Genomic DNA, 56,871 nt, shown 5'->3' with positions numbered 1-56,871 from the left:
GGTCGCCCGCGCTTGCCTCAATCTCAATTGTCCGGGGATAGGTGTCTGCATGGATTGTCGATCTTGCCGGAACGGCCGTGGTGAGGCCGAGGTCATTGGCAGCCGTCATTCCGTCAACCAAAATCCGCAGCTTGTCGCGCCGCGCGATTGCGTCCACGAAAGAAGCGCGAGGCGGAAAGATCATTTTGCCGGTCAATTGGCTTGTTGAAGGCTTGTCGTAGAGGCCTCTATGGGGTCTGCGTATCTCACCGCGATTTGTCAGCCGCTGCAGTGCTTTCTCGACAGCGTTCGGAGTGCCAATATCGAGAAAGTCGGCACGAGACCAGACGCCGGAGGGCGCTCCAGCGGCAATCCTTGCGTGGATGCGGTCGAGCGTATCAGATGTCGGATTCGGCATTACTGTTCCTTTTGTCCAAAAATTATATGCAAATTTTGGTCAGTCTGCAAGCTGTCCAAAGTTAGAGTACAAATTTTGGTCAGTAAGGCGCACGATTAATGCCCACGATTGAAGGTCACGCGAGCGTCAGGGTGAGGGCAACGAAGCAACGTGCACATTCAACCGCGTCATCGAATGGAGGCAAACCAATCCCGCTCTCTTGCGATGGCGTCTTGGCCTGGGTTCGGATCTTCCACGATCAACCCGTGAAGGGTCCGCAGCCACGCTGCGGCCGCTCAGGGCTGCGCCATCGCGGTGATCGCGCCCGTCCCCGGGCCTTTCGAGGAGCCATCGAGCGGGAACTGGCCCGCTCCCAAATGGAGCCTCGCACATGTCACACGATCTTTTCCTTGCTCAGTCCCACGCATTCCAGCTTTGCCGCGACCTGATGGTCCCGATCACCTTGTTCAAATCTGGTAGCGAATTCGGCGTCCTGCCGTCCGACGAACTCGACGACGACGACGATCTGGAGATCATGCACGAGTATTTTCCAGCAGGGTCTCATTGAGACCCTTTTTCTCGTCCCTGCCGCTGGCGAGCTGTCGGCAGCAAGGGAAGCTTCGCCGCGGGAAGCAAGGTGTAAATTTGCACCTTGCTTCCCACGCCCTTGCCCCCTCTGCTCTTCGCGGCGGCCGGAAGATGTGCCGCTGATTATGCGGGGAGCTAAATTGAGGAGCGATCGCTGGCGATCGGGAAATCATGAAAAGAGAAGAAATCGAAAAGCTGAGGGAGGCCGTCAGTTGTGCCGCCGTCCTCCAACAGGCCGGGTTCGGGGTCGATATGAAGGAAAGCACGCGCCGGGCGGTGAAGTTCCGCCGAGGCGCGGACATCATCATCGTCACGCATGAAGGCCGCGGCTGGTTTGATCCGTTGAGCGACAACAAAGGCGATGTCTTCGCCCTTGTCAGCCTGCTCGAGCATCTAGGCTTCTCAGAGGCTATCGACCGTGTTGGCGAACTCGTCGGATACAAGGGGACACCCGTAATCAGGAAGAAGCCGCCGGCAAAAGTCGAGCCTGCGGACGTTCTGACACGATGGCAAAGCCGCCGTGTTCCCACCACTGGCTCCGGCGCCTGGCGGTATCTCTGCTGGACGCGCGCGATCCCGGTTTTCATCCTGCGCTGCGCAATCACACGAGGCGTGGTTCGAGAGGGCCCATTCGGCAGCATGTGGGCCGGCCATAGCGATACCGCAGGAGTGGTGGTTGGATGGGAGGAGCGCGGACCGGACTGGCGCGGCTTCGCGTCGGGCGGCAGCAAAATGCTGTTTCGCCTCGGTCCGCCTGACGCTCTGCGTCTTTGCGTGACCGAGGCGGCAATTGACGCGATGAGCCTCGCGGCAGTCGAAGAGCTGCGAGATGGCAGTCTCTACCTCAGTACCGGAGGCGGATGGTCACCAAAAACCGAAGCGGCGCTGGTCGACCTTCTCGCTCGTCCTGGCGCCCAGCTTGTATGCGCCACCGATGCCAATAACCAAGGTGACGCCTTCGCTCGCCGGCTTCAGGGCCTAGCCGCACAGGCCGATCGCCCTTCGGAGCGTCTCCGGCCGCCTGCGGGGGATTGGAATGAGGTTCTGCAGCAGAGGAAACGTGAGAAAGCGAGAAACGAAGGAACAGAGAGGCGTGCCGCATCGCCATCGACCGCATCAAGGGAGGCTGCGCCCGGCTGAAGCCGGCCCTTGACCCGGCCGAGCGGCATGCCGGCGGCCCAGAGGGTGTCATGAGGGACTGAAAGGGAGTTGATCGGAGCGGTCATCACCAGGTCCCGAACCCCTGAAGGAGCCGAGATGAATATCCCTGCCCGTACCGCCAAGATCTTCGAAGGCATCGCAACGCGCCCGCAAATGTTCCGGCTGTTCGGCCGTCACGATCAGCGCCCTGATCGATGGAAAACCGATGCTGCCCCGATGTATAGCGGCGAATGGTTCGAGGTCGATGAAGCACTCTACGACTACATGTTGAACATCCTCCCGCCACTGTGGATGCGTGGACCGATCTTCGCGCTACGTGAGTTTCTGACGGGATCTATCACCAGCGTCTTCTTCGCGCTCAGGATCGACGGGAAGACGAGATATTTCCACGGTTATTGTGATCTCTCCGCAGAAGTTCCGTCAAGGCGACGCGGGCGGCGATCTTCGAGCGCGAGACGCAGCCTGTCCGCGCCGTGAACCGCGGGGAGCGGCTCGAGCACATCTGGAGCATCACCGCCGATGCCTATCGCGGTTATGCCGGTGATCGCTTTCCGCCGACGATGCAGGGTCAACGCACAATCATGCTGTGGAGCGCCACGAACGGCACGATCCTGAAGCTGCTGGATGACCTCACCGACGATGAGATCGCCGCGAAGCTGCCGGTTCACATGCGGCATCTGCCGACAATTGCGGCCTGAAGGCCGTCAATTCCCCAAAATCCTCCAGTGCCTTCGATCCGCCTATCTCGGCGGGTGAGCGATGGCGCGCATCCGAAAGGAACATTCCGATGAGCAACGATCCCTTCACGCTGGACATGTTCGGCAGCTCTGCACTGTCTTCTGGCCTCGGGCTCGGCGTCACCGCATTTGGCGGCTTCGACGCCACAGCGGCCAATGACGACGATCCCGATCCCACGCCGCCGCCCGTCGCCCCGGCCTTGCCAGTCGCGGTGGCTCCTGCAGACCGGAGTGGCCGGCGCCAGAATTTCTATCTTGATGGCGGCCGCGGCCTCGGCGCATCCTGGAAGGACCGCGCTCGCGCCAACGTTGCGGCGATCCTGGTCGCTGACGGGATTGCCAACCAAGAACGGCCGGCGACAGCCAAAGAGCAGGCGCAACTGATCCGCTTTACTGGCTTCGGTGCTGGCGAACTTGCCAATGGCATGTTCCGTCGGCCGGGTGAGATCGATTTCCGCGACGGCTGGGACAATCTCGGATCGTCGCTCGAAACCGCCGTCTCGGAAGCGGACTATGCCTCGTTGGCCCGCTGCACCCAATATGCGCATTTCACCCCGGAATTCATCATCCGGGCGATCTGGTCTGGGATCCAGCGTCTTGGTTGGCGGGGTGGCCGTGTGCTTGAGCCGGGCATCGGCACGGGCCTGTTTGCCGCGCTGATGCCGAAAGCGTATCGGGACGGCGCCTTTCTCACTGGGATCGAGCTCGATCCGGTCACCGCGCGTATCGTTCGCCTGTTGCAGCCGCGGTCCCGCATCATCGAGGGCGATTTCGCCCGCACGGAGCTCTCACCGATCTACGACCTCGCTATCGGCAATCCACCCTTCTCCGATCGCATCGTACGCTCCGACCGGTCATACCGTTCGCTTGGCTTGCGCCTGCATGACTATTTCATCGCCCGTTCGATTGATCTCCTGAAGCCCGGCGCGTTGGCGGCCTTCGTTACCTCCCATGGCACGATGGACAAGGCCGATACCACCGCCCGCGAGCATATCGCGAAATGCGCCGACCTGATCGCAGCGATCCGCCTGCCCGAAGGCAGCTTTCGCCGCGACTCCGGCACGGATGTCGTGGTCGACATCCTGTTCTTCCGCAAGCGCAAGATCGGCGAGCCCGAAGGCGACCAAATGTGGATCGATGTCGATGAGGTGCGGACGGCTACCGACGATGAGGGAGCTATCCGGGTGAACCGGTGGTTCGCCCGCCATCCGGACTTCGTGCTCGGCGGCCATGCCCTCACCTCTGGGCCATTCGGCGAGACCTACACATGCCGTGGCAGCGGCGGCGCCGATCTCGAGATCGCGCTCGCCGCGGCCATCGATCTTCTTCCGGCCGGCCTTTATGACGGCGAGCCAACCCCGATCGACATCGATCTGGAGGACGAGCTTGCCGAGGTCGTCGATCTCCGGCCGAAAGACAACCCCGTTCGCGAAGGGAGTTTTTTTGTCGACCGGGCAAAGGGCCTGATGCAGATGCTCGACGGCTCGGCTGTGCCGGTGGCCGAGCGCAAAGGTCGCTCTGGCGATGGCATCTCGGAAAAGCATATCCGGATCATCTCGAAGCTGATCCCGATCCGCGATGCCGTGCGCGAGGTGCTGAAGGCGCAGGATACTGATCGACCGTGGCGCGATCTTCAGGTGCGTCTGCGCCTCGCCTGGTCAGCCTTCGTCCGCGACTTCGGCCCAATCAACCACACCACCGTCTCGGTCCAGGAGGATCAGGAGACCGGTGAGGTCAAGGAAACCCATCGTCAACCTAACCTTGCACCCTTCCGCGACGATCCCGATTGCTGGCTGGTGGCCTCGATCGAGGATTATGACCTGAAGACCGACACGGCGAGGCCGGGCCCAATATTCACCTCTCGCGTGATCGCTCCGCCACTGTCGCCTGTCATCACCAATGCGGCTGACGCGCTGGCGGTCGTCCTCAACGAGCGCGGCCATGTCGATCTCGATCATATCGCCGAACTGCTGCATATCGACGTGGCGACAGTCATCGACGCGCTCGGCGACGAGGTGTTTCGGGATCCGGAAAGCGGTGTCTGGCAGACCTCGGATGCCTATCTCTCCGGCGCTGTCCGCACCAAGCTCATCGCCGCGCAGGCCGCGGCCGAGCTCGACCTGGCTTACGAGCGTAATGTCCGCGCCCTCACTGATGTCCAGCCGGCCGATCTTCGGCCCTCCGATATCACCGCCCGCCTCGGCGCTCCCTGGATCTCGGCCGCCGACGTCGTCGCGTTCGTGGAGGATATCATGGAGGCCGATATTCGCATCCATCATATGCCGGAACTCGGGTCCTGGACGGTGGAAGCGCGACAGCTTGGGCTTTCTGCAGCCGGCACATCCGAATGGGGCACCAGCCGCCGGCATGCGGGCGAGCTTCTCGCCGATGCGCTGAACAGCCGTGTCCCCCAGATCTTCGACGTGTTCAAGGATGTCGACGGCGAACGGCGCGTGCTGAACGTCGTCGATACCGAGGCCGCGCGCGACAAGTTGCAGCGGATCAAACAGGCATTTCAGGACTGGGTCTGGACCGATCCCGATCGCACTGACCGGCTGGCGCGCGATTACAACGATCGCTTTAATAACATCGCGCCGCGAAAATTCGACGGTTCCCATCTCAAACTTCCCGGCGCCTCTGGCGCTTTCGTTCTTTATGGGCACCAGAAGCGCGGCATCTGGCGCATCATTGCCGATGGTTCGACCTATCTGGCGCACGCCGTCGGCGCCGGCAAGACGATGACCATGGCGGCGGCGATCATGGAACAGCGTCGGCTCGGGCTGATCGCCAAGGCGATGCTGGTCGTGCCGGGCCATTGCCTGGCGCAGGCAGCGCGCGAGTTTCTGGCGCTCTATCCGAACGCCCGCATCCTCGTGGCAGACGAAACCAACTTTACAAAGGACAAGCGGGCCCGCTTCCTGTCGCGGGCGGCAACCGCCACCTGGGACGCGATCATCATCACCCATTCTGCGTTTCGGTTCATCGCCGTTCCCTCGGCCTTCGAACAACAGATGATCCAGGACGAGCTGCAGCTTTACGAGGACCTGCTGACCAAGGTCGACAGCGAGGACCGCGTTTCCCGCAAGCGGCTCGAGCGGCTGAAGGAGGGATTGCAGGAGCGGCTAGATGGGCTCGCCACTCGCAAGGACGATCTTCTCACGATCTCTGAGATCGGTGTCGATCAGATCGTGGTCGACGAGGCGCAGGAATTCCGCAAGCTTTCCTTCGCCACCAACATGTCGACGCTGAAGGGCATCGATCCGAACGGATCGCAGCGCGCCTGGGATCTCTACGTGAAGTCCCGCTTTATCGAGACGAAAAATCCCGGCCGGGCGCTGGTGCTGGCGTCGGGCACGCCGATCACCAATACGCTCGGCGAGATGTTTTCCGTCCAGCGCCTGCTCGGCCATGCCGCCCTTGCCGAGCGCGGGCTGCATGAATTCGATGCATGGGCATCTTGCTTCGGCGACACGACGACCGAACTCGAAATCCAGCCATCCGGCAAATACAAGCCGGTCAGCCGCTTCGCCTCTTTCGTCAACGTGCCCGAGCTGATCGCCATGTTCCGCTCGTTTGCTGATGTGGTCATGCCGGACGACCTTCGCCAGTATGTGAGGGTGCCCAACCTCTCGACCGGGCAACGTCAAATTCTGACTGCGATCCCATCAAGTGAGTTCAGGGGTTATCAGCGCATCTTGGATGACCGAATCCGGATGATCGAAAAGCGCGAGGGGCCGGCCGAGCCGGGTGACGACATCCTTCTCTCCGTCATCACCGATGGCCGTCACGCCGCGATCGATATGCGCCTTGTGGAACGAGATGCCGGCAATGATGAGGACAACAAGCTCAATCTGCTCGTCCGCAATGCACACCGGATCTGGAAGGAGACCGGCGAAGCCACCTATCGCCGCCCCGACGGCAATGACTTCGATCTGCCGGGCGCCGCCCAGATGATCTTTTCCGATCTCGGCACGATCAATGTCGAGAAATCGCGAGGCTTCTCGGCCTATCGCTGGATCCGCGACGAGCTAATACGGCTCGGCGTGCCGGCGTCCGAGATCGCCTTCATGCAGGACTATAAGAAGACAGCGGCCAAGCAGCGGCTGTTCGGCGATGTCCGCGCCGGCAAGGTGCGTTTCCTGATAGGATCCTCCGAAACGATGGGCACCGGCGTCAATGCTCAGCTTCGGCTCAAAGCCCTCCATCATCTCGATGTCCCGTGGCTGCCGTCGCAGATCGAGCAGCGGGAGGGCCGGATTGTCCGCCAGGGCAATCAGCATGACGAGGTCGATATCTTCGCCTATGCGACCGAAGGTTCACTTGATGCCTCCATGTGGCAGAACAACGAACGCAAGGCCAGGTTCATCGCGGCGGCGCTCTCGGGCGACACGTCGATCCGCCGTCTGGAAGATGTTGGTGAAGGCGCCGCCAACCAGTTCGCCATGGCCAAGGCCATCGCATCCGGCGACGAGCGGCTGATGCAGAAGGCCGGACTGGAGGCCGATATTGCCCGGCTCGAACGGCTGCGCGCTGCCCACGAAGACGATCAATATGCCGTCCGCCGGCAGATGCGCGACGCCGAGCGCGAGATCGAGGTCTCGACCCGGCGCATCGGCGAGATCGGCCAGGATATCGACCGACTCTCTCCCACATCCGGCGATGCCTTTGAGATGCTGTTGATGGGGGAGCGTTTCATTGATCGCAAGGACGCCGGCCGCGCGCTGATGAAGGAAATCCTGACACTCGTGCAGTTGGAGAGGCAAGGCGAGGTTCGACTGGCGTCCATCGGCGGATTCGAGCTTGTCTTCGAAGGGGAGCGGTTCGCGCGCGGTGATGGATACCGCTACTGCACCAAGCTGGAGCGCACGGGTGCCGATTACGAAATCGATCTCTCGGTCACGGTGACACCGCTTGGTGCAATCTCGCGGCTGGAGCATGCTCTGACCGGCTTCGAAGAGGAAAAGCTGCAATATGGGCGAAGACTGGAAGATGCTCGGCGGCAACTGAATTCATATCGTTCCCGCGATGGCGGGACCTTTGCCTTCGCCTCCGATCTCATCGAAAAACGCGAAGCGCTGAAGGTGCTGGAGGCGTCGCTTGCTTCGGACGCAGCGGCGGACAACGGTATGCCAGATGGCGCATAGCGGTATGCGCAAATTCTATGTGCAGCGTGAACGAACATCAGGCATAAGTTGTTGAGCTGATGCACATGGCGGACTCTTCCCAGTTTCGCTGCAGCAGCTGTTCCCCTCTGGAGGCAACTTTACCTCCATACCTTACGGGCCGCGATTATCGTGGCCCTTTTTTATCCATCGTTTTCTTCCGCCGCGGGATCAGGCGCATCGGCGCCGGTGCCAACGCGCCGCGCCCAGCGACCTCGCCGCTCAGATTTCTGATGAGCAAGAACATCGAGATACTTCGCTCGCATTTGCTTGATGTCGATATCGCCGTTTATCCACTCATCCAGCAAAGCGACAAAGTCAGGGTCCTGATCAATCGGTTCGCCACGCGCCTTGGCGCGATCAATGACACGTTGTGCGATGGATTTTCGGCCTGTGCGGTCCATGCTCATTTGTCTCGATGTGATCAGAAGGGTGGGCGGCGATCTTTATCAGTGGGGGCTAAAGATCGCGACGTAAAACGTGATTCATCAACAGTAACTGAACGAAGCCGGTGCAGGCGAGAGGGCGTTCGGCAATGCCTTGTTCTCGTCCAAGCTATTGTATTTCTGTCCATTGTCGCTTTTCGGGCTTGACCATGCGTCAGCCAGAATGAAACTGTCGGCAAAAATCCGTGGGAACAAATGCCGTTTTATCTCGTCAGCCAGACCTCTCTCGTCGAAGCCAGCGACGAGCAGGCGGCCGCTCAGAAGGCTGTCGATCAACTCCGGTCCGGGCGCAAGGTTGCCGTCGTCGTCAAGTCGGATGAAACGACCATCTCGCACATCGCGATTGAGGCTGAAGTCCGAGAGCCGAAATTACCGGACGCCAGTGGTCTCGATACGCCCGGTCGCTCCCCACCAGCACTGCCCCTTCCCGTCGCTTCGCCTGTCATGGACAGGTCGATGATCCTGAAGAGAATGTTGGGCGATGCGCGGGCGCTGTTCACCCGTCGTCCATAAGTCGGGAAAATCAGAACGCACAGTGCGCTGAGCCGGCCTTCCAGAAAATAGGAAAATGGAAAAGCGGAAGTGAAACCGGTCGCCGATCGGTTCTCCGGCCGGCACTGGCGTTCAATCGCCGCCTCCTCAACCCTGCCGCCACCCTTCGCAGGGCTGTTAGCCCCGCTTGTGCTTCGCGGCAGGATTGCTCGCCCGCAATTGCGGCCGGTCCCCCGCTCTGCGGTCCGGAAAGTGTCTTCGAAAATCAGAGAAGACAGGAAGGAGCGACAGCCTCGTCGCTCCATATCGGACAAGGAGCTTATCCATGCAAATCCTGAAGATCGATCCCCGTGCGCTGAACGCCAACCCCGACGATGCCCGTCAGTCGAAATCGTCGCCGCAGTCTGATGCTCTTCTTCTTGCGACCGTCAAGGCCGTCGGCATCATCCAGCCGCCCGTCGTGTCGCCACAGGTCGACGGTGGCAATGGCTATCTGATCCAGGCGGGACATCGCCGCGTTCAGGCCGCGATCGCCGCCGGCCTCGAAGAAATCGAGGTCGTCGTCAGCGAGGCGGCAAACGACAATGGCGCCATGCGCTCGATGGTCGAAAACATCGCCCGCGAGCCGCTGAACCCAGTCGACCAATGGCGCGGTATCGAACGCCTCGTCGCCCTTGGCTGGACCGAAGAAGCGATCGCGGTTGCGCTCTCCCTTCCCGTCCGCCAGATCCGCAAATTGCGGCTGCTCGCCAATGTTCTGCCGGCCATGCTCGATCAGATGGCCCGTGGCGACATGCCGAACGAGCAGCAGCTGCGCACCATCGCGGCGGCCTCGCTTGAGGATCAGAAGCAGGTGTGGAAGGCTAACAAGCCGAAGAAAGGCGACACGGCGTCCTGGTGGCAGATTGCCAGTGGTCTTTCGAAAACCCGCATGTTCGCCCGTGATGCGAGCTTCGGTGACGACCTGAGGGAAGCTTATGGCATCGAATGGGCAGACGATCTTTTTGGTCCGGCCGACCAGGACAATCGGTTCACCACCAATGTCGAGGCGTTTCTTGGCGCCCAGCAGGAGTGGATGACCAGCAACCTGCCGAAGAAGGGCGCGATCGTCGAGGTCAACAACTACGGCCAGCCGGCATTGCCGAAAAAGGCTGAGCGCGTCTACGGCAAGCCAGGCAAGGGCGATCATACCGGGATGTATCTCGACCGCGACGGCAAGGTTCAGGCGGTGCATTATCGTATGCCCGAACCGAAGCCGTTCAAGGGCGGATCGGTGGTATCCGATAATGGCACGACAGTTGACGATACGACAGTTTCCACGCCGCGCCCCGATGTGACCCAGAAGGGCCACGACATGATCGGCGATTTCCGCACCGACGCCCTGCATGACGCACTGGCCCGCGCTCCGATCGAGGACGACATGCTGATGGCGCTCCTCGTCCTTGCCTTTGCCAGCTTGAATGTTCGGGTCGATTCTGGTGCTGGCGGTGCATACTATGGCGGCGCTCGCTTTGGGCGCCATGCCGCGCGTCTCTTCACGGATGATGGTCGCCTGTCGTTCGACATGGACACGGTTCGCATCACTGCGCGCGCAGCGCTGATCGACGTGCTCTCGTGCCGGCGCGGCATGTCGAACAGCGGCGTGATCTCGCGTATCGCCGGCGATGCTATTGGCGCCGACAGCTATCTGCCGGATATGGGAAGCGAGGATTTCCTCGTGTGCCTGTCGCGTCAGGCGCTCGAGGTCGCGGCAAAAGATGTCGGCATCGAGCCGAAGGCCCGCGTTCGCGAAACCCGTGCAGCACTCGTCGAGCATTTCGCAGGCGACGCCAAGCTCGTGCATGCGAGCGCGTTCTTCGCACCGGATCGCCGGGATGTGACGGTCTTGCTCCGCCATGCCGAGGCAGCGGGGGTGGAAGAAGAGAGGACCGAAGCGGATCAGGAGCAGGATGACGGCGTCTCGGGTGGCGACGCGATTGATGCCGATGCGGACGAGGTCGTGGATGACGCCGAAGAGTCTGTCGTAGGCGGTCTCGAAGACCACGAGACCGCCTACGACGTCGCCGCCGAATAGGTTCCAACCAACGGATCTCAGGTTCATCGCGCCGCCGGCATCACCGGCGGCGCTTCTGTTTTCAGCAAACGATGGAGCATCCGATGCCCACGCTCACTACTCAGCAGAGCGATCCGATCGCCGAAGCGCTCGGCATAGAATTCTCCCTCAGCGCCGAGGGATTTCCGGTAGCGCGTACCCGCGAGCTTGTGTTTGCCATGATCACGACGCCCGCAGGAAGTTTTCTGGCAAGCGCCTGGCGACCCATAGGGCCGCTGCCGGCACTCAGACAACAGGACTTCTATCGCCATGACGGCCACCTCGCCGACGAGGCCGCCTTCGTCGCGCGCGTCATCGAAACCGCCGAGCATCAGCGCGACTTGCATGATCTCGGCCGCGTCCAGGCCCGCATTTCCTGCAGCACGCCTTGGGGCATGTCACAGTCCGCGACGATTTACGGACCGGGTATCGTGTGTCACGCCACTGCCGGCCATGGCGGCTTCCATCTTTCTTCCGACCGAAACCTTGCCGTGCCCTCCGCTCTCCGAAACGACACCGGCTGGTACGAAGAAGATGTCGAATGGGCGGTGGTTGCCCATGCATTTCCGGACCTGTTCACGGGATATGAGCGACGGACGGCAGACGAAACCATCCGGCACAGATGGCCGGAGTTTTGGGAGACTGTGCATGGCCGGCTGCTGGTCGCAGGAGAGTCTCGTGCCAAGGATCGCCAAGTATTCGACGGGATCCATGCCAACAGTTGGATCGTGTCATCGGCGATCTTCTCCGATCACCATGCCGGGATGACGGAAGTCGTGGCGCGTCGTGGTCCTAAGCGGGAGATTGGGGGGGGCGAGCGACGTTACCTCATTGACAGCGACGAGTATGCCGGTCGCGGTCCGTTCGGCTTCGTTATCGACGAGGCTCGCCACCAGCTTTGTGACGGGCCGTCGTCCTTTGTCGGTTGGTCGAGGTCGACAGCATGAGTCCTGCAGGCCATCCCATCGATGGCGGAGCTAATCGTCTGGACTTCGATCGTATCCAGCGTCAGATCGCGCATCGCGCCAAGCGACTGACTATGACGGCAGGCGTGCTGGCACGTTGGCGAAGGCGATATGGTCGGCGACGGGGCCCCTCCGGTCGGGCGTTGCTGCTGGACCATGCAAGCCGGCTTGCCTTCGAACGACGTGCTGAACTAGAGGCCATGATGGAGGGCGAAAGCCGCATGGTCGGTCGTGCCACCACGATTTCTGACTCTTGCTGCGGAGTTGATGGGCAGTGAGGGGTCATATCTCACGGGCATCTTCCGCTGAAACGTCCGCTTGACTGAGATCGTGCGGGTGCTGTGTTGGTGGTCTCAAGTGTCGGTTCCGGGATCCGTTTCGGACCCTGCCTGATCTCTCTCGGGTATGTCACGGTCTTAAGCCTGCTGCCGGTCGTTTCAAGGCCGCTATCGCGCCGCGTGGCGGCCTACCGCCCCTCCCTCGCAAACCGTCTTCGCGTCCCGCGCAGGGCTTTTCCCCGCTTGACCACAAAGTCAATTCGCTTGGTCAGGGCTTCCGGACCTGTGAAGCCGCCCGTTGGTCGCAGGCTTTGGTCGACCGCACCCGAGGGAGGGCCGGCAGGGAGCCGGTTCGAGCCCTTAGGCAACCGACAAGGAGACCACCATGGCAAAGCCCGCAACCAATCGCTCTTCAACGCGTGTCGTCCAGCTCCGCAAGGGCGCCACCGTCGAAATGGTCCGCCTCACCTGCCCGGACGTCACCCAGGCGCTTAAGATCGCTGAAAGCTTCGGGGCCGTGGTCATCGACAGCGACGGGATTCGCGATCTCCACGAACGGCTCCTCACCGAGACCGCAGATGCTCTCAGCGAAGGCCTTGGCGAACGCGCAATGCAGATCCACCTCCAGCGGATCGTCGGCGCCTATGTCGGCTCCGCGCACGGTGCCGGACAGTTCTACGGCAGTGCCGTCACCCAGGCACGCGACGCCACCGCGAAGGCTGCAAACGACGCCCGTGACGAAGATCTCGACGGTCCCGTCGGTTACGATAGCGCCGCGCACCGCAAACGGGAGTTCGCCGCAGACATGGGCATCCAGGCTCATGCACTGCGCATGGCAGCTGAAGGTGCTGTCGCCGCCTACAAGCACATCGTCGGCGAGGCCTGGAAGCCCTTCGATCGCCCGATCGAAAATCCCGGACAGTCCGTCGATCGCAAGGCTGCAGAAGCGCAGATCTCGGCATTCGACTGATATCATCTGGCGGGGAAATCCTCCTCGCCTCCATCAAGATCGGGTCGGCCCTTGGGGACCGGCCCTTTTTTATGGTTCTTCCGAAGGAAAGAAAAAACAAGGAAAAGCGTGCGCCAGACGCGACCGATGCGGCCCGTCCTCGGCGTCGGTTCTGCAGGGGCCACCGTCTCAGGCAACGGCTTCGCCGTCCTCCACTTCGTTTCGGCCGTTCCGGTGCCGGAACCCGTTTCTTACCCCCCTGCCTGTGCCCTCCGCGACGGGCCGCAATCGGTGCGGCCGGCTTGTTATGGAGGAAAGAGATGAGCACGAAAAAAGACGCAACGCGGGCTGACATTTACACCCGCATCACCGAGACAATTGTCGAGGAGCTGGCCGCCGGCGTGCGACCCTGGATGAAGCCCTGGAGCGCCGGAAACATCGATGGAAGGATCACTCGCCCTTTGCGTCACAACGGTCAGCCATATTCGGGCATGAATGTACTGCTTCTCTGGTCGGAGCAGATGTCGCGCGGCTTTTCCTCGCCGATGTGGATGACTTTTAAGCAGGCGCTCGAATTGGGCGCTGCCGTCCGCAAGGGCGAGACCGGCTCGACGGTTGTGTTCGCCAGCCGCTTCACCAAATCTGAAGCCGACGGCAATGGCGGGGAGATTGACCGTGAAATCCCGTTCCTGAAAGCCTACACCGTCTTCAACATTGAGCAGATCGATGGGCTGCCAGATCATTATCATCATCGACCGGAGCCGGTTTTGGATCCGGTTGCGCGCATCGACTTGGCCGATCGCTTCTTCCGAAACACAGGCTCGGTAGTGCACCACGGCGGCAATCAGGCGTATTATGCGCCCGGCCCCGATCTGATCCAGATGCCGGCATTCGAGACATTCAAGGATCCGGCCAGCTATTACGCCGTTCTCGGACACGAGCATGTGCATTGGACTGCGGAGAAAAATCGGGTTGGCCGCGATCTCTCCCGTTATGCCCGGGATAAGAGCGAACGTGCCCGTGAGGAACTGATCGCAGAGCTCGGCAGTTGCTTTCTTTGCGCCGACCTGGGCCTCGTGCCGGAGCTTGAACCCCGGCCGGATCACGCATCCTATCTACAGTCGTGGCTCACGGTGCTTGCCAGTGACAAGCGTGCGATCTTTCAAGCTGCCGCCCATGCGCAGCGCGCTGTCGCGTTTCTTCACGACTTGCAGAGCAATCCGGAGGGCGAACAACTAGCGGCCTGATCAAAGCTGAACCGGTGGTGGGCCGACGAGACCGATCGTTGGCCCGACGTTCAATCAGGAGCGCTGCGCTTCGATCGGGGCAGCCGCCTCTGCAGTAATCGATCGCATATCGGGGTCCAGAGCCGGATCCGGTTTTAAATCCAGCGATCCCCATATCGAGGTTTTCTTCGTATCAGGTTTGGTTTTCCGGGACGGCTTGATCTCGACGATAAAAGGCCTTGTCTGCTTTGCCATTGGTCCTCCGGCTGGCGAATCATGGCAGTACGATAGCTTGGGCTTGGATGGAAACAAGCTGGTGAATGTCGTGTTTCCACCAGTCACTGCTGCGGCATCAATCCAGGGCGGTTCGATAAGATCAGCATGGTCTGCGCTCACAGTTCCCCAGTATCGCCATATCCGGTTTCCTTCCGATTGCATTTGTTGGCCTCCCATCTGCGGGCTCGATGAGGCATGTCTGACCGAAGACCGGCTTTGCCTCGATCGTTTTGCCGCAACGGCACTGCAACTTTTCTTAACCCCTGCCGGCTGCACCGCCATTCCTCGCCGACTAACAAAAGTGGCAGTTGCCGCCCTCCATTTCATTCCGGCCCAATCGCCACCCCAACGCGCGAGCGCGGATGGGGACCCCGGCTGGGTGCGGTCCGATCGTCCCCGGTCTGCACGACAGCCATCGAGGCCGCGATGGGCGTGGCCCGAAAAACGAAAAGGAACATGAACATGGCTACCATCGGCACTTTCACCACTGCAGACTATGGCTTTTCCGGCTCGATCCGCACCCTCGCCTTGAACGTCAAGGCTCGCATCGCCCGGGTGGAAAACCCTTCCGACAAGGGACCGCACTTCCGCATCTATGCCGGCAATGTCGAACTGGGCGCAGCCTGGCAGAAGACCTCTGGCGAGGGCCGCGACTTTCTCTCGGTCAAGTTGGACGACCCGAGCTTCCCCGCTCCGATCTACGCGACGCTTGTAGAGATCGAAGGTGAAGATGGCCTGCAGCTCATCTGGTCCCGCCCGAACCGGGACTGAAACAAGATCGGCCCCGCCGTCAAGGCGGGGCCGACGGATTGATCGGATCCTGGGTCTGGAGACGATGTCAGCAGGCTCTTCGCCAAGGCATCGCTGCGACCGCCATGGGGTCATTGGAAATTCCGGCTTTTCACCTTGAGGGTATCAATGTGAAGATCTGGAATGAACATATCGCGCGGCTGAACGATCGGTTTCGGTTTATCGCGCGGATCCGGTCCGCCACCATGCGCAAACTCGTCTCCCCTGCCCGCGGGCAGTTTGAATTCGGTATCACGGTCGGCCAGAGCGGACAGATCGCCTGACAGATCGAACAGTTGCTGCGCGACGAGATGCACGACCTCTCCTTCCCGCTGGATGCGTCCATTGATCGCCATCATTGACGAGCCCAGCACCACGCGCCGGCGCATTTCGAACAGCGATGGCCATACGACGATATTGGCAGGACCGGTTTCATCCTCGATGGTCAAAAACATCACCCCCTTGGCCGAGCCCGGTTTTTGCCGTACGAGAACCAGACCGGCCGTATAGACCCAACGTCCATCGCGGGTGCCCATGGCATTAGCGCAGGTAATGATATTTTTGGTCTGCAAGTCCTTGCGTAGAAATGCGACCGGATGCTGCCGCAGTGTCAGGCCGACATGGCTGTAATCCTGAATGACGTTATGGCCATCGGTCATCTGGCGGAGCGCCACGTCCGGCTCCTGTTGCTCCGGTATCGCCTGCGCCTCCCGCTCGGCGGCTGCGGCAAACAGCGGCAGGGGCTCGTCGCGCAACGCCTTGATCGCCCAAAGCGCATCACGCCTCTCGAGCTTCAATGAGGGCAGATAGGCATCGGCCTTTGCCAATTCGACCAACACATCTGCCGGTACGCCGGACCTGCGCCACATATCATCAACAGAAACGAAAGCGCTGTTCATACGCGCGGCGACGATGCGAGCAGCATCCGCGACCGCCAGACCTTTGACCCGTCGAAGGCCAAGACGCACCGCATGACGATCTGTGTTGCCGATCCGCTCGAGCGTGCAGTCCCAGCGAGAGCGGTTGATGCAGACCGGCCTGACCTCGACGCCATGGGCGCGTGCATCGCCGACGATCTGGGCCGGCGCATAAAAACCCATAGGTTGGGAGTTGATCAGTGCGGCACAGAACGCTTCCGGATAATGGCATTTGATGTAATTGGACGCGTAGGCAATCAAGGCAAAGGACGCTGCGTGGCTTTCGGGAAAACCGTAGGATCCGAAGCCTTCAAGCTGGCTGAATGTCTTTTCGGCGAATTCTGCCGTGTAACCATTCTTCACCATGCCGGAAACCAGCTTGTCCTTGAACTTGCTGACACCGCCGGAGAACTTGAATGTGGCCATGGATTTTCTGAGCTGGTCAGCCTCGCCGCCGGTAAATCCGGCACAGACCATCGCCACTCGCATCGCAGATTCCTGAAAGAGCGGCACGCCCAGCGTCTTGCCGAGCACCGCCTCAAGTTCGGGTGTCGGATATTCGACCGCCTCCTTGCCCTCGCGTCGGCGCAGATAGGGATGGACCATGTCGCCCTGGATGGGACCGGGCCGGACGATTGCTACCTGGACGACGAGATCGTAATATGTCCGTGGTTTGAGGCGTGGCAACATCGCCATCTGCGCCCTGCTTTCGATCTGGAAGGTGCCGAGCGTGTCGGCGCGCCGGATCATGGCATAGGTCGCCTGATCCTCCTGCTCGATTGTGGAGAGATCCAGATCCCGGTCCTTGTGCGCGCGAATGAGCTCGAAGGCCTTGGCCATGCAGGTCAGCATGCCGAGTGCCAGGATATCGACCTTCATGAATTTGAGGGCTTCGACATCATCCTTGTCCCATTCAATGATCTGCCGATCCTTCATCCTTGCCGGCTCGATCGGCACGAGATCGTCCAGCCGGTCATGGGTCAGCACGAACCCGCCCGGATGCTGGCCGAGATGACGCGGAGCGCCCATCAATTGTTGCGCCAGCTTCAGCGTGAGGGCCAGACGGCGATCTTCGGGATTGAGGTTGAGCTCGCGGATGTTGCGATCCGGCACTTCTTCCGACCAGGACCACATGCCTGACGACAAAGCCTTGATGACATCTTCCGGCAGGCCAAGCGCCTTGCCGACATCGCGGATGGCACCCTTCGCCCGGTAACGGGTAACGGTGGCGCAGAGTGCCGCCTTTTCCCGACTATAGGTTGTGTAGATCCACTGAATGACTTCCTCGCGTCGCTCGTGCTCGAAGTCGACGTCGATATCGGGCGGCTCGTCGCGTTCCTGGCTGACAAAACGTTCGAACAACAGGTCATTGGTGACCGGATCGATGCTGGTCACGCCGAGAATGTAGCAGACGGCGCTGTTGGCGGCCGATCCCCTGCCCTGACAGAGAATGCCCTGACTGCGGGCATAACGCACGATTGAAAACACCGTCAGAAAATAGGGCGCATATTTCATGGTACGGATGAGATCGAGCTCGTGGCGCACGGTTTTGAGTACGTTCGGCGGCAGGCCTTCGGGATAGCGATCCGGAACACATTCCCAGACGTAATGCTCCAGTGATGCTTGGGCATCCTTGCCCGGTACGATGGCCTCCTCCGGGTACTGGTAGGTCAGTTCCTCGAGGGAGAATTTGCACCGGTGAACGATTTCCATGGTCCGGGCCAAGGCTTCCGGGTAGCGCGGAAACAGACGCTCCATTTCTTCCGGCGGTTTTAGATATCGATCAGCGTGGCGTTCGCGCTCATAACCGACATCGTCGATGGTTTTGCCGGTTCGGATACAGGTGACGATATCCTGCAATTGTCGCCGGCCCGGTTCATGGAACAGCACATCATTGGTGACAACTGTCTTCACTCTCGCCCGCACCGCCTGATTGGCAATCTCATAAAGGCGCATCTGGTCATTCGGCCGCCGGCGCAGGCAGAGCGAGACATAGGCCCGGTCGAAAAACACCTCGGCCATTTTCCTCAAGCGCAGCGCGCAGAGATCATCAGCCAGATCGGGAACCAGTATGCCGATCATCCCGTGCGAATAGGCGATCACATCATCCCAGTGCAGGATGCAGTTGTTCTTGCCGCCGCGCGATTTTCCAAGCGTGATCAGCCGGGTCAGCCGGGAATAGGCGGCCCGATCAGTCGGATAAACGAGAATGGACATTCCATCGGCGAGGTCCAGTCGGCATCCGACCACCAGCCGCAGACCCGGCCCGCGAGATGCCTCGAGCGCTCGAACAATCCCCGCCAGACTGTTTCGGTCTACGACGCCGATGGCATCGATGCCAAGTTCCGTCGCTCGCTCGAACAGTTCCTGCGCCGACGATGCCCCGCGCAGGAAGGAGAAATGTGTCGTGACCTGGAGTTCGGCATATCTCATGCAAAAATCCCGTGGCAGAACCACCGGTGGCTGCCGGTCTCGGGATCGACACCATCGCCGGAACGAAACACCCAGAGGCGCTCGCCGCTGTCGTCCTCGACAACGAAGTAGTCGCGCACGGCTTCCATCTCGCTGTCACGGCGCCACCATTCGCCAAAGATGCGCTCCGGGCCGTCGGCGCGTTTCACTTTGCGACGCTTGCCGCGCCAGGTGACGGCGACGGGCGGATGGTCCGGCATGAGTGCGATGACGTCGATCACTTCCGGTCGCTCCAGCAACCTGACCGGGCGGCGCCAGTGATGAACCCAGGATACCTCAACCGGCTCGGCGACAGCGCTGATGCGTTGGACGGAGCGCTCGGGAACGTCGGACGCCAGTGGCGCCAGCCGGTAAACCCTGTGCCCACGGTTTCCATAGATGTCGATCAGCGGCGAAACGTCGGTGACCTCCTCTTCCACCAGCGAAGACGATTTCTGCAGCTCCTCAAGCGGTTCCGCGATGATGGCAACCAGTGTCAGCCGCTCAATCCCAAACCCCGGCTCGATCTTTTCGGTCCGGTCGCGAAACAGCTTGGTCAACCAGGCGATATCACGCGACGGTTTGACTGTGCCGGCACGGATGGCCTGTCGCGTATTGTCGACCTTGTCGACGATCAGGTCGGCACGGCGCACGCCCACCCCTTTTTTCTGCAACTCATCGATCAGTTGCACGACAAGACGACCAACATATTTGTCGATGGTCTCGGCCGCACCGATCGGCTCGGCGAAGGAGCGCGTGACCTCGACCAGTTCGTCCGCACGGATCGGGTCGATTGGCTCGGACACCCGTCCAAAAATCTGGTCGAGACGTCGGCCGAGTTCAGGACCGAAACGAAGGGTGAGCGGCGCACGCGGCGTGTTCGCCAGTTCGCCGATCGACTGGAAACCGAGTGTTCGCAGATCGCCGATAATCTTGGTCGGCAGGCGCAGCAGGGAAATCGGCAGCCTCTCCACCGCGCGAATGGTCTCTCCGATCGGTACGATCACCGTCTCACGGGTGATCGCACGCGCGCAAGCGTGCGCAGCACCCCAGGTATCGGCCACCGCCACGCGGGCCGTCAGCTTTTTTGCCAGGAACTGGTTTGCGATCTTGGTCACCATCGGCAGTTCACCGCCCTGCAAGTGGTCCGCACCCTCGGTGTCCATGACGATGCCATCCGTGCCGTCGACCGCGACAATCGGGGAATATTGGGTGAGAGCCCAAAGCGTGATCCGTTCAAGCGCCGCCGCATCGGCGGCTGCGTCTGCATCGACCAGCATCAGACCGCGAAACAGCGCCTGGGCTTTTGCCGCCGGCATGCCGACATGCACGCCTGCCTTTTTCGCAGCAGCGTCCGCGGCAGATACCCAGCGTTTGGGACCGCTTTTGGCGATGACGGCGATGGCCTGTTCAGGCGGAATGGAGGGATCGTCGCGGCGAATGCGATCGGTCGGCAGATCCGGAAGGTAAATCGACACGACCCTGCTCATCACATGCCCTCACGAGAAACTCAGCACACTCACCCGCTTTGACGCGCATCAACTCGACAAACCATCGATGCCTTCCCACGCCCGGAACCGGCAGGTCGTCGGACGGCATGACGCTCACCCTCCACCGTGTCGTCGATGCCGTCGGTTGTCCGAAGTCATTGGCTTCCGTCTGCCGCCTCCAGCGGCGCACAGCCAATGCCATTGTCCCGGTCCGCTCTGCCGCCAGCTGCAGCCGGCGCGAACCGACCATCGGTAGCCGGACCAGCTCGCCAACGACGGCGCCGAGCCCGCCGTAGGAAAGCCCCTCCTCCATATTGGCGAGCACGTCCTCATCCTTGTCGGACTCGACGAAGATCACCCGATCGGAATGAAGGCCGACCTGGGCCAACGCCGGAAAGAACAGATCGGGCCGCGTCAGGCACCAGACAATCGGTCCTTTGGTGCGTGCTGCAATGCCAGCAGTAAAAAGAGCGGCTGCGGCGCCATCAACTGTGCCTGCCCCACCGCCGGCAAATTCGTGGAGCGCGCCATAGGCAAGGCCTCCGCCGGGCAGGGCCGCATCGATTTCCGGCACGCCGAAGGCAAGACAGCCAGCCTTGCGGGCTGACATACCTTCCAAAGCCGAGATCCGCTCACGCAGATCGTCGATTACCTTTTCCCGGGCAGCAGTCATCGTTCACGGCTCCCTTCAAGGTCGTGGTGACAAAATTCAGGACCAGCATCATGCTGGACAAAATGCGGATGTTCCGTTTCTGTTCCTGACGAGGGGAAGAGTCAAGCGGTGCTAATGTTGGGAATATTGTCCCATGCCTATTTTGGCCCCGGAATTTCTATGAGATTCAGAGGCATAGGCTGTGAGGAAATATTTAATCGATCAACTATCGCATATTGGATAATCGAAGCCGAGAAGCAGCCTATATTTTCCCTTTACAGGAATTAACGTCAGTCTTTGAAGAACACACGGTTTGCTTCCGACTGAGCAGAAAAGGCGTCCTTCTCTTCATCGCCGGTACCATCGACAAATCCAGCTGCTTCCCGTGGCGGGACTGTCCAATGCCATTTCGCGGCTGTGTTCCCTTTGAAACCCTCCGGCCAGACTTTCGCGACCTCGTTTCCTTCATGGAAACCGAGCCGCTCATTTACATCTGGGGGCTGAAGCCAGCGGAGCGATTTATCTGGCAAATGCTGAGCCTTATTTGTTTTCTGTTGAAATGGCAGGCTGCAGTAATGCAGCGAAGATTGATGTCGCGCAACTTGATTATGGCCTGATCACGACATTGCGCCCTTGGAACATGCTAGCCGCGCGGTCACTCCAACTTCATTGGACATGCCGAAATTATGGCTTACGGTCATTCGGTGGAGGAACCCTGTCATGATTATTCCGCGAAATGTTGTTGTGTCAGATGCAGAGATGGATGCACTTCGGCGAAAGCTTGCCACTTACGCTATTCGCTATCATCTCTCGGGCCCGATGAAGGATCGGCTGGTCGATCATACATTCATTGAGCTTGCCAACGAACCTGACATTTTGCTCGAAAAACCGATTGAGCAGGCGATCGCGGAAACAATGCACCGCGTATTTATGAGTGGTCAGGCTGCACAATAATCATCCATTCACCACAACCGTCTGCACGTCTTGAAAACCTTCGGCGCCCTCATAGTTTGCACGTTTGTGTGGGGAGACCGAAAGTGCCGTTAAAGCCAGGAAACGAAATGACGGCTTGTTTGCCCCATGCAGATGATGGGATTGCTTTCCTAACGGCGCAATCAACTGCACGTTGGACCGCTGAAGGCCACGCCGCCGCCATGCAGGGCCACTCCCGGTTCGAAAACCCCTATCGCTTCCACAGCCAGGCAATACAGCATGACGCGTGGATTGACGGTTTTCAACGTTTCCAGCGGTAATTACAGCCCAATGGACGCCCGCTCGAAGTGATAGGATTTCTACCTGCTGCCACTGCGTTGAACGGCAACAGGTCCTCGAGTTGTGTTGAAGCCGTCACTCCCACTGCCGAGCCCAGATCCGCAATTCGCTTTTTGCCTTTTCAGGCCAAGCCTTCACATTCGGATGGACAACAATTTTCTTGCCCGCTGGTTTCCATGCCGCAAACACGGCGCGATCCTGTCTGGACAGGAAGAGAAGGCCTGCTTCCTCATCGCAATTGTGTGGCCTGCAAGCCGATCCGACGAAATCATCGCCTTTGAACTCGCCGCTTCCCACGCCAATCATAAGTTCCTGGAAATAGTCAAAATCAGGACCGACAAGGGATCGCACCGACGCCGAGACTTCCTGGTTTCGGAATGCGTCAGCTGGATGTGTGAGTTTCCGTTCGCGAAGATTGTCCCAACCAGATCCCGCGGTTGGCTGGAATTCGGTCGCGCTCAAGGTTTTAAAGCCGCCTGCCAAAGTCCATTCCCATCGTTCTGTTTTTCGGCCCGGCACCGGTAAAGCCGAGAAGGCAATTCGATCTCCTTCAACGCGGTGCTCTATAGAGACACATGAATCGATGGGGCCGTCCAACCGCGGAGTTTCGGCAAAAGATAAGACGAATGGAGAGCCATCGCAGGCATTGCCACCTGGAGAACTGGAGCCGACCAGTGCCAGAACGCCGTTGATCGACACGATTTCATCAAACAGGATGATCGAGTTTTTGTGCAGTTGTCGCCCATCGACCGACAGCGCGGCCTCGAAATCCTCCTTTTTTATCTCGACGGAATGCCCGGCCACTCGGCCGACCTCGATCGCCTGCGCTGGCGTTGCCGCAATCGGAAGCAACGACACAACCGTCACGATAGCGAATGATCCAAATAGATGGCGGCATGTCTTGATCACAAACCTGGCTCCTCGAAATTCTCGCGTCTAAGCCGTAAGGCATAAAGCCGACTGGCGCCAAGATGAAACTGCCCTAGATTGAAGACATGCTTTCTGCTCGGAGACGATGCCAGTAATGTGCAACTTGTATTGCATGGAAGACAAGGACTGGGTCAGCACCTGGGCAAAGGACGTCGAGAGCCTGATCAACCTCATGCCGGCCTACCAGATGAATCCTGACCAGATGGGGCCGATCATCCGAAATACTGTCGAGGGCAAGCGACAACTGGTCAATGCGCGCTGGGGCCTCCCCTCCCCGGTCTTTGTTCAGGAAAAGGCTGCCAAAACCCGCTCAGAAAAGCTGAAGGCCAAGGGTAAGTCGATCGATTTCGACGAACTGTTGAAGATGGAGCCGGATCGCGGTGTCACCAATGTCCGCAAACTCAACCTCGGGCACTGGAAGCGCTGGTTTGGAGTTGAGCATCGCTGCCTCGTGCCTGTCACCACGTTTGCCGAACCCGATCCGGCATCCCAGGAACCCAGCGGCAAGGTACCGAACGCCTGGTTTGCGCGCGATGAACAGAAGTCGCTTATGTTCTTTGCGGGCATACACGTGCCGCAATGGACGAGCGTACGGAAGGTGAAAGACGGACTGACCACCGATGGCCTTTACGGTTTCCTCACGACCGATCCCAACGCGCTGGTGAAGCCTATCCATGACAAGGCCATGCCGGTTCTGCTGCTGAGCCATGAGGAAACGGAAACGTGGATGCGGGCACCATGGGATGAGGCCAAGGAGCTTGCGCGCCCCCTGCCGGCAGACGAACTCATCATCTCCTCGCGCGAACCCTACGGCTCTACAATCGTCAGCAAGACTGGCGAACAGATCGAGCAGGCAAGCCTGTTCTGAAATCTGTGCCCGGACGAAATCAGGTCACCCAAACAGTTTGTCAGGTCCGCAATATCCCGAACATGCGATTGACCGCGCTTGAATATTGTTGCGGCATTGCCGCAACACCTTCGCTCAGAGCTGTTTTCCAGGCGGGGCCCCGCTCCCACGCCTCCTCCAGAACCTCCGACAAACCACCGCCGCCACCCGTTCTCGGCAGGATATCAAACAGCATTCCGGCTTGAATCAGATCTATTTCGGACTTCGCCTTGCCGCCGGCGTTGTGCTGACGCCGTCCGGCAATGATCAGTTTATGGACCGCGTAACGCGCCGGATCGGGAACGACCACCGAGATGCCGGCAGCGTGCAGCAGGATGGAACGGACCGGATCGCGAATTAGAAAATCCATGAACCTTAACGGTTCAGCGGCAGCACATCCCAATGCAGGCATGCGCGCAGGTTCATCCGCATACTCTTCGGAACCGCGATTTGTGGTGAGAAACTCGACACGATAGCCATCCGTGTTTCGGAAGGCATGAGATCGTTGCGATCCACTGATATGCGGTATCGCGCGAAACGTCGGATCGACGGCTTTCAAAAGGTCAAGGATCGGTGGCAAACTATCGCCAACTTCGGCAGAAATGGCGTAGTCCTGCGCCAGATCAGGGTCGCCCGTCAGGATTGCGGCCATCGGCAGGCGAACACCGAGATAAGCGGAATAGGATTGGAACGCGACGGTCCCGACAAGAACGCCGTGCAATCGAAACAATCCGCCCCTTGCAAGAGCGTCAACAACCTCTCCCGTTTGTCGATCAGGCGCAATCAGGCCGGCCTCTCTGGTCAGCGTGGAAATCAGCTTGCGGCGGCCCTTGTAGTCGGCTTTCTGCTCTTTCTGTTGGGAGACGCGAACGGCAATATCCTGATCATCCGCTGGGCCGACGTAACGCCGTTTTTGGCCGCCCTTACCATCGGGCTGATCGAAATAGAAATAGGTCCGCTGATCGACCTTTACGGGTACGAACCGTCCCGTTGGCGGAAAATCTTCCGACCAGTCGTCATCGAATGTTCGCTGCTGCAGTTCCGCCACCATGGTGCGAAACATCATGTCTATCTGCTTCACGATAGGGCCTTATACTGGTTTCGCGATTATAGTATAAACTCAATTCGAGCGGCCAAGGGTAGAGGTCGAAAAACCCGGCGGCCAAACCAAAACGGTGGCTATACTAGATTCGCTAAACCGGTATAGCATTTCCGAACACTTTCTAACACGGTCCCCGAAGCACCCGCGCTTTGCTCTCATGTCCCGGGAAGCGACTTCTAAAGGCAGCTCAGATTTTTCGACAGCTACGTGTCCAAGTTGTCAGAGAAGGCCGTCGGATTGCCCTTGCTGCTCCATGCTGTTATGTTCTCTTTTTGTTTCGCGAAATGCTGAACCATGATGGTGGCCTAAACCAAAGTGATGAGTAATGATCCTCCCCTTCGAAAGATCATCCATGTCGACATGGATGCCTTCTACGCTTCGGTTGAGCAGCGCGACAATCCTGAGCTTCGAGGCAAACCAGTGGCGGTCGGTGGGGAAGGCCCCAGGGGCGTCCTGACCACGGCAAGCTATGAGGCGCGTGTTTTTGGCGTTCGCTCGGCCATGCCCTCGGTGACGGCCGCCAGGAAATGCCCGGATCTGATTTTTGTAAAGCCGCGATTTGAGGTCTACCGTGCGGTCTCGCAGCAGATCCGTGAGATTTTTGCCGAGTACACGCCAATGGTCGAACCGCTGTCGCTCGACGAAGCTTATCTTGACGTCACGGAAAACCTGAAGTGCATGCCAATCGCCACCGAGATCGCGCTCGAAATCCGGGCAAAGATCAAGGCGGTCACCGGGCTCACCGCGTCGGCCGGAATTTCCTACAATAAATTCCTCGCAAAGATGGCCTCCGACCTCAACAAGCCCGATGGCCAGGCCGTCATCACGCCAAAGAATGGCGCCGCCTTTGTCGAGCAACTGGCCGTGAAGAAATTCCATGGTGTCGGGCCGGCGACAGCGGAGAAGATGCATCGTCTCGGCATTGAGATCGGGGCTGACCTGAAGACGAAATCGCTGCCATTCCTGGCGAAGCATTTCGGCAAGTCAGGTCCTTACTTCTACGGTATTGCGCGCGGGATCGATGAACGTCAGGTCAAACCGAACCGTGTCAGGAAATCGGTGGGGGCAGAAGACACGTTCTCGAAAGACATTGATGATCTCGATCTTGCCGTGCTGGAATTGGGACCCTTGGCGGAAAAGGTATGGCGCTATTGCGAGGGCAAGGACATTGCTGCTCGAACCGTTACGGTGAAGATCAAATATTCGGACTTTACCCAGGCCACCCGCAGCAGGACAGAAAGCATTCCGTTTGTTGACCGCGACAGCATCCTTCATGCCGCGACCGGTTTGTTGGCAACAGTCTATCCGTTCAAGCTTTCGGTGCGCCTGTTGGGTATAACGCTTTCATCTCTGTCGGGTGATGAAAGCGACATCACATCGGAACAACCACAGTTCGATCTCGATTTATAATCAGAGCAACTGATATCCGAAGGTGACCATCATCGACATGTCCTCACCCCGAGTTCGCGTCATCGATCTTGAGACCGGCGGCAATGGCCCCGACAATGTCTGCGAGATCGGTTGGCAAGACGTCGTCCTTGATGAAAACGCCGCGTGGCAGGTCACCGAGGAACGGGGCGCCATACTGATCAATCCGGGACGTCCCATGTCCCCCGACACAATGGCGGTGCATCATATTCTGGACGAACAGGTTGCCGATGCACCCTTCTGGAAAGAAACTGCTGCAGCCGTTCTTCGTCCGCCGGGGCGCCTCGATGCGCTGGCGGCCCATCGGGCAGCATTCGAGCAACGATATTGCAAACCGCGCTTCACCGGCGAAACGCCCTGGATTTGTACCTGGAAATCCGCACTGCGCGTCTGGCCGGATTTGCCGCGTTTCTCAAACCAGATGTTGCGTTATCAGCGCATGCCGGCCGGCCTCGTTCACGAGATCGGATTGCCCGCCCACCGCGCCATGCCTGACGCATATGTTACCGCTCATCACCTGAGGGACTTATTGAACCAGACTTCGCTCGAGCGGCTTCTTGCCTGGAGCAAAGAGCCCGGCCTCCTGCCGCGCGTCCCTTCCGGACCCGACCGCGGCAAGGGATGGGATCGTATCGAAACCAGCGTGCTCGCTGGATTGGCGCGCGACAGGGATCAGGATATCCGCTTCAGTGCACAGACTGAATTGTCGCAGCGAGGCGAAAGTAATCAGCGGGTCACGGTCGAGCCGCCGCAAAAATCGTTTTTCTAGGAGGAGTTGGTTCCCCGTGGTTGGGTTTCCAGTGCAGCATCCTGACGGTCATTTGGAGTATCAACGGCCTATGAGGCCCGACAGCGACGACCACCCGGCGAGATGCAATGAACGGCTCTCGATCGAGCCGTTCAGGTGTCAGGAATCTTACAGGTTGACCTTGGCATTATCGCCAATGTCAGGACGGGCGCTGCTGACGGCGGCAGCGGCCATCTTGATGTAGCTGATGACGGTGCCTGGGCTGTCCCAATATTCGGCCGATGATGGCGTGATCTTGAGAATACGGATCGACGGGTCTTCTGCATTGTCCCACCAGGCTTTGGCAGGTGTCGCCCACAGTTCACGGATCTTTTCCCGATCGTTGCGGATTTCGGCAGTGCCGGAAATGGACACGTATTTCTGGCCCTTGGAATCCGCAAATGCCAGACAGATTTCCGGATGGCGGGCGATCTCTTCATCCTTGTGGCTCGCGACATCCGTCAGGAAATAGACGGCATTTTCATCGCGGTTAGCGTAAGCCGACATGGGACGTGCACGCAGGGTCCCACCGCTTTGTGTCGTCAGCATGCAAAAGCCGATTTTATCGACCAGTTCCCACACTTTGCTGATATCGTCTTTCGTATCGGTCATTGATGATCTCCTGTTGTTCGAGAACTGCAACGACACAGACGTCATGTCGTTCCGTCCGCCGTCTCGCGATCGAACCTGCACGCAGGTCCGCTCGTCACGACATTTTCTCGCAACCTGTCAGGCCTAGCTGCCGTGTCGAGGTTCTGGAACGACTTAGTCACTCCGGTGTTGAAATTGTCTGATGCATTCGTGGAGGCAGACATGGAAAACGCAGCAAAGGACCTCGCCGACGAATATCGACGTCTGGGCGGCACGCGCCTTGCCTTGATAGACGACAATCTTGGCTCTTCCCGGGAGTGGGAACATGATCCCCCTGAGGCCGCGCGATTCTGGGATGAAAAGATTGCTGTTCTGACAGACCACGAACGGCGGGACGTTGAAACTTATCTTCCCTCGGTCAGCGATGCAGATAACGGGCACACGCCCCGATGATGGCTCGGCAGATCATCTTTCCGGCCAGTGAGTGGGTGCCGAACAACCCGCGATTTCCCGTCCTGGTTTACAAAGTGGCTCTGACGGATACCACGTCGTTCAAAAACCTGTTTTCCTCTAACGGATGGAGTGGAATCTGGACAAACGGTGTCTTCGATTACCAGCACTACCATTCTGCTGCCCATGAAGTCCTTGGCATCAGCCGAGGCCATGCGACCTTGCTAATTGGAGGGCCGGGTGGCGAAGCGATAAGCGTGGAGCAAGGAGATTGTCTCCTTCTTCCTGCCGGCACAGGCCATCGCAACCTGGATTGCTCCGACGACTTCCAGGTTATCGGTAGCTATCCTCCCGGTCAGCAGGCCGATATCCTGACGTCCGCCGCCACAGCTCAGCAACTTTCAGCAATTCGGTCCTTGCCAAGGCCTGAAACAGATCCTGTGACCGGCGCATCCGGCGGGCTGATCGAGTGCTGGGACGATACGGTTCCAAGCGACTGATCTGCAACGCCTTCAAGGACATCGCCATATCCCAATCCGACATTCGCGGGTTGGCAAACAGACACGATCGCCTAGTTCTTGAAGAGACCTGCTGTTCTTTACCCATCACAGGAGCCTCGCATGAAATCCAAGGTCGCCGACATTTTGACGGAGGTTCTCCATGCCGCCGGCGTGGAGCGGATATATGGCGTCGTCGGTGACAGTTTGAACGGGATGACAGAGTCTCTGCGCAAGCGTGGTGATATCGAATGGATCCATACCAGACATGAGGAAACCGCAGCTTTTGCCGCCGGTGCTGAAGCCCATGTCACCGGGAAGCTGGCCGTATGCGCGGGAAGTTGCGGACCGGGCAATCTCCACCTGATCAACGGCCTGTTCGATTGTCACAGGTCCGGTGTCCCGGTGCTCGCCATCGCCGCACAGATTCCGTCGGCGGAGATCGGCCGCGGTTATTTCCAGGAAACCCACCCGGATCAGCTTTTCCGAGAGTGCAGCCACTTCTGCGAACTTGTGACCCGACCGGAGCAACTCCCCGGGGTTCTGGAATCGGCCATTCGTGCCGCCATCGGTAAAGGCGGCGTTGCCGTTGTCGTTATCCCGGGCGATATCGCGCTCAGCGATTATTCGGCAAAAATCTCGAAATCAACTGCACTGTCCATCGCCAAGCCAAACATTGTGCCGGCCGAGGATCAGGTTGCAGCGCTTGTCGAAATTCTAAAAGGTAGCTCGAAGACGACGCTGCTGTGCGGTCGTGGCTGCGAGGGCGCTCATGATGAGCTCATCGAATTTGCGGCAAAGCTCAAGGCGCCAATCGTGCATGCGTTGGGCGGTAAGGAACACGTGGAATGGGATAATCCTTACGATGTGGGAATGACGGGCCTGATCGGGTTTTCGTCCGGTTACAAGGCGATGCTGGACTGCGATACGCTGGTCATGCTCGGCACCGATTTTCCGTATCGCCAGTTTTACCCTACCGATGCGAAAATCGTGCAGGTTGATATCCGACCCGAACATCTCGGGCGAAGAACGCCGCTGGATCTGGCGATCGTCGGTGATGTCAAATCCACGTTGCGTGCCGTACTGCCGCATCTGGAAGAACAAGAGGCAACAAAACACCTCGAGCGCTGCCTCGCAGCATATGAGAAAGCTCGCAAAGGGCTCGATGAGCTTGCGCATGGCAAAGAGGGAGGACCAATCCACCCGCAGCATGTGGCGCGACTTTTGAGTGAGCAAGCCGACGAGGATGCGATCTTCACCTTCGACGTTGGAACACCGACCGTGTGGGCAGCGCGGTACCTGAAAATGAACGGTAAGCGCCGGATGATCGGATCACTCGTTCATGGCTCAATGGCAAATGCTCTCCCTCAGGCGATCGGCGCGCAGGCAGCCTATAAAGGTCGCCAAGTGATCAGCATGTCCGGCGATGGCGGCTTTGCCATGCTGATGGGTGATTTTCTGACGCTGGCCCAGCAGGACCTGCCGGTCAAAGTAATCGTCTTCAACAATTCATCGCTCGGTTTCGTGGCGATGGAGATGAAGGCGGCCGGTTACCTCGAGACGGGAACTGATCTCAAAAATCCTGATTTTGCCGCCGTGGCCCGTGCCGCCGGCATCCATGCCATCCGCGTCGAAGATCCTGTCGAACTGGAGCGGGGCATCGAAGCCGTCTTGCGCCATCCCGGCCCAGCATTGCTCGATGTCGTCACCAATCCTCAGGAGCTATCTATCCCGCCCAAGATCGAAGCAGCCCAGGTGATGGGCATGAGCTTGTGGGCGGCCAAGACGGTCATGAATGGCCGGGGCGATGAGCTTCTGGACGTGGCGGTGTCGAACTTCTTCTCGCGGCGGAGGTGAACATTTTCAAAATTGGCCTGCTGTCAAACGGGCGGACGACGTTCGAGGGTACATCCCGGTGCTCAGAAGGCGATCCGTAGGGCTTAAGCTCGCCAGACGACCATCTGCACGCGCAGTGCCCTTTAGCCGCGTTGCAAGTCGAGCTGCGTTGTGACGATCGTCTTACCGGTTGCCGGATCCCTGTCGATGGTCCGAATACGCAAACCCTTCTCGCCGACCTTCTGGATCGTCATGGTGGCTTTTCGATCGCCATAGACGGTATTCGCCCATGTCACGTCGAAACGGATCGTGTTGCCCTTGCGCACACCGGCGAGTTTCGACGGCTTGCCGGATACGCCAACATATGTTCCGGAATATAAGGTTCCGGACGATCGGACCTTGGCATTGAAGCTGCGGGAGACAACCGCAAGCGCGCGGCACGTCCCGTCCATCGAGAAATTACTGACATTGGCGTCCGACCGCATGCTGCACGAAACCTTGACATTGCTGCCACCCAGCTTCGTCAGGGCAATGCCGCCACCTGACCACCTTCCTTCGATCGACTGCAGAAACTCTGCGTCGGAAGCCATGGCTTGTGATCCGGCACAGACGGCAAAGATAAATATGGCTTTGGCGAAAGCTTTCATGACTTTGCTCCCGATAGTTTCTTCAAGAACACTCAGGAGCCTTTCCTGTTCCCGCGTCACGATGTTCGTTGAGCCATGCTTGCTACCGCATATGAATATTGCCATTTACCTGGCAGACGCCCTACAGGGCAGCTTATCATGCGGAACGATTTTGCCGGGGGCGGTCGGTCCCGCCTTTCGCTGCGCGACCGCGATGCTAAGGCTCCTGCGGCAGCCCTTGTTCCGGTCAAAACCGTGTCGAGAATTCCCGCTTTCCCGGCCGGCGGCCGTCGCTATGCTGAAAGCTCCGATACTCTTCATCATGCTCCCCGGATCTCGGCCGGACGCCGGTTGATCCGGGCTGGCGCTGCCGCGACGATGGGTCTGGTTGGGCGGCATCGTGATACGGAGAGATGGGATTTGCTCGGATCTTTCCATCATGGCGCGCCACGCGGTCTGCCTCAAGGATAAGCGTCCCCAGTTTTTGGGCGTAGGACGAAACCCGTCCCACAAAATTGGCTCCCAGGCTCTGCAGGTCGCATCCGTGATCCCTGGGGCTGGCCGCACTCTGCATCTTGGCCCGCCGTCTATCGAACCTCAAAGTGAACAGGAGGACGATGTCACTCGAAACGCTGATTGAAGAATTGCGTGCCCAACGGTCTGAAACATGGCATTCGGCAAGACGTCGGTTGCCTATTGCCGAACTCGATCTTGCCTGGGCCGAACTGCAGGTCATCATTGCGCAGTTGTCCGGCGAACGGGACACCGAACCGCGTTTTTTGAAGCCGGTCACAGCATTGAAGCGAGCGGAGAGTAGTGTTCGTATTGGATGACTATCGATACCGCCTGATGACACACCGCTGATGAGAGCTGTTATCTAAACAGCTTTTGAGTTCGTCGTTTCTTGGTGTCGAGCCGCAGAGCGAATGTCCTCAGCGAGATTGCCTCTTGCATGCTGCGATCGTCTGCTGAAAACGGCTTTGTCTGAATGCCATCTATCGGAGAGGCGTCCGACCCGGTCTGAGAATGGGCAGTGCTGCCTTGTTCCCGAAGTTCTAAAATCATGCTCACGAGGCCCATACGCAAAACCGCCTTTTCATCATGGAAAGGAAACCTAACATGGAATCGCGACGGCACAACAGAACCAATTTTCCGGATCGACGCCCCTTGATCGCGCGGCCTGCACCCGGCTGCAGTCTCTTTGGCCCATACATCACGGTTGCGAGGATCCCCCGCCAATATTCGGCCACGCCCGCCGTTCGTCGTGCTGGGACTTGGGAGAAAGGATTGGGGCTATCGGCTTTCGTACCGATCGAGCAGTTTGCGCAATTGCATGTTCTGACGTTTCAGTTTTTCGGCAAGGCTTTTGCGAAGGTCTTCGATTTCCCGATCAAGGTCTGCCATTTCATCTAGTACCGACATAGGCGCAGGCACTGTCGCCTGCGTCGGATCGGCAGCGATTTGCGTTGTTCCCTGCGGGCGCCGCTTGGTGACGGTGCGTTTGGCTTTGCCAGGCGACTGCGCACTCACGACCGGCGGGCGCACCGGGAATTCCTCCGATTTTTCGCTCGGCGCCGGTGAGGCGGCAACGACCGCTACTTCTTCGATGGTTGCCGGCTCATCGGCTGGCCCGGCTTCCGCCACGGGTGCTGCGTCACCGGCTATCACCCGGTCTTTGATAGGTTCACGCTCGGGAGCGATTTCCGGTTCAGATGACGTGGCGGCAGCGTTTTCGATAGGTGCAGGACCAGTATCGGCGTCTGCCACGCTTCTGTTCGCATCAGTTACGGCCGGTGTTGTCTCATCGACACTTGGCTGCGGCGCTGTCTCGGTTTCGTCCTTGGATGATTTTCCCGACACCAGGTCCGCAAACATTTTCCATGGTGTTCTCATCGCAGTTCAACCTCGATTAAAGGCGGGATATATCCCGCGTCAATAAATGCCGGGCCTTCAAAAAGGTCCGGCAATTTGTTTGTTCCAGATCGTATGCTGAACGCTACAATCAAGTGCGGCGATCAGCCCTTGCCGAGCTTCTTTTTGAGATCAGCATTTTCGGCGCGCAGCTTGTCACCGAGTTCCTTGCGAAGAAGCTTGTTCTCTTCTTCGAGCTTCAGAAGGTCGGAAAATTCGTCCGATGCGGCAGCGACAGCGACCGGCTTCGGGGCGGCAGCAACCGGTTTGGCGATCGCCGCAGCACGCGGGGCTTTTGTTGCTTTTTCCGCTTTGGCAGCCTTCACGAGTTGCGCTGCGGCGGCTTTTTCACCACGCTTCGCGCGTGTCTTTTTGACGGGTGCTTCGGCGGTTGCCGTAGCGGCGACCGCTTCAGCGGCAGTCTTCTTGCGGTTTGGACCACGGGTTTTCTTCGCAGCCGGAGCTGCGGCTGCAGTTTCCTGCGTAGCAGTTTCGGTGGTCACGCCAGTATTGATCTCATCAGCCATCAGTAATCTCCTTGCTGGGCAGGCCTCTCATTGATGGAGATGCGCGCAGAGTCAACATGTGAAGGTAATGCGACATGTCCAGATGCTTGTCGCTGAGTTAATGCATTTTGGCCAAAGAGATTCCACCTTGTGTATTTGAGACGTAGATTTCGTTTGTAATCGGCGAGATGTGAGCCGGTTGCGGGAAGAGAAATGCGTCGTTTCGGGTTTGCTGTCTGACGCTTATTGCGGTGTTTCACCTTGCATGTTTACTACCTGACAGAGAACGCGATGTGCAGCATCCGGCGCGACCTGATGGCGAATGCCCCTAGCACGGGCTTATTGGCACGCTACGCGAAAACCTGCGTTGAATCGGCATTGATGATTTCCATTTCGTGCTCCTGTCGCGCCAAAGTGAATGACGACGCTGACAGATGGTGTATGAGGCGGCATGACCTCTGATTCAAAAATCTTTGTTGGCCTCAAGCCTATCCGCAAGAAGGCGGGGCCTACACCAGACGCTTCCGGCCCACGTTGCCAATGGGATGGATGCGAAAAGGCCGGTACGCATCGCGCGCCGGTCGGACGTGATGGAGAAGGTCTTTACCTGCTGTTCTGTCTCGAGCATGTTCGCCTATACAATGCCGGCTACAATTACGCGACGGGACAATCCGAAGGACCAACGGCCCGCTATCAGAAGGAGGCGGCATCCGGCGCGCGCGTTACACAGGGACAGGTCGCGCGCGAAGCGGTCGAGGCTCCCCTACCCTCGACGCAACGCTCCGGATCGGCGAAGGCATTGAACGCGCGCAGGAGCGCGGCACAACGCCAGGCGCAAAAAGCTGATTTGCAGAAGCGAAAGCTGAAAGTGCTCGAAGCGCGTGCCTTCGAAACGCTGGGGCTCGACGAAGATGCCAGCGCTGAAGACATCCGTCGTCGCTACAAGGAAAAGCTCAAGATGCATCATCCGGATGCTAACCAGGGTGAGCGTGACACCGAGGGCCAGCTCCAGGCATCGATCGAGGCTTACCGGATAATCAAGCTCCACGGTTTCTGCTGACCCCACGACGACGGCTGGGCGGTCCGCGCATTTGGCTGCCGATACAGATTACGGCTTGCGGGCTTGGCCAGAATCGCTGATTGCCAGAGCGGCTTCTCCGGCATCCATCAAGGCCGTCGGCGAGGTCAACGAAGGCGATTGTCATCATGATTGATCAACATCACCCCGGCTTGTTCACAAGATGTCAGCCATCGCCCGTCGAGCTTGGCGTGGGGCGGACGATGAGGCCGTTTATTCCAGGTGACGGTAGCGGTCAATGCGGCTGTGTCGGTATCTGTTGCATGGGGCCGAACCAAAAAAGCCGTTTTACTAAGCTGGAACTGAGCGACAGCAAGCCACTGCTGTGTTCTTTCACCTCACATGCAAACGCTCCATAGGCGGGCTCGATGAGGCATGTCTGACCGGCAACCGGCTTCGCCTCGATCGTTTTCCCGCAACGGCGGCCACGGATTTCTTGGCCCCGGGCAGCTGTCGCATCCCTCCTCTCACACCCAACAAATCCTTGACCTGCCGTCCTCCACGTTGTTGCGGCCCTAGCGGGTGCGGTCCGATCGTTGCCGGTCTTTGCGACTGCCATCGAGGCCGCAATGGAGCGGCTCGAAACAGCAAAAGGAACGACAACAATGGCTACCATCGGCACTTTCACTTCAAACGAAAACGGCTTCACCGGTTCGATCCGCACCCTTGCACTCAACGTCAAGGCTCGCATCATCCGCGTCGAGAACCCTTCCGAAAAAGGCCCGCAGTTCCGCGTTTATGCCGGCCCCGTCGAACTTGGCGCGGCCTGGCAGAAGACCTCTGAACAGGGCCGCGACTACCTCTCGGTCAAGCTCGATGATCCGAGCTTCCCGGCCCCGATCTACGCGACGCTGACCGAGATCGAAGGCGAAAAAGACCTCCAGCTGATCTGGTCCCGCCCGAACCGGGACTGAGGTCGGACCGGCCCCGCCAATCGCGGGGCCGCACCCCTTCCAAGGCCTCGCAGCCGAAACTATCGGAGCGCTGTAGACAGCGCTTGTTTTCGAAAGTGCGCGAATTGAAATCCACACAGCGCCGGTCAAAGTCTCAGCTGGGGTCGGAGGCGTCAGATCAGGAATGCGATCAGTGCCTGACAGCAGATACCGCTTTCATCGGAGAATAGCCGCGGCTTCTCTTGCGGCGCATCAGGTCGAGGAAGAGCGAAACGGCGTCTCTTTCGTTGTCGAAATAATGCGCCATCTCCTGTCCGTGCGTGCCAATGCGCCCCCAGCGACGGCGCAGGCAGATTTCACCGAACAGTGTGCTTTCGATCGCAAGCGCATAAAACCGCGCCATGTTCTTTTGGCGATCGCTGCGTTCGATATAAATCCGGTAGGGTTGCGTGATCATAACCGAGATTCGCGCATAGGGACTCTGCGGTCCAACGAGAGTTTTGAATCGGTCGCGCGACATCGATTCATTTTCGTGATGTCTTCCGCCGGGCGTTGCCGGCCATGCGGGTGACGATCATGCGGTGGGAATTGGGACCGCATGATTGTGATGCGGTTCGATTGCTCACTGTTTTCCCGTTGGATGCGATGCTCGGACGCCTACGTAAAACACCACTGCGCTAATGACAGCGACGAGCGCAAACAGCAGGAACATTGACGCTCCGCCAAACGCCGCAAGTGAGAAACCGCCAATCACGGGGCCGAGAAAACACCCCGCACTGCTGATCGCATGGGCACCGAAATAGCTGCCTCTGTTTGCATCGGAGGCCAGTGTGTCTACCAGCGCAAACTCGGCGCAGACGACGAGGACTTCGCCAATGGAAAGAGCGATCATCGACATCACGAGGACCGGCAAGGCCGGTGTGGTGACGAAGCCGATCTGACTTGCGCAAAGAATGGCGCATCCGATGATGGCTCCGGCAAGGCCGCCAAGCCGCGCGACAAGCCTTCGCGCGATTGGATTAGCCAAGAGTACGACAACGCCGTTGGTCGAAACCAATATGGCAAATGTTTGCGGCGCATTTCTTGTCGTCGATAGGAGCAAGGGTCCTATCGTTGCCTGCCAATGACTGAAGACAGAAACGGCAAGCGTAGCGCCGCAGGTCACACAGAGCAGGCGCCTGTCACGGAAGGCGATCCGGATCGCTGGTAACGCGTGTGCGAAAGCTGCAGGTTTGTCGTAAGTTCGTTGCGGCGCCGGCATATCGACGGTAGCGAGCATAAGAAGCAGAACGACGAAGATGGCGCCGGCGACGAGAAATCCTGCGGGCATCGCGGGGCTGATTACAATGCCGATTATCGGGCCTGCCACCCAGCCGATATTGGATGCGGTGTAACGCCAGGAGAAGTGTCTGAGCCGATGCTGCGCTTGTGAGTAATCGCTGATGATCGCCCTCGATATCGGGGTAAACAGCGCGAGTGAGATAGCTGCGGCGGTGTAAGCGATGCAGTAGAGCAACGGATTGCTGACCACGCCCAATGCCGTCACGCTGAATGACAACATTCCCAGGATCATCACCAAAACAGGTTTGCGTCCGATCGCATCTGACAATGCGCCGGCGAATGGAGCGCTTAGGGCGCCGAGCAACGGCCCGGTTCCGAGCACAAGGCCGATCACGCCAGGGGTCATTGCGAAATCCTGATGCAGGGTGATCGCAACAAAGGTCAGGCTCGTAGCGCGTGCCACCGAAATGAGAAACGAGCCACCAATGACGAAAAGAACCGGTGCCGGTATGCGCGACAGGCCCTGCAGAGCCTTTCGTAAATTCAGCAATGTCGCGCCCTCCGATCGGCCGTTACGATCGCTGGATTTCCAGGCCGACGGCCGTGTGAACCGACACCGGAAATCGCGCAGGAGGGAGAGATCACGTGGCGGTAAACACGCGTTTGTCGAGGTCCTTGGCAATATTGCAGCCGGTCGCGCATTCCAGCGAGTTCAAGCCAGCACTGCGCGACATCGCCGCGATCTACGGACTGAAACACGCCACCTGTCTCGTCGTGCGCGCCGGTGGCGGAACAGACAAGTTTCCGCTTTTCTGCACCACATATCCACGCAACTGGACGGACATCTATCTGTCGCGATCCTATTTCGAGATTGATCCTGTGATCGATATCATCCGCTGGGCGCGTCTGCCGGTCGACTGGAGACGGCTGCATGGGACATCTCCGGCAATCGTTCGCTTCTTCGAAGAGGCGCGCCAGCACGATGTGGGGCAAAACGGCCTGACCGTACCGGTCAGAGGGCCGAATGGCGAACGTTCGCTGTTTTCGGTTTCCTCCGATCACCCGGCGCGTGAATGGGCAAGGATCAGTGAGACTCATGGCCATGACTTCCAGATCCTTTCCCATTACATGCACGATAGGCTCATGTCCGTTGTCGACACCTCGATGGCCGCGACTGTTCGCCGGCTCTCGGCGCGCGAACGACAATGTCTCGAAGCATTGGCATCAGGGCGGCTCCCGAAACAGATCGCCGCGACGCTTCGCATATCGGAGAGCGCCGTCCGGCTTTATCTGCGATCCGCACGACGCAAGCTTGGCGCTACGACAAGCTACCATGCGGTTGCGAGGGCAATCCTGTTTGAGCTGATTTTAGTGTGATTTGGTTCTATCAGCGCCAAAACCCTCGTGACGTCAATCTGGCGAAATTGCCAGATTGTTGTGCCTTGTCCTCACATCCACACTCCGCCCTTGCTCGCCGCCACCGAAAGGTCGGTGCCGCGGCTGCCTGATTTTCGAGAACGAGATTGCCTTCCGGACCATAGGAGGATGCCATGATGGATTCCGACCCTTTGCAGCGTTGGCGCAGTGCCCCCAGGCTGAACGATTTTTCTGCCTTTTTTGAGCGGACGGCGGCTGGACAAGGCGGTGCGCCGGATCTCGGAGAGCCACGCCCTGATCTCGGCATGCTCGACTTCGATCTCGAGAGTGCGGTTTTTGCCGACACGCATAGGCGCCTGTGGGGGCCGTTCGATTTCCATTATTTCGCAAGCATTCCCTATCGCCTCGAAGAAGAATGTCGAATGGGGCCGGCGCTTGTTCGCACAGCGCTCGAGACATGGGCGCGCCACGCGCGGCCAGCCAGCATCTATACGCTCGGTACCGGCACGGGCTGTCTTGCCCGTACACTGGCACTTCTGGGTACCGGTCGGATCGAGGCATTGTGCTGCAGCCCCACGGCTGCAAATCGGGAAGCATTCCTTGCCAACAGGGCAAGCGATCACGCGCATTTTTATCTCGGCCCGTTCTTCGAGCTTGATGCGGATCGATACGCCATCGATCCGGACCTTCGTCGTTTCGCGGGCGGTTTCGACATCCTGTTCGAAGACACCACTTTCCAGATGTATGACCGCGACCGGGTCCGGCAGATCGAGTTCGTCTATCCCCGTATCAGGCCGGGTGGTCTGCTGATCCAGGTTCAGAAGCTTGCCCATCCGGACGCTGAGGAATACCAGGCACGCGAACGCCAGAAAGACGACCTCTTCAAGTCTCGCTATTTTTCGCCCGTGCTGATCTCCGACAAAAAAGAGGAAGTGCTCGGCACGATGACCAATATGCAGGTTGATAAGGACGCGACCGTCGACGCACTCAAATCATTCTTTCGTTATTCCGTTGCGACCTGGAACAGCGGGAATTTCTATACGATCATCTCTTGCAACTCTCGCGTCGCCATCATCGACTTTCTGTCGCTGCTCCTGAAACCGGCGATCCCACCGGCATTCAGCTATGTCGACCTGCCTGCCGTCTGGATCGATACTGTCGCCGATCCGATCGCGCCCGCTCTGGTATGGCGCCGGCCGAACACGATGGATGGGGTTGCTGCCGATCAACGGCAGGCATCGTGATGTTGTTGACGCCATGATCGCGACGTCGACAGAACAGGCAACGCTTGAACAGGTCCGTCGTGCGCTGACGTCGTTGATGCCGCCGCTTGCCGATTACTGGTCGAGACCGCTTCGAGACTACGCGGCGTTCACCTACCAGACCTCTCCTTCTCACTCGCCTTGTTCAGCACGCCTGTTTGCGATGGAACGGCTACAGGATGCCGTCAAACGTGCTGCCTTGCGAGCCGGCTGCAGCCATGAAGACGCCGAAGGCGCCGCCTGCGAATTGAGCGCGTCACCGGTATTGCAGACCGGCCCTCATTGCCTGTTGCTGTTTGAACCAGATGCATTCTACACCCACCTGTTCAGTCTCATGGGGCTGCAGGCCAATTCGCGGAACTGGCACATTGCCTATGCCGGGTCGACCATGTCCTTCAACGAGGCCGCAAAGAAGGGCCCCGGCTGGCTGCGGGTTGGAGGCGAAATCCTCAACGTGTTCGGACTATCCCGCAGCCGCATGGATGGTGGGAGCATTTGCTGCAGCAGCGGCCCCTTCCGCTTTGCCTTGACGAACGCAGCCGGCAAAAGCGCTCCAAATGCGTATGCCGTCCGTCTTCTGGCCCAACTGCCATCCTCCACATTTCCGACCGCAGCCGAGGCCATCAAAGCCGTGAACGTGAGTTTATGGCAATCGAGCTTTCCGACGGCGGCAAAGTTGTTGCAACTGGACGATTTCGACGTAGCGGACCTGATTGCCGATCATCTCGATCATTCCGACTCGTTGTTGGCAACCGCGTTGTTTCGCGATGGTGATGCCGAGTTACTGCTGAATGCGATTGACGGTCTGAATGCCGGACCGTGGCGCGGCTGGATCCGCCGCAGCACGGATTTCTTCTGGTATGTGGGCCTAGACCGCATTGCACCGCTGGTGCTCAAAGACGGTTGGCTTCGCAGCGTCGGCTCTGCTCATGTCTCGCTGGAATTCAAGCCACACGTTATAGCGCAAGCGCTGCGACAGCATGTGCTTCTCCCGAGCCTGTTCATGTCCTTTCTCGTTCTGTCGATATTGCCAGGTGTGCGAGCGCTTGGTGGATGCCGTCAGACCGTCTACCTCCCGCTGATGCGCCATCTCGCGGCCGGCTGGGTTGCGAGATCCGGTGATAAGGATCTGCTTGAGGATCTCCGAAACGACAACCTGCCCTCCTTGTGGGGGCATCGTGTTCTGCGTCGAGAAAATGCCGATCCGTACATTGAGTTTGAGCAAGTCCGTGACGTCGACGGCTGGCTGTCAACATATGGCCACATGCCACTCGCAGATGCCAGCGGGGATCCTGTCAGCTTTACCAGCGATCCCATCTGGGCACAGATGTCGCGTGCTCTGCTGGCTGGTATCCTTGGGCCGGATAGTCCGGAGTGGGCGTGGTCTGGTTTCGGACGATGACTTCCCGTATTAGAGATACGGCGTTCATCACGATGGCAGCTGCTGCGGCCAGATACTGGATGCGACGCACGCGCAGACTATATCATCGTGAAATCGACGGCCCGCCATGCCAGGCCACGTAGCCAGAGCGGTCACGACTGCAGACAGTGACCAATGGGCTCTTGCATGTCCTAATTCAGGAAGACCAGAATGCAATCACCTCAAGAGCTTCTCCACCTGATGTCGACGATCGCCGAGCCTTGCGAAAGCATTCGTCGGAAAGCCGTCGATATCGCCGCGGGCAACGACGAACATGCGGATATGCGTCAGGCTTCCGCCGACCTTGCGGCAACTATCGACCATATGTTCGAGATCGCCCGCTACATGCTGAAAAACACTTCGGCTAAAGGTTCGCACGCGTGATGATTTCCTCCAGGGGGGGGCGAAGTGTTGACGTCCGGTTTTTGAAGTGAAGGGTATGGATGCGCGGATTGCACACAAGGCTGCGTTTGATAAACGAATTTCGTCCGCGCTTGCCTATCCCGCGTTGCCGCACCGTTTTCGGCGAAGTCTGTGCTCATAATTGAGGATGCGCATCTGCCTGACGTCTTCTGCCAGCGCGAGCAGGGTCTTCATGATGGTGGTGTCGGTCATCATCTCAACCTTTCGTGCAATCTCATCGGCGACCTGCTCGGTTTCGATGTCGAAGACAGGACTGGCGCCTGTCTCGATCAAGAGCGATCGAAGGGCACGGGAGGTGGTGACGCCGCGCTCAATCAGGAGGCGCCGCTCTGCCGAAGACAGTTTCTCGAGGCTGTTGGCGGCACGCACGCATTCGGCAACAAGGTCTGTGGTGATGCTCACAGTGGGGTTGCCTTGGGCCTGCCGGTAAAGGTCGATGCATTCACGTCTCTGGATACGCGATGAAATTCCAGACCCTCGTCGATATTGCATGTCTCCAGCAATTTCTTGGCGCTAAAACCTGAGGTCGCCGGATCCAGCCATTCACTATAGGCAGCCGGATCAAGCAGTGCAGGCTGCCGGTCGTGCAGTCGGGTCATCGGCGCGGCCGCCGGCATCGTGATGATGGTGCAACTGGTGATCCCAAGCTTGTCGTTGTGCGCCCAAAGGCCTGCGAACGAAAACGGCGCGCGGTCAGGCAGATGGATCAACCACGGATCCTTGCGGCCATCGTCCGCATTGACGGTCCATTCGTAAAAGCCATCGGCCGGGATCAGGCATCGTCGTGATTTGAAGGCATCACGAAACGCCGGTGATATTCCGATCCTTTCGATCCGGGCATTGAACATTGCGGCCCTCGGCCTCTCTTTTGCCCAATGCGGTACCAGCCACCAGCGTGCCGTTTCTGCGACCTGCCGGCCATCCGGATCGGCGTGAACCATCAGCACGTCCTGGGTCGGTGCAATATTGTAGCGGGCCGCGGTATTGCGGCCGCGTTCCTTATCGCGATCAAGCTCATAGAGATGCAAAAATGCCGGCCAGTCCTGTTCAAACGTGAACCGCCCGCACATGCCTATCTCCGCAAATACTGGAGAATATCGCGCTCTGTGTTTCGGTTGGTAATCAGTTCGAGCATCATGTTGTCGGCAAGTTCGACCAGAGCGGCGACAACCTCCTCCGGTTTCCAACCCGCCTCGATGGCCGAGAGGCAGATATTCGACACATCGTCGGCCATGGCGTCCTGCAGCGCAAGAAAGCGGTCCGGGTGATTGTCGGTGGCAGGCGATGCGATTCTTCCCATCCCATAGAAATGTGGTCTCATCGACCTGCGTCAAGACTTTGGTTTTGCGACGGGAAAACGGCTCACTATCTGAGCTGTCGGTTCTATGTGAGGAGTTGATCATGGACGACGTCACGGCCGTCATTTTTACAGACCAGGATTTGGAAATTCTGCCGCCCGAACATGCCGCCGGAGCAAATGGCAAAGCCGAGCCTTGTCTGTGTTGCGGTTGCGCGCATGTTGTGCGGGACGAGGATGGCTGCGGGATCTGCGATCAGTGCCTCAGCCCCTAAGCCATTTGCCGACTATTGGCTGATTGGCGGGTAGGTGCACGCCTCGACGGACGGCACGCTTACAGATCCGAGACATCCGCTACACATCCTGAAAACCCTGCAGGATGAGAAGCATCACCGATTATCCGGAACGGCCGTGAAATCATTTCAAGCTGAAAAGGCCCGGCTTCCCTCCCAAGATGCCGGGCCGACGCCCCGGAAGGTCGAGACCACGTCAGAGCTGCGGCGACGTTATCGCGTATATTAGCAGAGTCAACGGCTCTTCACATGATATCGGGTCCGGCGTTGTTGACGCCGGACCCGATTGTCTCTTCGAGGGGGATGAAGAGTGATCCGGAAGCATGAAGGGCGGGGGACGGGTGCTTCCGGATTGTTCAGAGAACGAGCTGTGTCCAATTTGGTTCCCGACGCGACCTTTAAGAAAGATTGCCAGGCGCTGTTGCCAAACCAAGCCACACTGCATGGCTGCCATGCGCACGCGCGCATTGCCGGGCCTCGTGCATCGGGTTATCTATTGCTCATCGAGACCGACACTCCTCCTCCCAGTCGGTCACGGTCGGACGGGCAGCACTCCTCCTCCCAAGCTGCACGTCACTTATCGAAACCCGCCGCACCTCCTCCCGCGGCGGGTTTTCGCGTTTTGCAGCATTTTGGACTTTGCCGGTCACCCCATCGCGATCGGAAATTTCGCCGATATCGCCCTAAGCGGCGTGAGGTTTTGCCGGCTTGACCACGCTGATGGCGAACACGACGATAGCTCCCACAAGGATGCCCAGCACTGCCTGCAGCAAGGATGTCGCGATCCAGCCAACCACCTCGGGAATGACACCGACTGTCTGCTGCACGACAGTGGCGATGTGCTCGATGAAATGTTCCGGCCCGTGAAGTCCGAATTCGGCCAAGCCATGGATAATGATGCTGCCACCAACCCAGAGCATCGCAGCCGTTCCGATAACCGTCAGCGCCTGCAGTAGGATCGGTGTTCCTTTCACGAGGCCACGTCCGAACGCCTTTGTCATGCCGGCGCCCGTCTCGGCCAGATACAACCCGATGTCGTCCGCTTTAACGATGAGAGCCACCACGCCATAGACAACCACCGTGATCAAGACGCCGACGGCCGCCAGGACGGCGGCCTGTGTCACGATATTCGAGGTTGATACACCGGCCAATGTGAGCGCCATGATTTCGGCGGAGAGGATAAAGTCGGTCCGGATCGCCCTCGATACCTTCTGATCCTCCAGTTGTTTCGGATCCTTGGCGTTCTCAAGTTCATCTTCGCCGCTATCCGCATGAGGGCTGATTGCCTCCTGGAGCTTTTCGACACCCTCGAAGCACAGATAAGCCCCGCCGATCATCAGTAGCGGTGTGATAACCCAAGGGGCAAAATAGCCGAGGATCAGACAGATCGGCAGAAGGAAGACGAGCTTGTTTCTCAGTGAACCGAGCGCGATCCGGCCGATGATCGGCAATTCGCGGCAGGGCGAGAGACCGACCACGTAAGTCGGCGTCACGGCAGTGTCGTCGATGACCACCCCGGCGGCTTTCATGCTGGCTTTGGCAGTCTGGGCGGCAACGTCATCGAGTGAAGAGGCGGCGAGTTTTGCAATAGCTGCCACGTCGTCCAGAAGTGCAATCAAACCTGTTGCCACGTCGAATCCTTTATCGTGCTTTGCGCCGGTATTTAGTCGCTCGGTCGGTGTTTGGTAGGTGATGAAAAGCGAGAAACGCTATTGGAGCGCGTCACTGAATAGACTGTGTGAAATTTCCTGTCCGCAACGCGGGTGGAAACAGTGAGGAATGTCGTGTTTCAGTTGTCGCTTGAGCTGATTTGTCGGCAGGGCGGCTAATCGATTGCTCGCACGACGACTTTGCGCCAAAAGCTGTCATCAGGATGCCAGATTATTCGGTCAATCAGCAGCTTTGAACATAGACTTAATCCAAGAGCGACGAAATTTTCGGAATTTTTTGATGATTTATCTTCTGCGCCACGGCGAAACGGTCTGGAATACACTTGGTCGCTTTCAAGGCCAGAAGGATTCGCCGCTTACCAAGCATGGCATCGGGCAAGCTGATCTAGTCAGTACCCTTCTTTATCATGAGCTCGAAGGAGACTGCGGCTCGTTCGATTTCCAGGTCAGCCCGCTTGGAAGAACGAGGGAGACCGCAGATAGATTGAAGTTGAGTATGCCTCTTAACTATCGTGAGGATGCACGTCTCATGGAGGTTACCGTCGGTTCTTGGGACGGAATGACCAAGTATGAGATCGACATGGAGTATCCGGGCGCTCTCGACGGTTCAGACGTGTACGACTGGTATTTTAGATCGCCTGATGGCGAGACATTCGATGACGCGTGCAATCGTGCGAAGGACTGGATTGCAGATGTCAAACGTCCAACCATTGCGCTGTCACACGGCCTCTTTGGTCGAATAGTGCGAGGGGTCTATGCGGGTTTATCGATGCGAGAGACCCTTGAATTACCCGTACCGCAGGACGGATTCTATCTGCTGCGTGACGGTGGTTTTAGCCTGATTGATCGCAATTGTCGCACTGTTGATGTCGCCAACTGAGGATCTTTAGTCTGCTTCGGGCTGAGAAGTGACATAACGACCGAGCAAATTTCCATCGAGTTGCCAACAGCGCCCGTTGCCTAGACAGCTTCATCCTTCACTGCCGGATGCTTGAACCGGACGCCGACACCACCGCCGTTTTCAGGAATGAATTCGATGCCAGCGTCCTCAAAAGCCTTCTGTATTTTTGCGACGGTGCTCTGGCGTAGCTCTTCTCCGCGCTCAAATCTTTTCACGGTCTGAGTGGAAACATTTGCGAATTCTGCCAAGCGATCCGAATTCCAATTGAGGGCAGTTCGCGCCAACCGACACTGGACTGAGTTTATATCACCCGAAATGGGGTGATTTTGGTTGCGCATCGCTTTGTCGTCCTGTATGTAACAAGTATTCAGGTATCGGTCGTGCCCGCGTTCGCAGCGTGGGCACGACCTGACCACAATCAAGCTGTGTGGAGCTCGGATCATGGGTGATTCTGAGAATAGCAGAACTGTGCCTGCAATCACCTGCAGAAACTTACTGAAAACAACCGAATTGCTGCTGATGGCGCAGATTGCTGGTCAGTCTTCGATTTTGCGTGGATCGAGCAAGGATGCGCTGCGCGAATGGGAGGCCTGGCGGGTCGCATTTCAGGAACTCGACAGATTCAATGTCGAGCAGCAGCGTATCGAAAAAGCGCTGTTGGAAATGGCTTCGCTCGATATGCGGCGCGGTGATGCCGGACTGATTTCACTGGCTTGCGTGCTGGCGGCGGACGATGAGCATGTTCAGGCCTATCGGCGTGCCGAACAGACGGTGGACGATGCCTCTGCATTTGAGGATGTGCTGGCATCCGAATTGTTGAAAGCGGATGTGAGTTCTTTATTTGGCGTCGTCGCAAAACTCCATTGCGTGCTGGAGCGTGGGGAGCCCCATCCGGCCTATTGGGAATTTCCATGGCCCGAACTGCGCGGGTTGCTGCGCGATCTTCTGTGCCTCGGCGACGGCGCCCCGGACAATCGCTTGCGTGGGGAGGTGTTTTCGGTCAGCGCCGGCTGATCCAGGCTTTGGTCTTCAAATTCGTATTTTAGCCTTTTGTGCGCAGTGGAGTGCGCCATGTGCGATGGTCCGTCAGTCACCTTTGGCGGAATGTAATATCGACGTTTCAGTCATTTAGCGATCAGGCACAGAACCTGCACATTGCCTTGCGGAGCAGTTGAGCCTGCTGCGCGGGAACGGACATCTGCGTGGCGAGCATGGGAACTCGCCACGTCTATTTTTGAACCAGAAAAAGGGAACATTGGAATGCTTTTCAAGCATATTCGAACGCATGTGTTGACGCTGGCTCTTGCCTCGGCATCGATCGGTTTTTCCGTTTCATATGCCGGCGCCGAGGAGTTGCGCATCGGCACGCAGCTGAAGCTGATGACGCTGGATCCCCATTATGCCGATCTCAACGAAAACACATCGCTTTTGTCGCATATCTACGAGCGGCTGGTGAATCAGGACGAGAACCTCAATCCGCAGCCCGGCCTTGCCGTTTCTTGGGCACGTGTGTCGCCAAAGGTCTGGGAATTCAAGCTGCGCGATGGCGTCAAGTTCCATGACGGATCGGCGTTCACCGCGCAGGACGTGATCTATTCGATCGAGCGGGTTCGGAATTTCCTCAAAACCCCGAGCGGCGGTTTCCAGTCCTATACGAAGCCGATCGCTTCTGTGACGGCGCCTGATCCTCTGACAGTTCGCATCGAGACCAGTGTAGAGGCCCCTACCCTGCCAATCCAGATGACCGCCATCCTGATCATGCCGCAGGAGGCCGGCGGTGAGTTCGCGACCACCGAGGAGATCAATGCAGGTGCCCGGCCGGTCGGCACTGGTCCCTACAGGTTCAAGCAGTGGCAGTCCGGTGAATTGCTCGGCCTTGAGGCGAATGGCGATTATTGGGGTGGCGTGCCTGCCTGGTCGAGCGTGACGTTTCGGGTGATCGAAAGCCCGGCCGCGCGTGTCGCGGCACTCTCCACCGGTGATGTTGATCTTGCCGACTATATTCCCGCCCGCGATGTTGCCGGGCTCGAAGAGCGCGGCATCAAGGTGGAGAGCACCGCCGCCGCCCGGTCGAACTTTTTGCAGTTCGATGTCTCTCGCGACCAACTGCCTGGCGTGACGGACTCGGCCGGCAAGTCGATCGCCAATCCGTTCAAGGACGCCCGCGTGCGCGAGGCGCTTGCGCTTGCGACCGATCGACCATTCCTGGCCGAGCGGATCCTCTCCGGCTACGGGACGGCGGCCACGCAGATGTTCCCGCCGGGTATCGCCGGCACCTCGGCCAAGCTCGCGGTGGGGCCGCCCGACTACGATCGTGCGAAGGCGCTGCTTGCCGAAGCCGGTCTGTCAGATGGTTTTTCGGTCGTGCTTGCCGGTCCTGGCGGTCGTTATCCGGGCGATGCGGAATCCCTGCAGTCGATCGCCCAGAACTGGGCGCGGATCGGCGTGAAGGTTTCGCCTGTCGTCTCGCCATTTTCCGTGTTCATGACCAAACGTTCGGGCGGTGAATATCCGGTCTGGTATGGCGGCTGCTCCGGTGAAGCGGTGACCTTGTGCCTTGACGCCGTTCTGGCCAGTGCTGATGGAGCGAAAGGCACCGGTTCCCTAAACTATGGTGGTTACAGCAACCGCGCTTATGACGAGATGCTCACCAAGGCCAAAGCTCTTGAAGACGGGCCGGGCCGCAGCGATGCGCTGGCGCAGGCAACCGAGCTGGTGATGGCCGACCATCCCGTCATCCCGCTCTACCATTTCCATCTGATCGCCAGCCACGGCAAGAAGGTCGGATCCTACACCGTGCATCCGCGCGGCTGGACCTCGGCCATGCGTGCCGCACCGGCAACCGAGTGAGAGGTGGGTTCATGACGACGACCATTATTGGGAGGCTTTCACAAGCCTTCCTTCTCCTCCTCGCCATGTCGATCATCGGATTTGCCGGGATTCACAGCGTCGGCAATCCGGTCTTCAACATCGTCAATGTCGAGACAGCGACGCCGGAGGACATTCGACGGGCAACGATCGCGCTCGGTCTCGATCAGCCGCTTTGGCAGCAATATTTTCTGTTCCTCGGCAATGTCGTGAGCGGAAATTTCGGGACCTCCTATATCTATCATCTGCCGGCCTTCCGGCTGGTGATGAGCAAGCTGCCTGCGACTTTCGAACTTGCCGCGATCGCCATGTTGATCGCGGCACCCTCGGGTGTCCTGCTTGGCCTGTTGGCCGGGCGCCGCAAAGATACGCTTTTGGATCGGACCATCCTCAATTCCAGCGTTTTTGCGCTCAGCGTGCCCTCCTTCTGGCTCAGCATGCTGCTGATCATGGTCGGCGCGGTGATGACCGGATGGTTTCCGTCCGGCGGTCGTGGTGAAACGGTGGCTCTGTTTGGCGTGACCTGGAGCTTCCTCACAGCTTCTGGGCTGGCGCATCTCGCCCTGCCGGCGCTTGCGCTCGCCATCCCGAACATCGCGCTGATCGCCCGGCTCACACGATCCGGCACGGTCGAGGTGGAAGCCCAGGATTTTACCCGCTTCTGCCAGGCTAAGGGCCTGTCGCCTCGCCGCATCCTCTTTCGACATACGCTCCCCAATATCAGCGTGCCGATTGTCACCATTATCGGCATGCAGTTCGGCGGCATGCTGGCTTTTGCGGTCGTGGTCGAATCCATCTTCAACTGGCCGGGCATCGGCAAGCTGCTGATCGATTCCATCCAGTTGCTCGACCGACCTGTCGTCATGGCCACCCTCACCTTTGTGGCGGTCGCCTTTGTCGGTCTCAACGCCCTCGTCGACATCTTCTACGCCGTTCTCGATCCGCGCACGCGCCGATCGGCCTGAAAGGAGCGACCATGAAAACCGAAACCTTGTGGGCGTTCTGGAAACGCCCCGCCACCTATCGCGTCACCCTCCCGAAACTCATGGCCGTGGCCTACGTTCTCCTGGCGATCCTCGCCTCCGTCATCGCGCCGCAGAACCCTTATGATCCGCTGCAGATCTTTGCCTGGGAGGCGTCGTCGCCGCCGGGAACAGTAAGTGGCGGTGGGTATCTGTATCTTCTGGGAACCGACGGACTTGGCCGCGACATCCTCAGTACCGTGTTTTACGGTCTGCGGATCAGCCTGTTCGTCGCTGTCACCAGCACTGTTCTGGCTGCCCTGATCGGCATGAGCCTCGGCGTCATCGCCGCCTATCTGGGGCGCTGGGCCGATGCGCTGATCATGCGCATCGTCGATCTGCAGCTCAGCCTGCCGACCATGCTGGTGGCGCTGATCGCCATCGTGACGCTCGGCCCCGGTGTCGATCGTATCATCCTGGCGCTCGTCATCGTCCAGTGGGCGGCTTACGCGCGAGTAACGCGCGGTGTTGCCATGAGCGAGGCGAGCAAGGCTTATCTCGATGCGGCAAGGCTGCTGCGCCTTCCACCATGGCGGATCATCTTCCGGCATCTCCTGCCCAACAGTATTGCGCCGGCCATCACCCTCATCCCGATCGAACTTGGCCACGCGGTCGCGCTCGAAGCGACCCTGTCTTTCCTTGGCCTTGGCGTTCCCATCGACAAACCCTCACTGGGCTCGGCTGTCGCCAACGGCTTCCAGTATCTCATGACCGGCCAATACTGGATCAGCCTGTTTCCCGGCCTTGCCCTGTTCGGTCTTATCGCCAGCATCAATTTCGTCGGCGAAGACGTCCGTCGCCGCTTCGATCCGAGGAGCCTTTGACATGCAGCAATCGTACAATTCCGATCCGCTTCTCATCGTGGAAAAACTGACGCTCAAGACCTCCGGATCATCCACTTCGAAGACCATCCTGCGCGATGTCGGTATCGATCTTCGCCGTGGCGAAATCCTCGGCCTGATCGGCGAGTCCGGCGCGGGAAAGTCCAGTCTCGGTTATGCCGTGCTCGGCCTGCTTTCACCCGGCATAGAACGTTCGGCCGGTTCGATTGTCTTCGACGGAGAGCACCTCGAGGCCATGACCGAGCAGACGCGTGCCGGCATCCGCGGGCGCCGGATCGCAGCAATCTTCCAGGATCACGGTGCCTCGCTCGACCCGCTGATGACAGTGGGCGCTCAGATCGCCGAGACCGTCCGCGCCGCCGGCACCAAGGTCTCCAGGCGTCAGGCGCGGCAGCGCGCCATCGAATTGATGGCCCGTGTCGGCATCCCCGAGCCGGAGACCCGATACGGTCACCATCCGCATCAGTTCTCCGGTGGCCAGCGGCAGCGGCTGGTCATCGCCATCGCGCTTGCCGGCAATCCGCAGATCATCGTGGCGGACGAGCCGACCTCAGCACTCGATGCGACGGTCCAAAAACAGGTTCTCACTCTGCTGCGTTCGCTGGTGGACGAGACCGGCGTCTCGATTATGCTCGTCACTCACGACATGGGCGTGATCGCCGACATCACCGATCGGGTCGTGGTGATGCGGCAGGGGCGGGTCGTCGAGCAGGGTGAGACCGCAGCAATTCTCGATGCGCCTGCAGATCCCTATACGCGCACGCTGCTGGCGGCCGTGCCGCGCCTGCGGCTTTCGATGTTACCGCCTCCCGATGGTTCAATGGTTTGTGCTGAGCCTCCGTTTGAAGCGGTTCTTCGTGTCGACAAGGTTGGCAAGACCTTCGCCGGGCACGGTCTGTCGTGGATCACGTCCGGTTATCGCAGGTCGGCACTGAGCGATGTGACCGTCAGCCTGCAACGTGGTGCGATCACCGGCATCGTGGGTGAAAGCGGCAGTGGCAAGTCGACGCTCGGTCGCATCATTGCTGGCCTCGAAACGGCGAGCGACGGGACGCTCGACCTGCTGGGACAGCGTTTCGACATCAGTCAGTCCGGCCGCCGCAGCGGGCTGCTCGGCGAAATTCAGATGATCTTTCAGGATCCGTCGGCCTCGCTTAATCCGCGCATCTCGGTGAGTGATACATTGCATGAAGCGGTTCGGTTCGGCGCCCGAGGCAGCACCGGTGACAGCCTGTCTATCCTGAGCATGATGGATCGCCTCGGTCTCGCCCGATCCCTGCTTGCCCACCATCCGCACCAATTGTCCGGCGGCCAGAAACAGCGTGTCTGCATCGCTCGCGCATTGCTGACGAGACCTGCGATCATTGTGGCGGACGAGCCGACATCGGCATTGGATGTCTCGGTGCAGGCGGAGATCGTCACACTCCTCAAGGAGACAGTCGCGGAACAGCATGTGTCGATGCTGTTCATCTCACACGACCTGGCGCTCGTTCAGGCGCTTTGCCAATCGATCTATGTTCTGAAAGACGGGGTCGTCGAAGACCAGGGCGACCCGGGTTTCATCTTCTCCCGATCGCAAAATCCCTACACGCGAAGCCTCATCGAGGCCCGGCCGGCGCGGTTCACCCACTGATCAGCCAACCGAGCGGGCTTTTGCCCCCATTTTTCAATCATCAGATTTGTCAGCATCGAAACGCTGTCCAAGGAAAAGCAAATATGAGCCAGCATTTTACCGTGGCCGTGACAGGCCAGTCCCTCATCAAGCATGATATCCGCACCATCGAGACCAAGGGGTTTGTCGATGTTCAGGCTGTGATCGGCCGGTCCGATTTTGCCTTCACCAATTTCGAGAGCACGATTTTCGGCGCCCATGGCGGATGGCCGCTGAAGGGTTCTTTCTTCGGCGCAAGCCAGCCTGTCGTGCTCGATACGCTGCGGTCGATCGGCTTCCAAGGGCTGTCACTTTCCAACAACCACGCGTTTGATCTCGGGCCCTCTGGTATTCTTTCGACCTTGGAGGAGGTCGAGATGCGCGGGTTCGTCCATGCTGGTGCCGGGCGCAACCGCCACGAGGCGGGCCTGCCTGGTTACGGTTCGTTTGCGGGACGCGACATCGCGCTCGTGGCGATGGATGGCGGCCCCGGTCCTGACTTCATGTATGCCGCCGACGCCGCGCTAGGTCGCCCTGAGCGTCCCGGCATCAATCCGCTCAAACTGACCAAGGTTCTGGATGTCGATGCCGTGGCGTTCGAGCAGTTGAAATCCATCCGTGATCGGCTGGGCTATACCGACATGGATCTCGGAAACGACGCCCAGCCGGATGACGTGCCGGCCGTCGATGGCGACTGCGAAATCGCTATTGCGCGTGCTCTGTTCCGCCGCTCGGACCGGTTCGGGCGCGGTGTCAGGATCGATGGTGATGATATCGCCCGCAATCTGTCGGCGATCGCCGCCGCTGCGGAAAAGGGCGACATGGTGATCGCCTATCTGCACCACCACCATTGGGCATCGGACTGGTATCAGGTCCCCGACTGGGTCAGCGGCGTTGCGCGGCAATGCATTGACGCAGGCGCGGCGATGTTCGTCAGCCACGGTGCACCGGTGCTGCAACCCGTCGAGATTTATCGCGGCCGCCCGATCTTCTACAGCCTGGGCAATTTCATATTCCATATCCGATCCGAGGGATCGAAATGGATCGCCCGAGAAATATGGGAAAGCGTCGTCGGGCTGTGCTCATTCTCCGGCGATGGCACTCTGGTCGGCATGGAATTCCATCCCGTGATCATCGGCGGTTCCGAGGCGCTGAAATGCCCGGCGTTGGATAAGCGCCTTGCGCCTGAACTGGCGCTTGGCGAAGACGCAGACCGCATTCTCACCCGCTTCCAAAAACAGTCGGCGAAATTCGGCACGTCGATCAGGATCAGTGATGGCGTCGGTTTCTACGATGGAGATGCTGTCGCGTTTGAGAGTGCCGATCTGGCAGAGGCCTAGGCGTTCAGGCCAGAGCCGATGGGTATTGGGTCGCGGAATGGATCCGAGTGACGAAGGCGGGTTTATAGGGTGAGGGCCCGCTTCAAATCCTCATGCTCGAATGCGCTGGACATACGGTTGATTTCGGCCGACCTTGCGCCGACGGCTTTGGCAGTCTCGCGCCATGTCGCCGTAGCATCCGCCACCTGTCTGATGATCTGCCGCGCTTGTGGGAGAGTCAGCGCGAAGAATTCCGATGCTTCTTCCAGAAGATCGAGTGAACATGTGCCTTCATCAAGGTCGATATTCGTCGTCAGCACACGCGCCTTGATGTCTGTCGGCACTGGGTTGAGGTCATAGGCTGGTGACAATGACCAGCCGGCCTTTCCGAGCCAGAGAAACCCGTGATTGCGTAGATGATCGTCCACATTGGAGATCAGGACGTTGAACACGACGCGGCGATAGAGCGCCTGCGCATCGCTTTTTCCCTGCGCACCATGCTCTACCAGCGCGTCGACCATTTCCGGATAGCTTCCACGCTCGCCGTCTTTCGCACCCATCATTGCCATCGCTGACAGGAACGGGATGCGCGCATTGTCCCGCCGATCAAAGCGCCGGGACAGCATGACCCTCTTGCCGGCAACGTCGATCAACTGGTGGCGCGGCGTGGTGATTCCGGCCCGATCAGCCAGCCGCAACGCGATTTCCTCCCAAGTCTCCACACTATATTCGTCCATCTCCTTGGGAAATTTGGCGATCGACAGATGCCCATGCTGATCGATCACCGACGCCTTTGGACGCGCACCGCCAAGTGACGAACCGGGCGCGAAAATAAGCTGCAGGTCTTCGTCCGTTTCCTCGTCGCGGAGGACGCGTTCGGTGATCTGCAGCAGGCGGCCAAGGTCGATGAGGGCTGGAACGCCGTTGTCGATCGGTGCCTGGAACGCTTCCTCGCCGATCCAGCGGAAGCGAATTGCGCCCAATCGCGTCTCGTCAGCAACGCCGAGCAGATAGTCACTCTCTGCCAATGTACGCACCGCCCGACCGTCGCGTTCTGCTGTGCGGCGTTCCGCGCGCTGCATGAGGCGGCGGCCCCAGGTGTCCGGTGCGGAGTCCCCCAGTGAACCGAACGTCGTGAGACCGGCCGGTGGCGCAAAGCCACCTCGTGTCAGCGGCAAGGCGGGCTCCAGCGAAAACCGATTTGGATCGGTGAGCCACTCCCGGTCATATTCAAACATGATCGTTTCGGTTCCGCGGACGCGGTTGCTGCGCGCCAGGCCGACTGGCCGTGTCTGGCCATCAATGTCGATATGGACTTCGAAGTCAGCCATTATCAGACGATCCGCGTGTTTTTTTCGGATGCGCGTGCTTGGGTAGATCGGCGCTTGCCAGGGACTGGCCGACGCTGTCGTTGCCGATGTCTGCAACATGGCTCAGGCCTTCGAGCAATCCGAGGGCCTGTAGGACGCCCGCATAGATTCCAATACTGACACTGGTATCGCCGGCTTCGATTTTCTGGAGGGTCGAGCGTGAGGTAAAGGCGCGCTCTGCAACAACGGCCATAGGCAACCGACGGCGCCGACGTGCGTCGTGGATGTCCGCACCGAGCTTGCGAAGCGCGCGCTTCACGCCAGCAGGAGGATTATGCGGTGTGGGCATTTGTCACCTTCGCACTACAGATCGATGGAATATGTAGCACCAAGTTTACAAAATTGCCAATGCATCCCGGTTTTTGATCTTGCACGCTGGGGGGCAGAAATTGGACGACCCCGCAAATCGCGGGGTCTTCGGGCTTTGTAGCAGTGGCAGTCGCCAGTGGCGCCCTTACTTGTTCAGGGCATCTTTCAACGCCTTGGCCGGCTGGAACGCGAGCTTCCTGGCGGCGGCAACCTTGATCGTTGCGCCCGTCGACGGATTGCGGCCTTCGCGTTCCGGCGTATCCTTCACCTTGAACTTGCCGAAACCCGGGATGGAGGTCTCGGTACCGGAGGCCGCTGCCTCGGCGATGGCGGCAAAAACGGATTCGACGATCGTCTTGCCCTGCGCCTTGGTGAGGCCGTGCTCGGACGCGATCTTATCTGCGATTTCATTGGCGGTGGTCATGGATTGTTTCCTCGTTGACCATTGAACCGTTCCATCGCAGCGCGATTCTGTCACGCAATTCCGCACCGAACGTCTTGCGGGCGTGGATGTTCTCCACATGAAAGCGCTGTCGCGCGCTGGGCTTTGTGGCACCGGGGGATGGATACGGGACCCGGGGACTTGCTCAGATCTGCCTATGGTGGCGAGGACCGCCGAGATCTCAAGGATGAGCGGTCCCCCCAATTTTCCGCCAAATGCCTTGGCCTCCGCCAGAAAATGGGCTCCCCCACTCCCCGGCTCCACCGGTCGCTTGCGCGATCCCTGACATCCCGCCTGTCCTCGCGTCTGCGGGCCATCTTTCACAAAACAGATGGAGACGGACAATGACATTTTCTCTCGAACAGTACATCGAGGAACTTCGACTTGAACTGGCAAATTGCGCGGATTGGGACGAGCGTCTCAAACTCGAAGCTGACCTGGCCGGCGCCAGGCAGGAGCTTGCCTTTGCCAACGCCGAACTTGATGCCCTGCTCGCAGAAGAGCCACCATCTTGAGGGCGGCGACCAGAGCCGGCTGAGGCTGTCCCTGAACTGAAGACGCAGTTGTCACGGCACCCTCGCGACGGCAGCTCCCAATGCCGTCATTCGTTTGGCTGATAGCTCGCCCGCATCGGCTTCTTGGCACAAGACGGACATGCCGACCTCGTGTCACCTGTATCCGAAGGACTGTAGCACGAACGTGGTTCCGAGCATGCCGGCAAACCCTGCCAGGAGGCAAAGAAGGGCTATGACATTGCCTAGCGGTTTCATGCGTTTCTTCTCCGCGTCTCTCGTCATGTCCTCCGTCTTTTCACCCAGGATGAGCATAACAAACCCAAAGACGATCAGTGGCCCCACTAGAAAGGATGCCAGAGACCAAACACTGATCTCAGGCGTACCCTCGTGTGCCAATCGGATGCGGTCGAAAATTGTCGGCCAGGATATTGCCGCTCCAATAATAATCAGGACAACACCCCAAAGCCGTGCCTTCAAGTCGGAATTCATTGCATGTCCCCTTTGCCTTCAAACTGGTAGACGCAAAAATGAGTTTGAGCCCGATACGGGGGCTGACGTGCTTTTGCGCGGCGAACTCGCTTCTGCCCGTGCTCTCCAAGCCACGGTGGTCCGCATCCGGCCCCTTCCTCGACGTTCCAATCGTAAAAGTGTCTGCCTCAGAAGAGGCAGACACTTCAGACTGCTGACAAACCCCTGGCTGGTCCAGGGGTTTTGTGATTCACTGGGTCATGTTGAAGAAACCTGCTCCCGAACAGACGGCTCTCGAGAT

At 59.0% G+C, this 56,871-nt stretch carries 55 protein-coding genes and 1 pseudogene (1 of these 56 only partly in view); 34 read left to right on the top strand and 22 right to left on the bottom strand.

The genetic code is table 11. The annotated features are described in order from the left end of the window. Positions 1-397, bottom strand: the 5' portion of a protein-coding gene (locus J2T09_RS23020; RefSeq protein WP_306838972.1) for a DUF6088 family protein. It extends 332 nt beyond the left edge of the window; 397 of the gene's 729 nt are visible here — the first part of the coding sequence; it begins with the start codon at positions 395-397; its stop codon lies beyond the left edge, outside the window. A 370-nt stretch (positions 398-767) separates the two neighbouring features. On the opposite strand from J2T09_RS23020, the gene J2T09_RS23015 reads away from it, so the two are divergent. The 4 genes and pseudogenes from J2T09_RS23015 (at position 768) to J2T09_RS23000 (ending at position 8,006) form a co-directional block, all read left to right on the top strand. Further along, positions 768-944, top strand: coding sequence for a hypothetical protein (locus tag J2T09_RS23015; RefSeq protein WP_306838970.1), 177 nt, complete (start codon positions 768-770; stop codon positions 942-944). A gap of 191 nt (positions 945-1,135) precedes the next feature. Continuing rightward, a complete protein-coding gene (locus tag J2T09_RS23010) occupies positions 1,136-2,104 on the top strand; it encodes a DUF3991 and toprim domain-containing protein (protein ID WP_306838969.1) in 969 nt (322 codons plus the stop codon). 117 nt (positions 2,105-2,221) lie between these two features. Further along, a pseudogene (locus J2T09_RS23005) lies at positions 2,222-2,823 on the top strand (DUF1419 domain-containing protein). A gap of 89 nt (positions 2,824-2,912) precedes the next feature. Further along, entirely contained in the window at positions 2,913-8,006 is a 5,094-nt protein-coding gene (locus tag J2T09_RS23000; RefSeq protein WP_306838967.1) for a DEAD/DEAH box helicase family protein, read from the top strand. 161 nt (positions 8,007-8,167) lie between these two features. On the opposite strand, the gene J2T09_RS22995 is transcribed toward J2T09_RS23000, so the two are convergent. Further along, positions 8,168-8,428 carry a hypothetical protein gene (locus J2T09_RS22995; RefSeq protein WP_306838965.1) on the bottom strand — a complete coding sequence of 87 codons (261 nt, stop codon included), beginning with the start codon at positions 8,426-8,428 and terminating at the stop codon, positions 8,168-8,170. Between the two features lie 237 nt (positions 8,429-8,665). Between J2T09_RS22995 and J2T09_RS22990 the strand changes: the two genes are divergently transcribed. The 5 genes from J2T09_RS22990 to J2T09_RS22970 all read left to right on the top strand — a co-directional run bounded on the left by J2T09_RS22990 (position 8,666) and on the right by J2T09_RS22970 (position 14,493). After that, on the top strand, positions 8,666-8,983 hold the full coding sequence (locus J2T09_RS22990) for a hypothetical protein (protein WP_306838963.1): 318 nt from the start codon (positions 8,666-8,668) through the stop codon (positions 8,981-8,983). A 304-nt stretch (positions 8,984-9,287) separates the two neighbouring features. Then, positions 9,288-11,036: a ParB/RepB/Spo0J family partition protein gene (locus J2T09_RS22985; protein ID WP_306838961.1), complete on the top strand. Its 1,749-nt coding sequence runs from the start codon at positions 9,288-9,290 to the stop codon at positions 11,034-11,036. 83 nt (positions 11,037-11,119) lie between these two features. Next, positions 11,120-12,001, top strand: coding sequence for a DUF7007 domain-containing protein (locus J2T09_RS22980; protein ID WP_306838959.1), 882 nt, complete (start codon positions 11,120-11,122; stop codon positions 11,999-12,001). 681 nt (positions 12,002-12,682) lie between these two features. Then, complete coding sequence (locus J2T09_RS22975) at positions 12,683-13,267, top strand: hypothetical protein (protein ID WP_306838957.1); 585 nt, start codon at positions 12,683-12,685, stop codon at positions 13,265-13,267. Positions 13,268-13,566: 299 nt separating this feature from the next. Next, complete coding sequence (locus J2T09_RS22970; RefSeq protein ID WP_306838954.1) at positions 13,567-14,493, top strand: ArdC family protein; 927 nt, start codon at positions 13,567-13,569, stop codon at positions 14,491-14,493. A 54-nt stretch (positions 14,494-14,547) separates the two neighbouring features. On the opposite strand, the gene J2T09_RS22965 is transcribed toward J2T09_RS22970, so the two are convergent. Next, positions 14,548-14,727 carry a hypothetical protein gene (locus J2T09_RS22965; RefSeq protein ID WP_306838952.1) on the bottom strand — a complete coding sequence of 60 codons (180 nt, stop codon included), beginning with the start codon at positions 14,725-14,727 and terminating at the stop codon, positions 14,548-14,550. A gap of 483 nt (positions 14,728-15,210) precedes the next feature. Here J2T09_RS22965 and J2T09_RS22960 point away from each other — a divergent pair, with 483 nt between their 5' ends. Next, on the top strand, positions 15,211-15,519 hold the full coding sequence (locus tag J2T09_RS22960) for a DUF736 domain-containing protein (protein WP_306839077.1): 309 nt from the start codon (positions 15,211-15,213) through the stop codon (positions 15,517-15,519). Between the two features lie 110 nt (positions 15,520-15,629). Here J2T09_RS22960 and J2T09_RS22955 read toward each other — a convergent pair whose 3' ends face one another. The 3 genes from J2T09_RS22955 to J2T09_RS22945 are packed head-to-tail and all read right to left on the bottom strand — an operon-like array spanning position 15,630 to position 21,068. After that, positions 15,630-18,887, bottom strand: a complete 3,258-nt coding sequence (locus tag J2T09_RS22955) for an error-prone DNA polymerase (protein WP_306838950.1) — start codon at positions 18,885-18,887, stop codon at positions 15,630-15,632. After that, complete coding sequence (locus J2T09_RS22950) at positions 18,884-20,395, bottom strand: Y-family DNA polymerase (protein ID WP_306838948.1); 1,512 nt, start codon at positions 20,393-20,395, stop codon at positions 18,884-18,886. Before J2T09_RS22950 ends, J2T09_RS22955 begins: the two co-directional genes overlap by 4 nt. After that, positions 20,316-21,068 (bottom strand): ImuA family protein, encoded by a 753-nt coding sequence (locus tag J2T09_RS22945; protein ID WP_306838946.1) that lies wholly within the window; start codon positions 21,066-21,068, stop codon positions 20,316-20,318. The genes J2T09_RS22950 and J2T09_RS22945 overlap by 80 nt, the downstream gene beginning before the upstream one ends. Before the next feature lie 380 nt (positions 21,069-21,448). Between J2T09_RS22945 and J2T09_RS22940 the strand changes: the two genes are divergently transcribed. Then, the gene (locus tag J2T09_RS22940) at positions 21,449-21,664 is read left to right on the top strand and encodes a hypothetical protein (protein WP_306838944.1); all 216 of its coding nucleotides are present in this window, start codon (positions 21,449-21,451) and stop codon (positions 21,662-21,664) included. A gap of 103 nt (positions 21,665-21,767) precedes the next feature. Continuing rightward, entirely contained in the window at positions 21,768-22,001 is a 234-nt protein-coding gene (locus J2T09_RS22935; RefSeq protein ID WP_306838942.1) for a hypothetical protein, read from the top strand. Positions 22,002-22,394: 393 nt separating this feature from the next. Here J2T09_RS22935 and J2T09_RS22930 read toward each other — a convergent pair whose 3' ends face one another. After that, complete coding sequence (locus J2T09_RS22930) at positions 22,395-23,228, bottom strand: hypothetical protein (RefSeq protein ID WP_306838940.1); 834 nt, start codon at positions 23,226-23,228, stop codon at positions 22,395-22,397. A 115-nt stretch (positions 23,229-23,343) separates the two neighbouring features. On the opposite strand from J2T09_RS22930, the gene J2T09_RS22925 reads away from it, so the two are divergent. Continuing rightward, positions 23,344-24,117 (top strand): SOS response-associated peptidase, encoded by a 774-nt coding sequence (locus tag J2T09_RS22925; protein WP_306838938.1) that lies wholly within the window; start codon positions 23,344-23,346, stop codon positions 24,115-24,117. A gap of 40 nt (positions 24,118-24,157) precedes the next feature. Here the strand turns inward: J2T09_RS22925 and J2T09_RS22920 are convergent, their stop codons facing one another. Next, entirely contained in the window at positions 24,158-25,216 is a 1,059-nt protein-coding gene (locus J2T09_RS22920) for a nucleotidyltransferase family protein (protein WP_306838936.1), read from the bottom strand. Between the two features lie 339 nt (positions 25,217-25,555). Here J2T09_RS22920 and dinB point away from each other — a divergent pair, with 339 nt between their 5' ends. Then, entirely contained in the window at positions 25,556-26,647 is a 1,092-nt protein-coding gene (dinB, locus tag J2T09_RS22915) for a DNA polymerase IV (RefSeq protein WP_306838933.1), read from the top strand. Between the two features lie 22 nt (positions 26,648-26,669). Next, positions 26,670-27,434: an exonuclease domain-containing protein gene (locus tag J2T09_RS22910; protein ID WP_306838932.1), complete on the top strand. Its 765-nt coding sequence runs from the start codon at positions 26,670-26,672 to the stop codon at positions 27,432-27,434. 147 nt (positions 27,435-27,581) lie between these two features. On the opposite strand, the gene J2T09_RS22905 is transcribed toward J2T09_RS22910, so the two are convergent. Continuing rightward, on the bottom strand, positions 27,582-28,064 hold the full coding sequence (locus tag J2T09_RS22905; protein WP_306838930.1) for a pyridoxamine 5'-phosphate oxidase family protein: 483 nt from the start codon (positions 28,062-28,064) through the stop codon (positions 27,582-27,584). Positions 28,065-28,265: 201 nt separating this feature from the next. On the opposite strand from J2T09_RS22905, the gene J2T09_RS22900 reads away from it, so the two are divergent. The 3 genes from J2T09_RS22900 to poxB all read left to right on the top strand — a co-directional run bounded on the left by J2T09_RS22900 (position 28,266) and on the right by poxB (position 30,847). Next, the gene (locus J2T09_RS22900; protein WP_306838928.1) at positions 28,266-28,496 is read left to right on the top strand and encodes a hypothetical protein; all 231 of its coding nucleotides are present in this window, start codon (positions 28,266-28,268) and stop codon (positions 28,494-28,496) included. Next, entirely contained in the window at positions 28,493-28,993 is a 501-nt protein-coding gene (locus J2T09_RS22895; protein WP_306838926.1) for a cupin, read from the top strand. Before J2T09_RS22900 ends, J2T09_RS22895 begins: the two co-directional genes overlap by 4 nt. Before the next feature lie 120 nt (positions 28,994-29,113). Then, on the top strand, positions 29,114-30,847 hold the full coding sequence (gene poxB, locus J2T09_RS22890; protein WP_306838923.1) for a ubiquinone-dependent pyruvate dehydrogenase: 1,734 nt from the start codon (positions 29,114-29,116) through the stop codon (positions 30,845-30,847). A gap of 122 nt (positions 30,848-30,969) precedes the next feature. Here the strand turns inward: poxB and J2T09_RS22885 are convergent, their stop codons facing one another. After that, complete coding sequence (locus J2T09_RS22885; RefSeq protein WP_306838921.1) at positions 30,970-31,473, bottom strand: hypothetical protein; 504 nt, start codon at positions 31,471-31,473, stop codon at positions 30,970-30,972. Positions 31,474-32,069: 596 nt separating this feature from the next. Here J2T09_RS22885 and J2T09_RS22880 point away from each other — a divergent pair. After that, positions 32,070-32,285: a hypothetical protein gene (locus tag J2T09_RS22880; RefSeq protein ID WP_306838919.1), complete on the top strand. Its 216-nt coding sequence runs from the start codon at positions 32,070-32,072 to the stop codon at positions 32,283-32,285. A 460-nt stretch (positions 32,286-32,745) separates the two neighbouring features. Here the strand turns inward: J2T09_RS22880 and J2T09_RS22875 are convergent, their stop codons facing one another. Then, positions 32,746-33,219: a hypothetical protein gene (locus tag J2T09_RS22875; RefSeq protein ID WP_306838917.1), complete on the bottom strand. Its 474-nt coding sequence runs from the start codon at positions 33,217-33,219 to the stop codon at positions 32,746-32,748. Positions 33,220-33,467: 248 nt separating this feature from the next. Next, positions 33,468-33,890 carry a hypothetical protein gene (locus J2T09_RS22870; protein ID WP_306838915.1) on the bottom strand — a complete coding sequence of 141 codons (423 nt, stop codon included), beginning with the start codon at positions 33,888-33,890 and terminating at the stop codon, positions 33,468-33,470. A 430-nt stretch (positions 33,891-34,320) separates the two neighbouring features. On the opposite strand from J2T09_RS22870, the gene J2T09_RS22865 reads away from it, so the two are divergent. Together J2T09_RS22865 and J2T09_RS22860 are read left to right on the top strand one after the other, a co-directional pair. Next, positions 34,321-34,929: a J domain-containing protein gene (locus J2T09_RS22865; RefSeq protein ID WP_306838914.1), complete on the top strand. Its 609-nt coding sequence runs from the start codon at positions 34,321-34,323 to the stop codon at positions 34,927-34,929. Positions 34,930-35,552: 623 nt separating this feature from the next. After that, positions 35,553-35,861: a DUF736 domain-containing protein gene (locus tag J2T09_RS22860; RefSeq protein WP_306838912.1), complete on the top strand. Its 309-nt coding sequence runs from the start codon at positions 35,553-35,555 to the stop codon at positions 35,859-35,861. Between the two features lie 169 nt (positions 35,862-36,030). Here the strand turns inward: J2T09_RS22860 and J2T09_RS22855 are convergent, their stop codons facing one another. Both J2T09_RS22855 and J2T09_RS22850 read right to left on the bottom strand, forming a co-directional pair. Further along, positions 36,031-36,297 (bottom strand): WGR domain-containing protein, encoded by a 267-nt coding sequence (locus tag J2T09_RS22855; protein WP_306839075.1) that lies wholly within the window; start codon positions 36,295-36,297, stop codon positions 36,031-36,033. Positions 36,298-36,462: 165 nt separating this feature from the next. Beyond that, positions 36,463-37,671, bottom strand: coding sequence for an MFS transporter (locus tag J2T09_RS22850; RefSeq protein WP_306838909.1), 1,209 nt, complete (start codon positions 37,669-37,671; stop codon positions 36,463-36,465). A gap of 95 nt (positions 37,672-37,766) precedes the next feature. Here J2T09_RS22850 and J2T09_RS22845 point away from each other — a divergent pair, with 95 nt between their 5' ends. The 4 genes from J2T09_RS22845 to J2T09_RS22830 all read left to right on the top strand — a co-directional run bounded on the left by J2T09_RS22845 (position 37,767) and on the right by J2T09_RS22830 (position 41,564). After that, positions 37,767-38,498 (top strand): helix-turn-helix transcriptional regulator, encoded by a 732-nt coding sequence (locus J2T09_RS22845; RefSeq protein ID WP_306838907.1) that lies wholly within the window; start codon positions 37,767-37,769, stop codon positions 38,496-38,498. A gap of 173 nt (positions 38,499-38,671) precedes the next feature. Continuing rightward, positions 38,672-39,742: a class I SAM-dependent methyltransferase gene (locus tag J2T09_RS22840; protein ID WP_306838904.1), complete on the top strand. Its 1,071-nt coding sequence runs from the start codon at positions 38,672-38,674 to the stop codon at positions 39,740-39,742. Beyond that, a complete protein-coding gene (locus tag J2T09_RS22835; RefSeq protein WP_306838903.1) occupies positions 39,714-41,162 on the top strand; it encodes a hypothetical protein in 1,449 nt (482 codons plus the stop codon). The genes J2T09_RS22840 and J2T09_RS22835 overlap by 29 nt, the downstream gene beginning before the upstream one ends. A 189-nt stretch (positions 41,163-41,351) precedes the next feature. Next, entirely contained in the window at positions 41,352-41,564 is a 213-nt protein-coding gene (locus J2T09_RS22830; protein WP_306838902.1) for a hypothetical protein, read from the top strand. Positions 41,565-41,678: 114 nt separating this feature from the next. Here J2T09_RS22830 and J2T09_RS22825 read toward each other — a convergent pair whose 3' ends face one another. Both J2T09_RS22825 and J2T09_RS22820 read right to left on the bottom strand, forming a co-directional pair. Continuing rightward, on the bottom strand, positions 41,679-42,005 hold the full coding sequence (locus J2T09_RS22825) for a hypothetical protein (RefSeq protein WP_306838899.1): 327 nt from the start codon (positions 42,003-42,005) through the stop codon (positions 41,679-41,681). Then, positions 42,002-43,006 (bottom strand): SOS response-associated peptidase, encoded by a 1,005-nt coding sequence (locus J2T09_RS22820; protein ID WP_306838897.1) that lies wholly within the window; start codon positions 43,004-43,006, stop codon positions 42,002-42,004. Before J2T09_RS22820 ends, J2T09_RS22825 begins: the two co-directional genes overlap by 4 nt. Between J2T09_RS22820 and J2T09_RS22815 the strand changes: the two genes are divergently transcribed. After that, positions 43,005-43,175 (top strand): hypothetical protein, encoded by a 171-nt coding sequence (locus J2T09_RS22815; RefSeq protein ID WP_306838895.1) that lies wholly within the window; start codon positions 43,005-43,007, stop codon positions 43,173-43,175. The two genes, J2T09_RS22820 and J2T09_RS22815, sit on opposite strands and share 2 nt — an antisense overlap. A 701-nt stretch (positions 43,176-43,876) precedes the next feature. On the opposite strand, the gene J2T09_RS22810 is transcribed toward J2T09_RS22815, so the two are convergent. Next, positions 43,877-44,824, bottom strand: a complete 948-nt coding sequence (locus J2T09_RS22810) for a DUF808 domain-containing protein (protein WP_306838893.1) — start codon at positions 44,822-44,824, stop codon at positions 43,877-43,879. A gap of 319 nt (positions 44,825-45,143) precedes the next feature. On the opposite strand from J2T09_RS22810, the gene J2T09_RS22805 reads away from it, so the two are divergent. Further along, positions 45,144-45,743, top strand: coding sequence for a histidine phosphatase family protein (locus J2T09_RS22805; protein WP_306838890.1), 600 nt, complete (start codon positions 45,144-45,146; stop codon positions 45,741-45,743). Between the two features lie 80 nt (positions 45,744-45,823). On the opposite strand, the gene J2T09_RS22800 is transcribed toward J2T09_RS22805, so the two are convergent. Beyond that, on the bottom strand, positions 45,824-46,102 hold the full coding sequence (locus J2T09_RS22800; protein WP_373458591.1) for a helix-turn-helix domain-containing protein: 279 nt from the start codon (positions 46,100-46,102) through the stop codon (positions 45,824-45,826). Between the two features lie 103 nt (positions 46,103-46,205). On the opposite strand from J2T09_RS22800, the gene J2T09_RS22795 reads away from it, so the two are divergent. From J2T09_RS22795 to J2T09_RS22770, 6 genes are all read left to right on the top strand, one after another. Next, the gene (locus J2T09_RS22795; RefSeq protein ID WP_306838888.1) at positions 46,206-46,778 is read left to right on the top strand and encodes a hypothetical protein; all 573 of its coding nucleotides are present in this window, start codon (positions 46,206-46,208) and stop codon (positions 46,776-46,778) included. A 246-nt stretch (positions 46,779-47,024) separates the two neighbouring features. Then, positions 47,025-48,614: an ABC transporter substrate-binding protein gene (locus J2T09_RS22790; RefSeq protein WP_306838885.1), complete on the top strand. Its 1,590-nt coding sequence runs from the start codon at positions 47,025-47,027 to the stop codon at positions 48,612-48,614. 11 nt (positions 48,615-48,625) lie between these two features. Next, positions 48,626-49,597 (top strand): ABC transporter permease, encoded by a 972-nt coding sequence (locus J2T09_RS22785; protein ID WP_306838882.1) that lies wholly within the window; start codon positions 48,626-48,628, stop codon positions 49,595-49,597. 11 nt (positions 49,598-49,608) lie between these two features. Then, positions 49,609-50,478 (top strand): ABC transporter permease, encoded by an 870-nt coding sequence (locus J2T09_RS22780; RefSeq protein ID WP_306838880.1) that lies wholly within the window; start codon positions 49,609-49,611, stop codon positions 50,476-50,478. Between the two features lies 1 nt (position 50,479). Further along, complete coding sequence (locus J2T09_RS22775; RefSeq protein ID WP_306838878.1) at positions 50,480-52,129, top strand: dipeptide ABC transporter ATP-binding protein; 1,650 nt, start codon at positions 50,480-50,482, stop codon at positions 52,127-52,129. Between the two features lie 83 nt (positions 52,130-52,212). After that, complete coding sequence (locus J2T09_RS22770) at positions 52,213-53,487, top strand: CapA family protein (RefSeq protein ID WP_306838876.1); 1,275 nt, start codon at positions 52,213-52,215, stop codon at positions 53,485-53,487. Between the two features lie 62 nt (positions 53,488-53,549). Here J2T09_RS22770 and J2T09_RS22765 read toward each other — a convergent pair whose 3' ends face one another. From J2T09_RS22765 to J2T09_RS22755, 3 genes are all read right to left on the bottom strand, one after another. After that, positions 53,550-54,797, bottom strand: a complete 1,248-nt coding sequence (locus J2T09_RS22765) for a type II toxin-antitoxin system HipA family toxin (RefSeq protein WP_306838873.1) — start codon at positions 54,795-54,797, stop codon at positions 53,550-53,552. Then, complete coding sequence (locus tag J2T09_RS22760; protein ID WP_306838871.1) at positions 54,790-55,125, bottom strand: helix-turn-helix domain-containing protein; 336 nt, start codon at positions 55,123-55,125, stop codon at positions 54,790-54,792. The genes J2T09_RS22765 and J2T09_RS22760 overlap by 8 nt, the downstream gene beginning before the upstream one ends. Positions 55,126-55,290: 165 nt before the next feature. Beyond that, positions 55,291-55,569: an HU family DNA-binding protein gene (locus J2T09_RS22755; protein ID WP_306838869.1), complete on the bottom strand. Its 279-nt coding sequence runs from the start codon at positions 55,567-55,569 to the stop codon at positions 55,291-55,293. Between the two features lie 362 nt (positions 55,570-55,931). Between J2T09_RS22755 and J2T09_RS22750 the strand changes: the two genes are divergently transcribed. Further along, positions 55,932-56,102 carry a hypothetical protein gene (locus tag J2T09_RS22750; RefSeq protein WP_209018684.1) on the top strand — a complete coding sequence of 57 codons (171 nt, stop codon included), beginning with the start codon at positions 55,932-55,934 and terminating at the stop codon, positions 56,100-56,102. A 153-nt stretch (positions 56,103-56,255) separates the two neighbouring features. Here the strand turns inward: J2T09_RS22750 and J2T09_RS22745 are convergent, their stop codons facing one another. After that, complete coding sequence (locus J2T09_RS22745) at positions 56,256-56,591, bottom strand: hypothetical protein (RefSeq protein WP_306838865.1); 336 nt, start codon at positions 56,589-56,591, stop codon at positions 56,256-56,258. Positions 56,592-56,871: the final 280 nt, after the last annotated feature.

The organism is Neorhizobium huautlense (genome assembly GCF_030811685.1).
GTDB lineage: Bacteria > Pseudomonadota > Alphaproteobacteria > Rhizobiales > Rhizobiaceae > Neorhizobium > Neorhizobium huautlense_A.
Note: the sequence above shows the minus strand (reverse complement) of the source record. Positions and strands in the feature narration are given on the sequence as shown.

Excerpts from the sequence above, each read along its gene's own strand:
- J2T09_RS22905 (WP_306838930.1), bottom strand. The coding sequence starts at position 28,064 with ATGACCGATACGAAAGACGATATCAGCAAAGTGTGGGAACTGGTCGAT.
- J2T09_RS22990 (WP_306838963.1), top strand. The coding sequence starts at position 8,666 with ATGCCGTTTTATCTCGTCAGCCAGACCTCTCTCGTCGAAGCCAGCGAC.
- J2T09_RS22830 (WP_306838902.1), top strand. The coding sequence starts at position 41,352 with ATGCAATCACCTCAAGAGCTTCTCCACCTGATGTCGACGATCGCCGAG.
- J2T09_RS22785 (WP_306838882.1), top strand. The coding sequence starts at position 48,626 with ATGACGACGACCATTATTGGGAGGCTTTCACAAGCCTTCCTTCTCCTC.
- J2T09_RS22950 (WP_306838948.1), bottom strand. The coding sequence starts at position 20,395 with ATGAGCAGGGTCGTGTCGATTTACCTTCCGGATCTGCCGACCGATCGC.
- J2T09_RS22880 (WP_306838919.1), top strand. The coding sequence starts at position 32,070 with ATGTCACTCGAAACGCTGATTGAAGAATTGCGTGCCCAACGGTCTGAA.
- J2T09_RS22980 (WP_306838959.1), top strand. The coding sequence starts at position 11,120 with ATGCCCACGCTCACTACTCAGCAGAGCGATCCGATCGCCGAAGCGCTC.
- J2T09_RS22955 (WP_306838950.1), bottom strand. The coding sequence starts at position 18,887 with ATGAGATATGCCGAACTCCAGGTCACGACACATTTCTCCTTCCTGCGC.
- J2T09_RS22995 (WP_306838965.1), bottom strand. The coding sequence starts at position 8,428 with ATGGACCGCACAGGCCGAAAATCCATCGCACAACGTGTCATTGATCGC.
- J2T09_RS22960 (WP_306839077.1), top strand. The coding sequence starts at position 15,211 with ATGGCTACCATCGGCACTTTCACCACTGCAGACTATGGCTTTTCCGGC.
- dinB (WP_306838933.1), top strand. The coding sequence starts at position 25,556 with ATGAGTAATGATCCTCCCCTTCGAAAGATCATCCATGTCGACATGGAT.
- J2T09_RS22805 (WP_306838890.1), top strand. The coding sequence starts at position 45,144 with ATGATTTATCTTCTGCGCCACGGCGAAACGGTCTGGAATACACTTGGT.
- J2T09_RS22935 (WP_306838942.1), top strand. The coding sequence starts at position 21,768 with ATGATTATTCCGCGAAATGTTGTTGTGTCAGATGCAGAGATGGATGCA.
- J2T09_RS22865 (WP_306838914.1), top strand. The coding sequence starts at position 34,321 with ATGACCTCTGATTCAAAAATCTTTGTTGGCCTCAAGCCTATCCGCAAG.
- J2T09_RS22775 (WP_306838878.1), top strand. The coding sequence starts at position 50,480 with ATGCAGCAATCGTACAATTCCGATCCGCTTCTCATCGTGGAAAAACTG.
- J2T09_RS23000 (WP_306838967.1), top strand. The coding sequence starts at position 2,913 with ATGAGCAACGATCCCTTCACGCTGGACATGTTCGGCAGCTCTGCACTG.
- J2T09_RS22885 (WP_306838921.1), bottom strand. The coding sequence starts at position 31,473 with ATGAAAGCTTTCGCCAAAGCCATATTTATCTTTGCCGTCTGTGCCGGA.
- J2T09_RS22790 (WP_306838885.1), top strand. The coding sequence starts at position 47,025 with ATGCTTTTCAAGCATATTCGAACGCATGTGTTGACGCTGGCTCTTGCC.
- J2T09_RS22985 (WP_306838961.1), top strand. The coding sequence starts at position 9,288 with ATGCAAATCCTGAAGATCGATCCCCGTGCGCTGAACGCCAACCCCGAC.
- J2T09_RS22945 (WP_306838946.1), bottom strand. The coding sequence starts at position 21,068 with ATGACTGCTGCCCGGGAAAAGGTAATCGACGATCTGCGTGAGCGGATC.
- J2T09_RS22895 (WP_306838926.1), top strand. The coding sequence starts at position 28,493 with ATGATGGCTCGGCAGATCATCTTTCCGGCCAGTGAGTGGGTGCCGAAC.
- J2T09_RS22870 (WP_306838915.1), bottom strand. The coding sequence starts at position 33,890 with ATGGCTGATGAGATCAATACTGGCGTGACCACCGAAACTGCTACGCAG.
- J2T09_RS22855 (WP_306839075.1), bottom strand. The coding sequence starts at position 36,297 with ATGATCACGCAACCCTACCGGATTTATATCGAACGCAGCGATCGCCAA.
- J2T09_RS22940 (WP_306838944.1), top strand. The coding sequence starts at position 21,449 with ATGCCATTTCGCGGCTGTGTTCCCTTTGAAACCCTCCGGCCAGACTTT.
- J2T09_RS22970 (WP_306838954.1), top strand. The coding sequence starts at position 13,567 with ATGAGCACGAAAAAAGACGCAACGCGGGCTGACATTTACACCCGCATC.
- J2T09_RS22795 (WP_306838888.1), top strand. The coding sequence starts at position 46,206 with ATGGGTGATTCTGAGAATAGCAGAACTGTGCCTGCAATCACCTGCAGA.
- J2T09_RS22840 (WP_306838904.1), top strand. The coding sequence starts at position 38,672 with ATGATGGATTCCGACCCTTTGCAGCGTTGGCGCAGTGCCCCCAGGCTG.
- J2T09_RS22815 (WP_306838895.1), top strand. The coding sequence starts at position 43,005 with ATGGACGACGTCACGGCCGTCATTTTTACAGACCAGGATTTGGAAATT.
- J2T09_RS22755 (WP_306838869.1), bottom strand. The coding sequence starts at position 55,569 with ATGACCACCGCCAATGAAATCGCAGATAAGATCGCGTCCGAGCACGGC.
- J2T09_RS22770 (WP_306838876.1), top strand. The coding sequence starts at position 52,213 with ATGAGCCAGCATTTTACCGTGGCCGTGACAGGCCAGTCCCTCATCAAG.
- J2T09_RS23015 (WP_306838970.1), top strand. The coding sequence starts at position 768 with ATGTCACACGATCTTTTCCTTGCTCAGTCCCACGCATTCCAGCTTTGC.
- J2T09_RS22760 (WP_306838871.1), bottom strand. The coding sequence starts at position 55,125 with ATGCCCACACCGCATAATCCTCCTGCTGGCGTGAAGCGCGCGCTTCGC.
- J2T09_RS22800 (WP_373458591.1), bottom strand. The coding sequence starts at position 46,102 with ATGCGCAACCAAAATCACCCCATTTCGGGTGATATAAACTCAGTCCAG.
- poxB (WP_306838923.1), top strand. The coding sequence starts at position 29,114 with ATGAAATCCAAGGTCGCCGACATTTTGACGGAGGTTCTCCATGCCGCC.
- J2T09_RS22965 (WP_306838952.1), bottom strand. The coding sequence starts at position 14,727 with ATGGCAAAGCAGACAAGGCCTTTTATCGTCGAGATCAAGCCGTCCCGG.
- J2T09_RS23010 (WP_306838969.1), top strand. The coding sequence starts at position 1,136 with ATGAAAAGAGAAGAAATCGAAAAGCTGAGGGAGGCCGTCAGTTGTGCC.
- J2T09_RS22860 (WP_306838912.1), top strand. The coding sequence starts at position 35,553 with ATGGCTACCATCGGCACTTTCACTTCAAACGAAAACGGCTTCACCGGT.
- J2T09_RS22750 (WP_209018684.1), top strand. The coding sequence starts at position 55,932 with ATGACATTTTCTCTCGAACAGTACATCGAGGAACTTCGACTTGAACTG.
- J2T09_RS22975 (WP_306838957.1), top strand. The coding sequence starts at position 12,683 with ATGGCAAAGCCCGCAACCAATCGCTCTTCAACGCGTGTCGTCCAGCTC.
- J2T09_RS22900 (WP_306838928.1), top strand. The coding sequence starts at position 28,266 with ATGGAAAACGCAGCAAAGGACCTCGCCGACGAATATCGACGTCTGGGC.
- J2T09_RS22745 (WP_306838865.1), bottom strand. The coding sequence starts at position 56,591 with ATGAATTCCGACTTGAAGGCACGGCTTTGGGGTGTTGTCCTGATTATT.
- J2T09_RS22925 (WP_306838938.1), top strand. The coding sequence starts at position 23,344 with ATGTGCAACTTGTATTGCATGGAAGACAAGGACTGGGTCAGCACCTGG.
- J2T09_RS22820 (WP_306838897.1), bottom strand. The coding sequence starts at position 43,006 with ATGATCAACTCCTCACATAGAACCGACAGCTCAGATAGTGAGCCGTTT.
- J2T09_RS22765 (WP_306838873.1), bottom strand. The coding sequence starts at position 54,797 with ATGGCTGACTTCGAAGTCCATATCGACATTGATGGCCAGACACGGCCA.
- J2T09_RS22780 (WP_306838880.1), top strand. The coding sequence starts at position 49,609 with ATGAAAACCGAAACCTTGTGGGCGTTCTGGAAACGCCCCGCCACCTAT.